Below are 57671 nucleotides of genomic sequence, written 5' to 3'. Positions count from 1 at the left end.
ATCGCCGATTTATGAAGAGATTTTCAATAAAGATTCTTTGTTGGAATATGCTCCTAATCTGGTTGAAAAATTAAATTTAATTACTGATATAGACGAAAAAATTCAGTTTGCTATTGAATATGTTCAGAATAATATTTATTATATTTTCAATGCAGATGAAATGAATGGACACAAGCCTCAGGAGCCAGCTATTACCTACGAAAACAAGCAGGGTGACTGTAAGGCTAAATCTGTTTTACTGAAGGTTATCCTTGATTATATCGGTGTTGATTCTTCGATTGTCCTGGTGAATTTCCATACTGATTTTTACATTAAATATTATTTGCCGTCTTTGCTTACTTTTAATCATGTTATTGTTAAAATTAACCATAAAGGCGAAGAATATTTTGTAGATGCTACCATCCGTGATGAGTTCGGGTTACTTGAAAATCGTGGATTTATCTATTTTATGCACTATCTTGAAGTGAAACCGGATCAGGAATTAAAAGAAAGAAAGCCGTATAAATTTCCGTATTACTGTATCGATGAAAAAGTTGAGTTTAATGCCAAGAATACAACCGGACAATTGGTTTTGACGACCACGTATAAAGGAAATCGCGCCAATGCCATGCGTAGATATTTTAAAAATACCAATAAAAGGGAAGTTGTCGACAGCTGGAATAATTTCCTTTTTTATAGTTTGAATTACTCTGGTGACAGGAATGGAACGGATGTCAGAAATATCTTCAAAGATGCTTCAATAGACATTGTCAGTGATGATAAAAAGTTGAATGAGTTTAAAATTCAATATCGCTCAACCATTGAAAATCCATATTATACAGACCCGAAAAATAATCGTTTCCTAATGTATTTTGACCGAAACGTTGTGAAGGCAAGTGCAAGGGATTTTATGCATAAAGATCTCACCTTCTGGCATAATTTCGACAGTGAAAAGTATGAAATTAATCTTTATACGGACCAAAAAATTGATACGGAAGAAAAATATACAGCACAGGAAAGTACGATCCAAAATCCATATTTTGATTTTACAAGCCGTAAAAAAATTACTAAAAACGGAGCAACAGTTAATATTGATTATAAACCTTTGGTTAATCTTGAGATTCCTCAAAGTGAGTTCGAGAAGTTCAGGACAGATCATCATATGATAGCGGATAGCAATTTCGGATTAGGGGTTGATATTATCGAACCGGGCTTAATGAACAGGCTGAAGTTTAGTTTTAAGAAGAGGTTTAAATAAGGGGCTGGAAGCTAGAGGTTAGAAGCTAGAAGTCAGAAGTTAGAAGTTAGAAGTTAGAGGGTTAGTATTAGCTATATGAAATTCCCCTTCTTTGAAGGGGTGGATTTTTGCGAAAGCAAAAAGACGGGGTAGTTAAAATAATATTAAAATTATATTTTTTCAAAGTTTCGGCGGGTTTGCAAAGCAAACCCGCCGAAACTTTGAATATACCATCTTGCTTATTCATCAAGAAACCACAAAACTATTTTATAATATAATTTACTCACAGTTTGTCATTCTGAAAGGCTCTCAACATGGAGATTTTTAAATTTAATTAAAATCAAATAATAAATGAAATTTATTCCACAGGCTTCATGGCTGGAATTCCTGTAAACTTCTGTTTCCCGATCAGTAATTCAAAAAACAATCTGAAATCTGAAATCAAAGACCAAATCGGATATTTAAAAGTGGCAGGTTTGTTCTTTTCAATTAAGGCGTGGCTGAACCATGCAAAACCGTAACCAAAGATCGGGATATACCACAAAAATCTTTCTTTTCCTGAACTTATTACATATCCAATTACAACAAAAATAAGTAGAGTTCCTATAAAATGAAATATCCTTGTTCCCATTTTACTGTGTTCAGTAAGGTAAAACTGATAAAATTCTTTGTAAGTTTTAATTCTTTCAGACATGGTATTTTTAGTTTAAAGTTGTAAAAAAAGTTAAGCAATAAGTTCGCCATTTTTTAAGCAAAATATCAAAAAAATAAAGGGTAAAGCTGCTATTGACAATTTTACCCTTTATTATATTTTAGATTAATTTTTTTAATTAAGCTTTCTCAACTTACTGTTTTTGTATCCGTAGCAGAAATATATTATTAGCCCCACCGCAAACCAAAGCCCGAACCAGAACCAGTTTTCATGACTCATTCCGGTAAGAAGGTAAAGGCATGAGCTTAATCCAACTAAAGGAATTAATGAGAAATTTTTAATAAAAGTTAAAATACACAACACTATATTAATGAGAATAAAAAAGAACATAGAAGCTCTGAATTCCCCTTCATTAGGATCTTTCCAGTTCATCAAATTGTGGAAAAATTCCGGTTGCCAGAAATAGAAAAATATTAGCCCGCCAATGAAAATAACAGGAAAAATAATTTTACCATTCACATACGGAAGGTGAAATCTGCCTTTTAATTTTTCTTTTGCAGGAAGCATTAAAACTCCCGCACAAACCAAAACAAACGCGAAAATAGTTCCGATACTCGTAAAATCTAAGATGAAAGTTTTATCGGTAAATAAAATAGGAACTCCAACCACAATACCAGTGATAATAGTGGCAAATGACGGTGTTTTATACTTTGGATGTACCGTTTGAAACTTCTGTGGCATCAGCCCGTCACGGCTCATAGCGTACCAGATTCTTGGTTGTCCCATTTGGAAAACCAGCAATACGGTCGTAATAGCAACGATAGCCACAAAAGAAACTATGAGTTCCATCCAGGCAACGTTCGCATTTCCTTTTTCAAAAATAAACGAAAGCGGATCTCCAACCCCGTCGAATTTTCTGTAGTCAACCATTCCGGTTAACACTAAGGTTAACGCAATATAAATAACCGTACATAAAACAAGAGAAATAATCATCCCTTTCGGTAAGGTTTTTTGCGGATCTTTTGTCTCTTCAGAAAGCACGCTTAAAGCGTCAAAGCCTATATAGGCAAAGAAAACTCCGGACACTGCACTCATTACTCCAGCGAAACCGTTGGGCATAAATGAAGCAACTTGTGTTTCCGGGTTAACTGGTGTCCAGTTGTCTGTATTTATATAAGCAAAACCAATCAGAATTACCAGGACAATTGCAGCGAGTTTTAGGATAACCAAAGCATTATTAAAGTTTTTACTTTCCTTAACTCCAATATAACATAACCAGGTAATTAACCCATTGATAACCAAAGCCGGGATATCAACAATGAATTTTAAACTTCCTATTAATGGTGCATTTTTCCAGGCGTTAAGCAGTTCTGTATTTTCGGAGCCATTCATGAAGGCCTTTTTGGCTTCGGTATAGCTGCATGTCAGATAATCCGGGATATGCATCCCCAGACGTTCCAGAAAGCTGGTAAAATAATCCGACCAGGAAAAAGCAACATAGATATTCCCAAAAGAATATTCCATGATAAGGGCCCAGCCAATGATCCAGGCGATTAACTCACCAAAACTGGCATAAGCATACGTATAAGCGGAACCGGCTGTAGGAATCCTGCTTGCAAACTCTGCATAGCAAAGTGCCGTAAAACCGCAGGCAAAACCGCAGATCAAATATAGCAGAATCACACCCGGACCACCCCTGAAAACGGCTTCACCCAAACTACTAAAACTTCCTGCACCAATAATCGCCGCAATACCAAAAAACACGATGTCCCAGACACCCAAAACTCTCAATAGACTCGTGGAAGTATCTGTTTCTGAATAGATTTTTCTTCTAAAAAGTTGATTCATTCAATTCCTATATTTCATTTGAAAAAAGCAAATGTAATTATTTCTCTGATATAATTTAAATTTTCTTAAGATTTCTTATGGAAAAGTTAAAGAGTATTAAAAAATAATCCACAAACTAACAATATGTTAAAACGTTTGTTTATACAATATCTTTTCAATATTTTCGTTGATAAATTGTGGATAAAATCCACCTTAAATTTAAAATATACAGCCAATATTTTTTTTAGGCTTAAACATTTTAAAATTTGAAATTAATGAACTCAAAAAAAATACTTCTAGCGGCAGGGGTTCTGTATTTCGGAATCTCCGATGCTCAACAGTCTCAGTACTTTACCCAAAAAGAAAATTACAGATTCAATCTAGCAGAAAATCTTTATCAGACCAAAATATACAACGCTTCTCAGTATGAATATGCAAGACAATATTTTTATAATCAAAATTTGTCGAGATCCAGAAAAGAAGCCGCGCAGTTTTTTGACAATGTGATAGGGGTAATCCTGCAGAAAAACCATGCTGAAGAAGGTTTAACCGCCTTTATGAAAGAGTATCCGAATTCTGCTTATTTTGCTCAGGCTAATCTTCCGTTGGCTGATTACTATTTAGCCAAAAAAGATTTTGAAAAAGCATTGGAAACACTTAAAAAAGTTAACCAATACCAACTTTCAAAAGAAGAAAATACGCAGTATATCTTAAAATTAGGATATGCCAAATTCATGATGGGTGATACTAAAGGAGCAACAGATGCTTTGGAAGAAGCTTATAAAACTGCAGATGAATCTCAAAAAGGCGATATCGCCTACATGTTGGGGCATTTGTACTATTCTAACAGGCAGAATGATAAGGCTTTCCAGTATTTTGATTCGGTGAAAGACCAGCCGAAATATTCAAAACTGGTGCGTCCTTATTATGTTCAGATGTATTACAATGATAAGGATTATGACAAGGCTATTTCAGAGGGGAATGCTTTGCTTAACGAAGATATTTCTGATGCTTATAAAGCTGAAGTTCACAAGATTATTGGAGAGAGTTATTTCATGAAAAATGATTATACTTCTGCTTATCCTCACTTAAAAGATTACCTGAGCGTTCAGCAAAATCCGTCCGAAAATGACCTTTATGAGATGGGATTTGTAGCTGCTCAGCTTAAAAAATATGATGAAGCGGTTTCTTATTATAACCAATTGCTAAACAGCAATTCTGCATTGGCACAGAATGCTTACTATCAGCTTGGTAATGCCTATTTGGCGGTTGATAAAAAGCAGGAAGCACTTTCGGCTTTCCGTTCATCTTACCAGATGAATTATGATCCGAAGGTTAAAAAACTGGCACACGAGCAGTATGCAAAGTTAAGCTACGATATCGGGAACCCGTTTGAAAGCGCTTCAACGGTGATTCAAAATTATATTAATGAAAATCAAAATGACCCGAATGCACCCGAAATGAGATCACTTTTGGTGAAATCTTATTTATACTCAGGGAATTACAAAGAAACATTAAACGCGATCGACAAACTTCAAAATTCTTCTCCTGACATTGACAAAGTGGATCAGGAAGTATCTTATTTATTAGGAACGGAAGAATTTAACAAAGGAAATTATGACGAAGCTGAACAATATTTCTTAAGAAGCTTAGGGTTTAATATTAATAAAGAGTTCAATAACAGGGCTTTATATTGGTTGGGACAAGTTTATTACCAGAAAGGAAATTATCCTTCGGCGATTGCTCGCTATGAAAAGCTGCTTAACGAAACCTTTCCGGAGAAACAGCAATTACCCTATGATTTAGGATATGCTTATTTTAAATCTAAAAAATTCGATCAGGCGGAAACTTATTTTAAGCAATATTTAACCAATCCGAAACCTGAGTTTAAAAATGATGCGGAACTTCGTCTGGCAGATATCAATTATGCCAATAACAATCTGAACGAAGCTATCGCAATCTACGATAAAAACGAAGACGCTACAGATTATACTTTATACCAAAAAGCAATGGCTTTAGGCTTTAAAGGTGATACTCAGGCAAAAATCACGAATTTAAAAAATCTTTTATCTAAATATCCGGGATCTGATTATTATGACGATGCTCAGTATGAAATGGGAACGGCTTATGCGGCTCAGGATGATTTTGCAAATTCCAATGATTTCTTTGGGAAAGTGATTAAAACGTCGTCTGATAATGATTTGGTGGCCAATGCTTCCATTTACAGAGCACAAAATTATATTGATCAAAACCAAGGCGATAAGGCTTTATCCGAACTTAGATCTTTAGGTGAGCAATATAAAAATACGGCCTACGCAGAAAAAATTGTACAGGCTGCCAAGCCAATTTTCACGAAAAACGGTGATGTTGCAGGATACGAAAGCTTTGCAAAAAGTATTGGTGTAAATGTTGACGCTGCGGAAATTGATGAGATTAATCTATCAACGGCAAAACAATATTTCACGAAAAAAGATTACAAAAACGCGATTTCTTATTACGAAAAATATTTAACGCAAAATCCGACAGGAGAAGGGCTTTATCAGGCTAAATATGAGCTTGGTGAAAGCTATTATCAGACCAAAGATACGACAAAAGCATTATTGGTTTTACAGGAAATTGCCAATGTTCCGAATGATTATCAGGATGATGCACAGACACGTTTAGCTCAAATTTATATTGCGCAGGGCGATAATGCAGAGGCAAGAAAATATTTGGAAAACATCAAAAATTCTTCAAATGTAAATGTTAAAAACTTCGCCAATGTAGAACTAATGAAGTTGTATGCAGATGAGAAAAACTTCTCTGAAGCTGAAAAACTAGCCGATGCGGTAATTGCCAACAACAAAAACTCGGCGGCGGTGATAGAAACAGCGAAAGTGATCAAGGCCAGAAGCCTGATGAATTCAGGAAAAGACAAGGATGCACAGACAGCTTATACTTCTCTTGAAAAGTCTTCAAATACGTCCGTGGCGGCGGAAGCTTTATATGCAAAAGCATATTATCAAAACAAAGGAAAAGCTTTCAAATCTTCAAATGAAACCATCTTTAAACTCGCTAATAATTATGCTTCGGAAGAATATTGGGGCGCAAAAGCATTGGTATTGATGGCAAAAAATTATATTGGCTTAAAGGATAATTACCAGGCAAGCTATACCTGCGACCAGATCATTGAAAACTACAAGGATTTCCCTGAGATTGTTGCGGAAGCGAAAGAGGTGAAAAAACAGATTAAAAAGTAAAAGTGTAGTAATGTATTCACGTAGAATGTATTTATGAATTAAAATCATTAATACAATTTGCATTAATACTTAAATACAAAAAGAAATGAACAGAAAAATTCAATTATTATCCATCATATTTTTAGGGTTTTCGTCGGTAGCGTTTTCCCAGATCAAAGAAGAAAAGCTGATTCTTAACAAAAAAAGAGAACCGGAAGTAAAAAAGATCGAAAAAAAGAAAACTTCTGTGGAAACGATCAAAAATTATCCACCCGAAGAAAAATCTCAGAATCCTGTAAAATACAATATTACAGACGTTCCTGCGGTTTCGGATTTCAAAACCTCAACAATTCAGGGGCAGGATGTGACCCCGAAATTTGAAGGATCGGCTCAGAATAATTATATCCAGTTCGGAATGGGTAATTATGGAAAAATTTTAGGCGACGCCAATATTTCAAAAACGCTGGAAAATAAATTTGAGGTGGGATTGGATGCACATTTCCTTTCAACTCAAGGTTTGAAAAAAGAATATCCTTGGGATTCAAAACAAAGCTCGACCACACTTGGTGCTTTTCTTAATTCTTACGGAGATAAAGGAAAATTTAATGTAAATGCTGAATATGGCTTAAATAGTTATAATTACTATGGGATTTATGCTTTACAGCCCGAAGATGTAGATCTGGACCAAAGAGTGAACCAATTTAAAGTAAATGGATATTATGATTTTTATTCTAATGAAATTTTAAATGATGTAAGAGTAAAATCTTCTTTCTTAAAAGATCATTTTGACGCTCAGGAAAATCAGGTTTCAATCTTGGCCAACTTTTCTAAACATGGCGTTGAAATCGGTAAATCTGGGATTAACCTGAATGCAGATCTTGGTGTTGGCTTAGAAACTGTAAAAACCGATTTTGCGATCAGGGATAAAAACTCAGCTGATTTTTTCAACACTAACTTAACTCCTAAAGTAACTTTCAGAAAAGGTGATTCTTACTTGATGTTGGGATCACAGTTTGCATTTTTGAATGCTAAAAATACAAATGATCTGATGGCTGAACAGCTTAAAAATAATAAAACTTATTGGTTTCCACAGGCAGAATTTCAACTTGCCGCGGCCAATGGATTTAAATTTTATGGAGGGGTTGACGGTGGTTTGAAATTGAATACTTATGCTGATTTGCTACAGCAGAATCCATTCATCCTTTCTGATCAGTATTTAAAGCCCACTGAAACCAAATATCATTTTTATGTAGGTTTGAGAGGGGATATTGAAGAAACCTTTAAATATGACGTTTCTGCGGGTTATGGAAAAATGAGAGATATTATGTTCTTTAAAGCTAACGGCTTATTCGATAATGATTATACTTTAAACCGTTCCGCATACAACTTTGCCAATACTTTCTCTGCGGTATATGATGATGGAAATGTGGGTGATATCAAGGGTAGCGTTCAATATTTTCCTCTAGCGAATCTTGTATTGGATGGAGAGGTAAAGTTCATGAAATTTGATTTGAAAAACTACGAACACATATACAATGTTCCACTAGTTACAGCTAGCATCGGAGCAAAATACACCATGCTTGATCAAAAATTACTACTAGGTTTCAAAGGGATTTTTGCAAGCGACAGAACTACGAATTCTTTTGTAATTGAAGGAGTTGGGAGCCCAATGCTGTACCAGTCAACAGAAGATACCAATGATAAAGTGGGAGGCTATGCAGATTTAAATCTTTCTGCAGAGTATAAAATTCACAAAAATTTCAGTATTTTCGCGCTCGGAAACAATCTTCTAAGTTCAAAATATCAGACGTACAAAGGATATAAGGTTCTTGGTGCGCAGGTTTTAGGAGGTGTGAAGATTACGTTTTAGAGAGATAGAGGTTGAGAGTTAGAGTTTAATTATTAATACACATTAACTTTCGAACACTACAACTCTCAAACCCAAATAACCGGCTGCATAGTTTAATGGATAGAACTTCGGATTTCGGCTCCGACAGTGAGGGTTCGAATCCTTCTGCGGTCACTTTTAATAAAAAGAGAATTTGTATATTATTGAAAATTAAATAATTACATTTTCTCTTTTTTTGTTTTAAACAATTATCATTTTTTAAATTCAATGGAATCAATTATAATAAGAAAGGCTGACCCCAAAGATTATCCGGCAATTATCGAACTTCAAAATAAAAATACACCAGACAAGTTAAGTGAGAAAGAAAAAGAGCAAGGTTTTGTAGTTTCAGATATGACAGAAGAGACATTGCACCAGATAAATGAAAGCATTGGAGTTTTGGTAGCTTTGGAAGGTGAAGCCCTGGCCGGATTTGTATGCTTAACCGCTACCGATTCGTTACCGGAACATCCTGTAATTGAATCCATGTGTGAAACTTTTCCTCATCAAATATTTAATAATAAATCATTAATTGACTATAAAATATTCTTGTATGGCCCTGTGCTGATAGATCCAAAATGGAGAGGTAGAGGAATTTTTAAAAAAATATTCTCAGCTGTTAAAGAATACTCTAAAAAAGATTATAATCTGGGAGTAGCATTCATCAATGATAAAAATAAGCATTCGTTGTCGGCACATCTTCAGGGTTTGGGGATGACTCCTTTACAACCTTTTAAATCAGGCAATGAATCCTTCCAACTGGTAGTATTTCCGGTATAAAAAATCAAATGCATAGGATTAATTTATGGGTAAAACTATTAATAAATTCCATTAATATGAAAAGCTAATTTATTTTAATTTAACGAAAATTAAAATATTATACATATAATAACAAAAAAAGTCTTATATTTGAGGCGAAAAATAATTTTTTTCATCATTTGTGTTTTTAGTCTTCTTACGGGAAGGCTTTTTTTATTTTATAATAATTGAGTTGATTTTAACCCATTGTTTTAAAAAATATTTGGATAATATCTGATAACTTATTTAAATTAAAATCAATAATTTAGAACATCATTCCCTATCACTTTTGAAAATTCTTTCATCGACTCTGGATTTAAATGCACTTCATCGGTCCATATAAAGTTATTCGGAATATTGTTGTAGTTAATATATTTTACTTTTTCAGCAGCAGCGATCTCGGATATTTTTTCGTCAAAATCCGGAAATGAAGAGTTTTCAATCGAATAAGGAACCTTATTTACAGGCATTCTTACAAGAATCACTTTACCATGCTGTTGCAGAAAATCTATGGTTTTTTTGAGATATGAAAAACGATTTTCAGATACTTTTAGTTTATTTATTTTCACCTGAAACTCATTCATCTTTATTTTATTAATCTGTTCCTGCTTTTCTGGAGAGTTTTGTTTAATTATTTTTCCCTCTACTTTTCCGTTATCCAGAACTCTTACTTCTGCAATTACGTTTTTAGGAGGTTTTATTTTTTTATTAAGCTCATTGGTAATAGAAAAATCATAGCTTTCTATTAAATACTCAACATTAGGGTTCGTTGAAACCATAGAAGTTTTTGCTACGGATTTATCGTTTTCAACATAAAATTCGGGATCATCGGGCTGGCTTTTATCCACCATTAATGCTGTTGGTTCCACGGTTACTATGAAAACTCCGTCTTTGGTTTCAGGTATAATTTTCTTTTTGATAGATTCCAGATATTTCGGTCCGAAAGGTGAATGAGCCCACGTAAAAGCATAGTTGTACAGCTTAGCATTTGGAAATTTGGAGTGAATCATCTGATCAATAATTTCCGGATCCATGGAAGCAGCCCTGGAGCTTCCCAATATCAGTGAATTCTGTTGCGGCGAAGTAAATCTTTTATAAAAATTATCTGTGTTTTTATTCATAATAAATACAGAATAACCAATGACCAAAAAAGGAATCACAGAAAATAGTATTAACCTTACAATTGATTTTCTCATAACTTAAAACTGTGCGTAAATAAACCCTTTAGGAGCGATGTAAAACAAAAAGATCAGAAATACAAGAGCATAATAAAATCCCCATCGTATGACCATGCTTTTCCCGGTAAACAACTCTTTAATTCCATATTCTTTACCCCTTCCTATCCATTCTATAATGATCATGATAAGAATTAAAAGAATAATTTCCTTTTGAATAGGAAAGTTCGGCAGCTGAAAAAATGACAGTGAGAAAATTTCTCTGTAATAATTTACGGCCATTTCCATGTCTTTAACGAAAAAAAGAACCATTAACAGGGAAAAAAGAACAAACGTTACCGGAATGTTTTTTATTTCATCTTTAGTAGGAATGATGCCGGTTGAAGGTTTTACCTTCTTATTCATTTTTCCATTTAAAATTAAAGGAATAAACATTACTCCGCTGACAAGTCCGTGAAATATATAATGCCATGCTGCGCCATGCCAGAAACCCACTACCAAAAAATTGATCATAATCGCCATGATTAATCCAAATTTTCCATAATCTCTGAAATTGATAGACAAAGGTGTGAATACATATTCCGTAAGCCATGAAGTAAGGGAAATATGCCATCTTCGCCAGTAATCTGCAACGTTTTGGGCAAAAAGAGGATAATTGAAATTGGGCTGTATCTTGATTCCCAACAACTTTGAAATCCCTATCGCCATATCCGTATATCCGGAAAAATCCGCATACAGCTGGATAAAATACAGGGCGGCTCCGATAAAAAGGGTGCTGCCATTTAGAGTGTGATAAGATTCAAAAATAGGAGAGGTAAGAGTTGCAATATTGTCCGCAACGACAAGCTTTTTGAACAGTCCCCACAAAATCTGCTTGAGACCGTCTGTAAAGACCGTTGAAGAAAACTCCCTTTTAATTTTTAAATTATTCAGAAAAGGAGCAGCTTTATCAATCGGGCCTGCAATAATGCACGGGAAGAAAGCTACAAATACAGAATAATCCAATAGAGACGGGATTTCTTTAAGCTTATTGTTTTTAATATCCAAAAGATACCCAATCATTCTGAAAGAGTAAAAACTAATACCAATCGGGAAAATTATTTTTAACAGATTGAATTGATCCTTAAGCCCGAATGTTTGCAAAAGCTCATTAAAATTTTCAATAAAAAAATTAAAGTATTTAAAATATAAAAGCTGGATCAGTATTAAAAAAATCCCTAAGCGGAGCCATTTTACTTTATTTTTTCCTTCAACAGACTTTATTTTATTTCCTATAAAAAAGGTAGCAGCGGTGGAGAAAATGAGTAAGGATAAAAATTCCCAGCTCCAGCTGCAATAAAAAATATAACTACCAATAAGTAATAATATATTTTGGGCTTTCGAGCTTTTTCCTAAAAGATAATAAGCGAAATATAATATTATAAAGAAAAATATAAAGTAATATGAATTGAGAAGCATATAAACTTATCTATTTGGAATTAATAGAATCCATCATTTCTCCTACATTATTCCAGCTTTGAATTTCCGATGAAGTGAAACGGATCCCAAACGCTTTTTCAACAGCAACAATAAGCTGAATATGTGAAAGAGAATCCCATTCTTCTACGTCCTCAGCGGTAGATTCGGCTGTCAGATTTATTTCATTGTTATCAAGCTCTTCACGGAAAATACCTGTTAGTTTTTGTAAAATTTCGTTGTTATTCATTTTTTAATTTTTATTAGTGATATATATTTCTTTAGGTTGATATTCGCTCACATTAAGGATCCATCGGCCTTCATGGGGTGCAAATCCAAGTCTTTTGTAATGATTTTCCACCATTTGGTTTTTTGCAGTCGGGATGTATTCGCCAATTATATATTGATAACCGTTATTTTTTGCGGTTTCTACAATTTTATTTAAGGTAAAATCTTCCATTCCTCTTTTCAACACCCTGCAGCTCATCAGCCAGGTATTGATGAAAAGTGTTTCAGCATTTTTTTTCTCCAGAATAATAACACAGATCAGCCCGTTGTCACCATATTTATCTTCCAAAGTAAAAGAAAGCGTAAAATGGTTTTTAGAATGTATGAGATCATCAATTTCCTGTTCGGTGTACCGTACGGTTCTCAAATTAAACTGGTTAGAACGCTGCGTCAATTGAGAAACCCTCGGTTTGGAAAAATTGTTAAAAGGCTGAACATCAGAAACCATATTCATGCTTTGTAAGAAATCTTCCACATTGGTAAAATTTTGTAAAGCGGTTGCCCTTTCTGCCTCTATTTGGTATTGTTTCGTTCTTTCGGCATCATTTTCTGAAAAGCTCGCTGTTTCAAAAAGGTTTAAGCTATATAAATATTCCAGATATTCAGCAGGGTCTTCAGGTAGTTCGGGAACACAAACTTCAGGCAGATTTTCCCTTACCAGGTTTCTTTCAAAAGGGTTGTCATCCAAAAATACCATTGAATCAAAACCTATATTTAAAATATGTTGAATTTTTCTGATATTGTCAGCTTTATTTTCCCAATTCGCCACAAAAACGGAAATATCATCAAGTTTTATTACCATATCCGGATGCTTCTCGAACGGCTCTTTTGCTTTATCTTCGTCATTTTTACTGCAGACCGCCAGGATAATTCCTCTTTTTTGAAGCGTTTTTATCCAATATTGAAACTCAGAAAAAGCTTTCCCGATTCCTAAGCTCCCGATCTGAATTTTTTCAAGTCCGTCATCGCCAATGATTCCGCCCCAGGTTGTATTATCAAGATCAAGGATCAGGCATTTCTTGAATTTACCTTCAAGAGAAGAGATAATCCCCACTATATAATGAGAAACAATAGGCAATACGTTGAGCGATAAAACCATCTCAGTATTCACATAAATATTTGGGGAAAACATAAAATCTCTCCCATATTTATTCTGAATGGATGACAGATCAACAACAAAAAAGTTATCTTTTTTAATCGCTAGTTGGTCATTTAACAAATGGTTAAGCTTATTTTGCTGAAAAACAAATGAAGACTCTACTTTATTGGAGAAATTGCCAAATATCTGATTATCAATTATCGGGAAATTGCAGTAAATAACTCTGCTTTTTGATCTGCTTTGGATGGTTTCATACAATTTTTCAATATGATTGATTTTATCCTCCGCAAATTTTACATGAGGATCGTATGATTTATAGTATTGATTTAATAACTTATGGGATGATTCAAAAACAATGGTAAAATCAGCATTAAAATCATAATATTCTGAAGCCGGATCAAAAATCTGACGAGAAATCTGTCCAAAATCGGCTTCAAAAATTTCAAACTCAAAGCCTTCATTAATGGCAGTTCCTTTCAGGGCTACATTTAAAAACTGTGTTGCAGTATCTCCCAACAGAGCGATCTTTATTTTTTTAAGCGTTGAATTTTGAGAATGGCGGGTTATATTTTTCTTTAATTCTGAAAAATTTTTATACATATAAATATTTTAATAATAATTGAGACTTAACAACCGAATAAAGGATATTAAGCTCTGTATAATAAAGATTAAGTGTAGATAATTATTGTAATTCTTAGGAAAGCTGGAAATTAGTCTTTAATAGTCAGATTTTTTTGTTTCATCATTGTTACGTTTTTGTGTTATAGATGAACAAAAATATAGCTTTTTTATCAACTAACAAATTTTGATAAGTGTCTTATTGTTTGTAATATATTGATTTTGTTTTAGTTATGTGAGGTAATTCGAAATTTTTTTTTGAAATAACAATAAAAAAATAAATATTTTCAACTATTTTTTTTGAAGAAAAGTAATTTTTTTTTAATTAAAAAATAAATAAAAACCAGAATATAAATCTTAGGTTAATCAACGATTATGAGGGACATCCACTCTGTTTTTCTGTTAATTTTCGTTCATAAATTATAATTTCTTTGCTATTTGTTAATTTTTTTTGGTGTAACTATTGCAAAATGCACCATAAAACTTATATTTGCAGCCTAAATTTAAAAAATAATGAAAGAACTAATCGAAAAAATCAACGCAGAATTTGAAGCTTTCACTACTGAAGCAAACCAACAGGCAGAAAAAGGAAACAAAGCAGCTGGAACAAGAGCTCGTAAAGCAGCTTTAGAACTTAGCAAACTGTTCAAGGATTTCAGAAAAGTTTCCGTTGAAGAATCTAAAAAATAACAAATAGCCGGTCGTAAAGCCGGCTATTTTGTTTGACACTAAAGCATTCATTATTGAGTGCTTTTTTATTTTTAAAAAAAAAGATACGTCAAGTTTTGGCGTTGTGGTCTGTTATTTTTGCTTTAATAGATAACTGAAAAGGTTTTCTTCAATTAACTTAAAACAAAAATTATGATTTACACAAACGATTTTTTCCAATCAGGAAGCACTTATCCAAATGATGATGTAGTACAGCTTGTAGACAGTTACACATATGAAACTGTAATTTATAAAAAAACAACGGTCGGTATTCCTGCTACCGGAAATGGAGATGGTGCAGTTTACAGAAAAAAAGGAAGTGATTTTTACAAACGTCAATGGACAGGATATGTCAATATTCTATGGTGGGGAATTACAGATTCTCTGACTGTTGCTGAAGTTACCACACGATTGCAAACAGCATTGGCTCTGGGGTATGATACTTTTTTTGATAAAATGTCTTTACAGATTAACGATCAGCTATTGGTACAAAGCAACCAAAAATTGTTATCAAAAGGATGTAAAATAAAACAGACGGCAGTTGAAAAGCCAATTTTCAATTGTGAATATAAAGAAAATATTTCCATCATGGGGTTTGGTCTTGAAGGACTCGGAACTAATTATAGTCCTACATCAAGTTCTAAAGCTGTAGGAATTCTGTGTTATGGCGTACATGATCTTACTATTGAAAATAATACTTTTAAAAACTTTACCTATTCTGCAGTTTCCGGTTTAAGAGAAGTTGACAATGTAATCTTCAAATTCAACACGGTTAGGAATTCTTTCGACAGTACTTGGGCAGAAAACACCAGTGAGAGCGTCACAGGAAGAAAAGACAATACAGGAATTACAATTGGAGGAAAGAATATCACGATCTTTAAAAATAATTTTATGAATTCTTCTCAAGGTATTATTATTGCAGAAGAATCCGAATTTGTGTCTATTATCAATAATGATATTGAAAACACAATTCTAGAACACGGTATGTATTTGGACGCAGGAATATCAAATCTTACTGTTTCTGAGAATAGGATAAGAAATACTAAAAAGGTTGGAATTAAACTGCAGAATCGAGATGGTTCTGATACAATTAGCTATGTCTGCAAAAATGTATTGATTTCAAACAATATAATCGACAATACAGCTGCTGGCGGAGATGGGATTTTGATTATTAATACTACAACAGGTATCCTTACGACAAAAAATCTTGTAGTAATGGGAAATGTAGTGAAGAATGCTGGGCAACACGGTATTAATTTGAGAAACATAGACGGAGCAGTAGTTACAAATAATATTCTTAATGATATTGAATATTCGGGTATTTATATTTCTCATACTAAAAGTGCTAACATCTCGCATAATAACATTCGTTCTACAAAAGAAAATGGGATTTTTATTGAATCGGGTAATGATTTATTGAATATAAGTTTTAATAATATTGAAAATCCAGGAATGAAAAATATCGGAAATGAAGGATTGTTAACTGGTATTATAATTACAGAAACAAACAATACAGAGATCGCGGTAAAACACAATAAAATCACATCTGATAATGGCTTTATGAGGTGGGGCGTTTTTGTAGAAGGCGGAGATGGGCAGATTACATACGAAATAGAGAATAATACTGTCTTGAATGCCCAGTATATTGACTTTAGATTTATAGATAATTCTAAACCATTAAGATTTTTAAGAAATAATTATAAGAATATACAGAATTCTCCAGGTCAGCAATAAGCAGGAAGTCTGTTAAAAAATAGTCTTTATATACTCCCTGTCAAATCGGCAGGGAGTTTTTATTATATTACAAAATCATACTCAGTTGAATTCTTTTTCTCGCTTCATCAATTTCCGTTACTTTTACCTGAACATGCTGGTGAAGCTTCACAACCTCATTCACATCGGAGACAAAACCTTCTTTTAATTGAGAAATATGAACCAGTCCGCTTTCTTTAATTCCCAGATCCACGAAACATCCGAAAGCCGTAATATTATTCACAATTCCTGGCAGAACCATTCCGGTTTTTAAATCGGTGATCTTTTTTACTTTAGGATCAAATTCAAATATTTTTGCTGCCTTTCTTGGGTCTAATCCCGGTTTTTCAAGTTCTTTTAAAATATCTTTAATTCCTAAAATTCCGATATCCCCGGTAATATATTTTTCAGGGCTTATTTGAGAAATTTTTTCTTTATTGGCGATTAATTCATTGGTTTTAATGCCTAGATCTTTCGCCATTTTTTCAACAATTCCATACGCTTCGGGATGCACAGCAGAGTTGTCCAAAGGGTTTTTAGCATTATTAATTCTCACAAACGCAGCCGCTTGCTGGAAAGCTTTTTCACCTAATCTCGGAACTTTTTTCAGTTGCTTCCTGTCTTCAAAAGCACCGTTTTCAGCTCGGTAATTCACAATGTTTTCGGCCATTTTTTCACCAATTCCTGAGACATAGCTTAAAAGGGATTTACTTGCTGTATTTAAATTAATTCCAACAGAATTTACACACTTCATGACCGTAGAATCCAGTTCATTTTTAAGCTGAGTCTGGTCTACATCGTGCTGATATTGTCCTACTCCGATGGATTTGGGGTCAATTTTCACCAATTCTGCCAAAGGATCGGATAATCTTCTTCCGATGGAAACGGCTCCACGAACGGTCACGTCATACTTTGGAAATTCATCTCTCGCAATTTTACTCGCGGAATAGACCGAAGCTCCGGCCTCCGAAACTACAAAAACCTGAAGCGGCTTGTCAAACGCAATTTTTTTAATGAAAAACTCGGTTTCACGGCTTGCGGTACCGTTTCCAATTGATATTGCTTCAATATTATAAGCGTTTACCATAGAACGGATCTTTTTCATTGCCATTCCGGACTCATTTTGGGGAGCGTGGGGATAAATCGTTTCATTGTGCAGCAGATCTCCTTTTTCATCGAGGCAAACGATTTTACAACCACTTCTGTATCCCGGATCTATCGCCAGAATCCTTTTTTCTCCCAATGGCGGAGCCAGTAAAAGCTGGGTTAAATTTTCAGAAAAAATCTCAATGGCTTTTTTGTCGGCTTTCTCTTTGGCTTCCTGTAAAGTTTCATTTGAAATGGCGGGTTCCAGTAATCTTTTGTAGCTGTCTTTTATAGCTAACGAAATTTGTTCCGCTGTTTCGTTGTTTGACTTAATAACTGCATTTTCTATAAAATCTATGGCTTCATCTTTATCAATTGAGATATTGGTTTTCACAAAGCCTTCGGATTCTGCCCTTAACATTGCCAGAAGTCGGTGAGAGGGTGTTCTGTTGAGACTTTCTTCCCACTCAAAATATTGTGAGAATTTTTGGGCATCTTCTTCATCTTTTTTTGCCTTGACAACTTTGGACGTTACAACCGCTTTCCGTTGGAAAAGCCGGCGAAGATTTTTTCTGACATACATATTTTCATTGATCCATTCGGCCATAATATCTCTTGCACCCTGCAAAGCTTCTTCTTCAGATGAAACTTGATCATTAATATATTTTGAAGCCAAAAAATGAACATCATTACTTTTCTGACTCATAATAATTTTAGCTAAAGGTTCCAATCCTTTTTCTTTGGCGGCATCAGCTTTCGTTTTCTTTCTCTTTTTGAAAGGTAAATACAAGTCTTCAAGCTCCTGAATATCGAAGCTTTCGTCTATTCTTTGCCTGAACTCGGGAGTCAAGGCATTCTGCTCTTCAACAGATTTTAAAATGGTCTCTTTTCTCTTTAAAATTTCCTCAAACTGCTTATTGATCTTTGCAATTTGTTCGATTTGAGTTTCATCAAGATTTCCCGTTTTGTCTTTTCTATACCGGGAAATAAAAGGAATTGTACAGTCCTCAGCTAATAGCTGAAGAGTAGCATTAATACTTTTTTCTGATATATCGAGTGTCTGTTTTATATAGCTTGTAACGTTCATTCTAAATTTTAAATGGCTAAAATAGGCATTTTTGATTTTGGTTTTAAATGATTTGTATTTACTATATTTGGGATCTGGATTAAAAAAAATTATTTTCTTGATGTATGATAAGGTGAGAATAGAATGAGGTTTTCTATTTTTGACAAATTGGAATTAAGGATTTAAAGTTCCTTTAATTTAATAAAAAATAAACTTTTTAAACAATTAACAAATTATGAAAAAACTAAGTGTAATTGCATTAGTTGGTGTGGGTCTTTTAGCTGCATCTTGTAACAAAGAAAAATCTGCAGATACGGCTGCAACAACTACAGAACAGACAGTAGCGGAAAGCAAAGGACAGGTATTGGCTGTTGATACACAAGCTTCTGTGGTAAACTGGAAAGCATATCACAAGGGAGGTATGGCGCCTCGTTGGGGAACAATCAGCGTAAAATCCGGTGAGCTTAGCGTGGATGGTGGACAACTTTCTGCTGGTAACTTCATTATGGATATGAATTCCATCAAAACAAACCCAGCTTCAGTAACGGAAAAAGATAAAAAACCTGAAGATTTGGATGCTCACTTAAAGAATCCTGATTTCTTTGATACGGCTAAAAACCCAACATCAGAGTTTAAAATTACAAGTGTTACAGATCTTAAGGAAGCACCTAAAGATGCAGTAGCAGGAGCTAACAAAACAGTAAGCGGAAACCTTACATTATCCGGAAAAACGATGAATGTAACTTTCCCTGCTAAAGTAGATGTAGTAGATAATTCAGCTTCTATTCAAGCGAAATTTACAGTAAACAGAGCAGACTGGGGAATCAAATTCGGTACTTCCGAAGCAGATCCTGCAGAATGGATGATCAGTAAAGACATCGAAATTGCTGTTGATGTAAAAGCTAAAAAATAATTATTGTTAGATATAAATCTTGAGCTGTCTTTTTTTAAGGCAGCTTTTTTTATTTAAATTTGCTCCGATGCTTTATCTAATAGTAACTATAATCAACCTACTCAGCTTCATCATTTTCGGCCTGGACAAAAGGCGGTCAATAAAACATCAGCGAAGAATTCCGGAAAATACCTTGTTGCTGGTTTCTTTTTTGGGCGGAACAATAGGCGCAATCCTAGGGATGTTAATTTTCAGACACAAAATTTCAAAGACTTCATTTCTGCTGAAATTTGGAGTGGTTGTTCTGACTCAAATTGTATTGATTTCTTTATTGAGGACTATTTAATACATTTAATAATAAATAAACCTCATCATTGATGAGGTTTTATAAGTTTAATTAAGCATTTGTTCCGTCAGATTTTACCCATTTTGTTCCTTCCCAAAAGATTGGCATTCCTAAGGATGAATCAAAATATCTGAACCCTGTATCTAAGTTGCTAGAAGGTCTTTCCAAAGTAGTTCCGGATCTTTTTATATCTGCATTCATGCCATCTGCATCTCTCCAGGATCCGCCGTCAAAAAACTCAGGCTTACTGTCTGATGTGTTATAAAAATTATAACCGGCAATGGGAGCGAATGGCCTTTTATTAATATCTCCAATATCATCAAATGTTTTATAAATTTTAATATTCTGATCGTAATATTTAAGATCGTTTATAAAACCATCTACATAAACGTGGCCTTCATAATCATCCTGAATTAAAATCCCTGATTTAATAAAAAGATTTTTAAGATGAACAATATTATTTGAAGTAAGACTGGCATTATATTGTATTAAAAAGTCATTATTATTCTGTAATGTACTTATCCATCCATCTGCCCAAATATTTTCCAATGAGAATGAAGCACTTTCAGAAGCTTTCAGGGCATAATATTTATTTTGTTCAAAATGAATATCTCTAAAAGAGAGATTCTGTGTAATACCTTTTATTTCAACTCCGGTTTCATTATATTCAAAAATAGAATTTTGAATCCATGAAGTCTGAATTGCATGAGACTCTGTTAATAAACCATTGATTAACATTCCTGTTTTACAGTGGCTCATCCAGATATTTCTGAAAGTAACGGTTGTACTTGGACCGCTACCGGCTGAATCTTCGTAAACAATACCCGTTCCTGAAGATCCACTAACTTTGAAATTAGAAATTTTCAAATTTACTGCCAGTTTTATACTTAAACCTGTGCTCGTTTTATTATTATAATTGTCGGTGGTGTCTCCAAGCAGTCTGGTAACTGTAACATCATCAATAATTGAGTCATGGGCTCCTTGAAGGATAATCCCACCTTGTGAGAAAGTGATATTTTTGATAACAATAGATTCCGACATGAGAACATCTACACCATTTGGTGCCATTCCAGTAATGTTGGTAACATTTGCTCTGGGAGTCAGGTGCTCACTGTTGACTATTTGATGAATGACAACTCCTTTTTTGCTTTCACCTAACAATGTTGTAAAATGTGGTAATACTAAAGAATCACTTAGTAAATATTTACCATTAGGAATGTACAATGTAAAGCCTCCAAATACTGGATTTTTCTTAAGAAGCTCATCACTTGGGGTCATGTAATGTATAGGAAATACTTTTGATAGTGATGTTATAGCATCTAAAAAAGCCTGATTATCTGTGTTTGGAATTGTTCCATTATCATTTATATCACCATCGCCTTTTGCACCAAACCATTTTACATTTACTTTATCATCAGCTAGAATTCTTCGATAATATTTACCATTTACTTTCATACACATAATTTCGTCACACATACTGTCATCAATAAGGGTACGACCGTCATAAATGTAATTTGTTTCTAAAAAGCATGTCCATTCTCCTGTAAACGGATCATTTAATTCAACTGTACTCATTTTTAATTTTTTTAATTAATAATTGTGATTATCCTTGCAAGAATTTTTAATAAAACAAAAATAAGATAGAGCAACGCCAAAACTTGACGTATCATATTTATTTTAAAGTTTTTATATAACAATTGTTTAAATTTCTCATTATGAAATTGTTAAATAATAAATAATCTTTTTAATTATTCATTAAAATTCACTATTTTTGCACCCGTAAAAATCTTATATGCAAAACATTAGAAATATTGCGATTATCGCACACGTTGACCACGGTAAGACCACTTTGGTTGACAAGATCATCCACGCTACCAATATTTTCAGAGAAAATCAGGAGAGTGGGGAATTAATTATGGATAACAATGATCTTGAAAGAGAAAGAGGGATCACGATCTTATCCAAGAATATTTCTGTTACTTATAAAGACACGAAAATTAATGTAATTGATACACCTGGTCACGCCGATTTCGGTGGGGAAGTGGAGAGAGTTTTGAAGATGGCAGACGGGGTTATTTTGTTGGTGGATGCCTTCGAAGGACCAATGCCACAAACAAGATTTGTACTTCAGAAAGCTTTGGAATTAGGTCTAAGACCATTAGTGGTTATCAATAAAGTAGATAAGCCAAACTGTCGTCCTGATGAAGTTCATGATCAGGTATTTGACCTGTTCTTCAACCTTGAAGCTACTGAGGAGCAATTGGATTTCCCAACATTCTACGGTTCTTCAAAACAAGGATGGTTCAATACTTCATTAGAACAAACTGAAGATATTTTTCCATTATTAGACGGGATTTTACAATATGTTCCTGAACCGAAAGTTGAAGAAGGAACTTTACAGATGCAGATCGTTTCTTTAGATTATTCTTCTTTCTTAGGGAGAATTGCTATCGGAAAAGTAATCAGAGGAGAGATCAAAGAATCTCAATGGATCGGTCTTGCTCAGGCTGATGGCAAAATTGTAAAAGGAAAAGTAAAAGAACTTTATGTTTTCGAAGGCTTAGGTAAGAAAAAAGTTACAGAAGTAAAAGCAGGTGATATCTGTGCTGTTGTAGGTTTTGACGCTTTCCAGATCGGTGATTCTTTCGTAGATCTTGAAAATCCTGAACCATTGCCAAGAACTGCAATTGATGAACCAACGTTGAACATGACGTTCTCCATCAACAATTCACCTTTCTTCGGTAAAGACGGTAAATATGTGACTTCTAATCACTTGAAAGAGAGATTGACAAAAGAATTAGAGAAAAACTTAGCATTAAGAGTTGAGCAGACTGATGATGCAAACACGTTCCTGGTTTTCGGTAGAGGTATTCTTCACTTGTCAGTTTTAATTGAAACAATGAGAAGAGAAGGGTATGAAATGACTATCGGTCAGCCACAGGTTATCTTGAGAGAAATCGACGGAGAAAAATGTGAGCCTTATGAATCTTTAGTTGTCGACGTTCCTGAAGAATATGCTTCAAGAGTTATCGACTTGGCCACTCAGAGAAAAGGTGACCTTCACATTATGGAAACTAAAGGGGAGATGCAACACATGGAATTCGAAATTCCTTCAAGAGGTTTGATCGGATTGCGTTCTCAAATGTTGACGGCTACTGCAGGTGAAGCTATTATGGCACACCGTTTCACAGAATACAAGCCTTTCAAAGGAGCTATTCCTGGAAGAAACAATGGTGTATTGATCAGCAAAACTCAAGGTCCTGCAACAGAATATTCTATCGCTAAATTACAGGATAGAGGTAAATTCTTCGTAGATCCGGGTGAGGAAATCTATGCAGGAATGATCATCGGTGAGCAAAACAAGCCGGGAGATCTTGTAGTAAATATCGTAGAAGCAAAACAATTGAACAACATGCGTGCTTCAGGTAAGGATAAAGATACAGGTGTAGCGCCGAAAATCTTGTTCTCTCTTGAAGAATGTATGGAATATATCCAAAGTGATGAAGCAATCGAGGTAACTCCGAATTTCATTAGAATGAGAAAGAAATTACTTTCTGAAGAAGAAAGAAAAAGAGTGGAAAGAGGAGCAAAAGCTTAATAAACTCTTTTACATAAACCAAAGCCTCGATTTTTTCGGGGCTTTTTTATTTTAAACACAAATGATCACAAATAACAAGAATTTAAACAGTAATCGGTTTTTTGCATCAATAGGAACAAATATCTGTTTTCAAATCGCATTATCAGTTACTTAAATCATATCGTCTTCGCTGAGTATAAACTGAAGGTTTACGAAGGTGGTTTCAGCTTTTGCGAACTTAAAACAATTAGCAAACAAAAAATCTCTGCGAACCTTGCGTTAAATAAAAATTTAAAATAAAAACATAGTGATAATTCATTTTATTATAGTAATTTTTGAAATCAAAAAAAATAATTTAATGTAGTTTTGCAGTCTATGAAAGTGAATAAACTAAAGCTAATATTTTTATTGGGAGCATTTGCTTCTTGCAGCAGTTCAAAAACGGTAGTGAATAATACCCAACCAGTAAAAAATCAAAATACAACAAAACCCGTAAAACCGGTTCAAAATACAAGCGTTGCAGCTACAAAACCTGTAACAACGCCTCCGACAGATGAAATTTTCAGAACCAACCTTCCGGAAATAAAAAGAGAATTCCGTGGAGCATGGATTGCAAGTGTTGCCAATATCAATTGGCCTTCAAGAATTAATTTGACGGTTGACCAACAAAAAGCAGAAGCAACCAACATGCTGGATATGTTGAAGGATAACAATTTCAATGCAGTAATTTTCCAGGTTCGTCCTTCCGCAGATGCTTTGTATACAAGTAATATCGAGCCTTGGTCGTACTTTCTGACAGGAGAAACAGGGCGGGCTCCTTACCCCAATTATGATCCTTTGCAATTCTGGATAGATGAAGCCCACAAACGAGGAATGGAGCTTCATGTCTGGTTAAATCCTTACAGAGCTCACCATACAAACGGCGGTTCTGTCAACAGTTTATCGATGGTTAACAAACTTTCAGATATTGTTGTCAGGTTAAAAAACGGCATGTATTGGTTCGATCCTGCCAATCCGAAAACACAGGGCCACGTTTCCAATGTTGTGAAAGATATTGTAAAAAGATATGATATCGATGCGATACATTTTGACGATTATTTTTATCCTTATGCAACCTACAACAAAGGCGCAGATTTCCCTGATAATGCTTCCTGGAATGAATATCTGAGAAACGGAGGAACCCTTGCAAGAGCAGACTGGAGAAGAGATAACGTCAATAAATTTGTTGAAAGAATTTACAAAGAAATTCATGCAGAAAAAAGCCACGTAAGATTCGGGATCAGTCCGTTTGGGATCTGGAAACCGGGATATCCGGAAGGAATCGTCGGTTCTTCGCAATATGATGAATTGTATGCTGATGCCAAATTATGGTTAAACAAAGGCTGGGTAGATTATTTCTCCCCTCAATTATACTGGCCGATTGACTCGCCGGGACAAGGTTTTGAAAAATTATTAAACTGGTGGAAATCAGAAAACACTATGAACCGTCACCTTTGGCCGGGCCTAAATACAGTAGAAATAAAAGTTTCCGACCGTCCGACAGAAATTAAAAATCAGGTTGAAATTTCAAGGCAGGTCTTAGGAAAAAATGCCGGAGAAATTCACTGGAGTATTGCCGGACTGACAAGAAATACAGGCATGCTTCCAACATTGAAAAACGGGCCCTACAAAGAAAAAGCTTTAGTTCCAAAAACACCTTGGTTAAAAACAATTGCATTGCAAACGCCAACTTTATTTGTAACGGATGACGGAAGTTTTGCAAAAACAAACTGGAGCGTTAAAAATATCGGAGATGTCTTCCAATGGGTACTTTTCACTCAATATAACGGAGTTTGGGAAACGGAAATCCTGACTTTAGACCAACTTTCGAGAGACATTCCAAAATTTAAAGACGGAAAAAAATTGAACGCAATTGCCATCAAAGCCATCGACAGACTTGGAAACGAAAGTGATTATCTGGCAAAAAAAGTAAATTAGTTTTAAAATTAAATTAATTATCCGCGCGCAAAAATTCCCCTCCAGAGGAGGGGTGGCGAAAATTCAAAGAATTTTTGACGGGGCGGTTTAAATAGTAACAATATTGCTATCCATTAAATAAACAAAAACCAGTTCCAAAGAGCTGGTTTTTATTTTAGAATAACTATAAATTATTAGCTTAAAATAAAGTAATTCAATAAATTATAAATGCGATCATTTAAATTAATGTAAATTAAAAACATCTCGGAATCATTTTTGCATCCATAATTCCATAATCACTAAAAAATATGAATTATGAATACTAACAGACTTTCCCCTGCGATGGAAAAAGCACTTAGTGATCAGATGAATAAAGAAATTCATGCATCACACGTTTTCTTATCTTACGGAATCTGGGCGGATGATAAAGGCTATCAGGGAATTGCAAATTTCCTTTACAGACATGCTCAGGAAGAAAGAAATCACTCCATCAAATTTATGGAATATATTTTGAACAGAGGGGGGAAACCAAAAGTAGAAGCCATTCCTGCCCCGCCGGCAGATCCGGAATCTTTGACGGCCTGCTTCGACGGTGTTTTCAGACATGAAGTAGATAATACCACCTCAATTTACAGGCTTGTGGATCTGGCAATGGAAGAAAAAGATTGGGCAACATGGAATTTTATGCAATGGTTTGTTCAGGAACAAATCGAAGAAGAAACATTAGCTTCAAATCTAATTGATAAATTAAAAATTGCAGGAGGAGACAGAGCATCGGATGAATCTCTGTTTACGCTCGACAGGGTTCTGGAACAGGCCCCGAATGACGTTCCTCTGGCTCAGGATGCTACAGGAGAAAATCCTTAATATTAATATTGCCAAAATATTATTAAGATCCGTCAAATCTATTGGCGGATTTTTTTATTATGAATCTGTCTTTAAAATCACTATCTTTGCACACTCATAATTCAAGGTTTTAATTTCTATGTTTAAAGCTGTCGAAACCTTGAACGAGAATTGAATCTTAAACTTGAATTTTACAATATGAAATGTGGAATCGTAGGCTTACCGAACGTAGGTAAATCAACTCTTTTTAACTGTCTGAGCAACGCAAAAGCACAGTCGGCCAACTATCCTTTCTGTACAATCGAACCCAATTTGGGAACAGTTTCCGTACCGGATCACAGGTTGTTTGAATTGGAAAAATTAGTAAAACCTGAAAGAGTTTTGCCTGCTGTCGTAGAAATCGTTGATATTGCAGGCCTTGTAAAAGGAGCCAGCAAAGGAGAGGGTTTAGGAAACCAGTTCCTGGCAAATATCAGAGAATGTGAAGCGATTATCCATGTTTTAAGATGTTTTGAAAACGGAAATATTATTCACGTAGAAGGTTCAGTGGACCCGTTAAGAGATAAAGAAATTATTGATATTGAGCTGCAATTAAAAGATTTGGAAACTGTTGGTAAAGCAGTTGAAAAAGCGAAAAAGTTCATCAAATCAGGAAAAAAAGAAGATGTTTTAACGTATGAAACGCTTCAGAATCTTCAGAAATTCCTTGAAGACGGTAAAAATGCAAGAGAATTTGCGATGGATGATTTTGCGAAGTCGGTTATCGCAGATGTTCAGCTTTTGACCAATAAACCTGTTCTTTACGTTTGTAATGTTGACGAAAATTCAATCAAAAACGGAAACGAATGGATCGGTAAAATTGAAGAAATGGCCAAAAAGGAAGCTGCAGAAGTTGTTGTTTTAGCCGCTCAGATTGAAGCCGATATCAATGAATTGGAAACTTTCGAAGAAAGACAGATCTTCCTTGAAGAGCTTGGTCTTGAGGAACCGGGGGTAAACCGTCTGATCAGAAAAGCTTATGATTTATTAAAACTTCAAACGTATTTCACTGCGGGTGTAAAAGAAGTAAGAGCCTGGACGATCGGTCAGGGATGGACGGCGCCACAAGCTGCCGGAGTGATCCACACAGATTTTGAAAAAGGTTTTATCCGTGCTGAGGTTATTAAATATGATGATTATGTGAATTACGGTTCCGAAGTTAAGGTAAAAGAAGCCGGAAAGCTTTCTGTAGAAGGAAAAGAATATGTAGTGAAAGATGGTGACATTATGCACTTCAGATTCAACGTGTAAGAAAATATTAAAGTTCGTTATAATTAAAAAACGCTTCCAAAACTATATTGGGAGCGTTTTTTGCGTAAATTTTGCTTATTAATGATATGAGTTTCAATTTTTTCCTAAGGTTCTATCTCAATAAGCTGGCAGATTTTCTCGGCACAGCCAATTCCGTACTTTCTGCATTGCCCTGTCATAGGATCAATACATTGTTCTTTTCCTCCTAAGATAGTTCTTAATTCTTTTTTGTTTAATTTTTTTCCGCTTGTTAGGTTTTGATTTTTCATGGTAATGATTTTTAGTGAGTTAGTAAAACGAAGGTAAGAAATTATTTAATATAAATCACATTTGTTAGAATTTTTTTACTATTTAATTTTAAGCTGAAATCTTTAAGAACTATAATAATATAGATTTGAATTATCAATTCGCTTTATTTCGTACATTTGATTTTTACAAACTACACATCATGGAAAAAATAGCTCATGCCACACTCGAAGACTTTTATAGGGAAATGACTGCCAAGCTTGGAAAAGATCTTGAAAGCATATTTCCAAAAGGGCTTCACAAAGACATCGGGCATTTTAATGTTTTTGATATCGCCCAGACTCTTGAAAATGTACGAACAACTTCTGAGATGCCCTACAACAGAAGGAAATATTACAAAATAAGTCTCATAAGAGGAAGAAATAGAGCAGAATACGCCGATAAAACCATTCAGATAAAACAGAATGCACTGCTTTTTGCCACCCCGAAAGTCCCTTATCACTGGATTCCGGAAGACCCTGACCAGTTCGGAAGTTTTTGCGTGTTCACCGAAGATTTTCTGATCAAAGATAAATCACATAATACCCTTGAAGATTTGCCGATTTTCCAGCCGGGAAATGTTCCTGTTTTTGAAATTGATGATGAATTGGCGGATGAAATAGAACAGCTTTATTCAAAAATTAAAAAAGAAATTGTTTCGGATTATATTTTTAAATATGATTTAATAAGAAACTATGTTTTAGAATTAATTCATTATGGCCAGAAACTGCAGCCCGCTACAAAACTTTCGACTTCCAATGATGCTTCATTAAGAGTAGTTTCATTGTTTATTGAGCTGTTGGAAAGACAGTTTCCCATTGAATCCGTTGAAAGCAGGATACAATTGAAAACGGCAAAAGATTACGCCGACAGACTGGCGGTTCATGTGAATTATTTAAATAAAAAACTAAAAGAAAGTACAGGAAAAACAACCACAGAATTCATCGCAGACCGGCTGGTTCAGGAAGCAAAAATCCTTTTAAAACAAACAAAATGGAATGTTTCTGAAATTTCCTACGCATTGGGTTTTGAAGAGATCGCTCATTTTTCAAACTTCTTTAAACGCAAAACAACCTTCACCCCATTAGAATTTCGATCTTGATTTGAATTTTGCAAATTTCAGATTGATTCGGGCAAATGTTTTGAATGGAAATTGTACCAACTTTGTAACATCAAAAACAAACAAAAAAATGGAAACAAGAACAAAAATCGCATTAATAACAGGTGGAAGTCGTGGATTGGGAAGAAATTCAGCAATTAAAATTGCTCAAAAAGGTTTGGATGTAATCATCACTTACAGAAGCAATAAGGAAGAGGCCGATAAAGTGGTTGAAGAAATTCAGGCTTTGGGAAGGAAAGCAATTGCTTATCAATTAGATACAAAAGATCTTAAAAGTTTTGATGCTTTCATAAAAACAGTGGGAGATCATCTCGAAGAAAATACAGGAAGCCGCAACATTGATTATCTCATCAACAATGCCGGAACAGCCTTATATTCTCCGATTCCCGAGGTTACGGAAGAGCAGTTGGATGATATGGTGGATATCCACTTTAAAGGAGTATTTTTCTTAACTCAAAAATTTCTGACGTTCATTAATAATGATGGAGGGATTATAAATGTCTCTTCAGGATTGGCAAGATTTGCGATGCCGGGATCATCAGTTTATGGCTCTATGAAAGCGGCTATTGACATGCTGACGAAATACATGGCGAAAGAATTAGGACCAAGAAAGATTAAAGCTAATGTTGTGGCACCGGGAGCTATCGAAACTGATTTCGGCGGCGGAAGAACGAGAGACGATGAGCACGTAAATGCAATGGTAGCCAATAATACAGCTCTGGGAAGAGCAGGAGTTCCGGACGATATCGGTGGAGTGGTGGCATTCCTTTGTACCGAAGATGCAAGATGGATCAACGGACAGAGAATTGAGGCTTCCGGAGGAATGTTTTTATAGAAATTAATTGTAACCCTAAATTTGTCATTCTGAGGAACGAAGAATCTCTATGGGTATTGGGATTCTTCACTTCATTACATTCGTTCAGAATGACAAATTTAGGATTGCAAAATTTATATTTTCAACAAATTTTCAATAGCTCTTTCCAGAGTTTCCTGTTTTTTTGCAAAACATAAACGGATCACATTTTCATTCAGTTTATTTTTATAAAAAGAAGAAAAAGGAACGCTGGCAACTTTATGGTTTATAGTCAGTTCACAGGCAAAATCAAAATCATTTTTATCGGAAATTTTATCATATTTCAAAGCCTGAAAATATGTTCCTTCACAATCCAGCAATTCAAAAGAAGTATTGGCTAAACCTTTTCTTAAAAAGTCTCTTTTTTCCTGGAAAAATTGGTTCAAATGATTGTAATGATCAGGATTTTTCATGTATTCTGCCAAAGCTAATTGGATAGGAGTGTTTACAGAAAACACGTTGAACTGATGTACTTTCCTGAATTCATCGGTTAAGGATTTCGGTGCTGCGCAATATCCTATTTTCCAACCCGTAACATGGAATAATTTCCCGAACGATGCTACCAGAAGGCTCCTTTCTTTGAGTTCCGGATATTTGCAGATGCTGAGATGCTGTTTCCCGTCAAACACGATATTTTCATAGACTTCATCACTTAAAATCAAAATTGAGGTTCCTTCTACAATTTTAATTAATTCCTGAATATCATTTTCCTTTAAAATCTTTCCTGATGGGTTATTCGGATTGTTTAGAATAATCATTTTTGTTTTATCAGAAACGAGATTTTTCACGGTACTCCAGTCAATTTCATAATCCGGGGCTTTCATTTCAAAACGCTTTACAATTCCCCCGAAAAGCTCAACAGTAGGTTCATAGCAATCATAAGCCGGCTCAAAAATGATCACTTCATCATCTTTTTTCACAAAAGTTGCGATGGCTGTAAAAATGGCCTGGGTTCCGCCTGCTGTTACCGTTATTTCAGAATCAGGATGGTAAATTGCCTGATGGCTGTTTTCGATTTTTCTAGCAATCTCTTCCTTTAAACCTATCATGCCGCCCATTGGAGCGTATTGGTTAAAACCTTTTTTAATGAAATGATCTACATGATCCAGCAGTTCAGAATCCGGCATGAAATCAGGAAATCCCTGAGATAAATTAATGGCCTCGTTTTCGTTGGCCAACTGAGTCATCTGACTAAAAATAGTCGTTCCTACATTAGAAAGTTTCGATAAAGGAAGTTGTATCATTAAATGAATTTTTAATTATATCGAATTTAATTTATTTTTTGCAATCAGTAAGCAGTTAACACATAAAAAAAGACCATCCTTTTTGGATGGCCATTAATTATTTAATTTAAAATTAATTTATTTTGAAATTAGAAGCTTTTGCGAAGTAGTTTTACCGTTTGATTTTACTTCAACAATATAAATTCCCTGAGCAAGCTTATCGGTATTGAGCTTAATGCTCTGGCTTCCGCTGTCAAGGTTTTCTGATTTTTCAAGTACTACTTTTCCTGAAATATCAACCAACTTTACAGATACGGTTTCTCTTTTTGAAAGAGTAGTCTGTACATCTACATAGCTTTTGGCTGGATTTGGGACCAGAACAATGTCTTTTTGCCTAGCTTGGCTTTGTTCGGCTTTTGCAATGGCTTCGAGTTCAGGAAATGGAGATTTTACAGCTGTATTTGTGATATCTTTTGAGGGAACACCTGATTTTGAATAACAGAAAGTGAAACATCTTACACAGATTACCCTTCTGTCTTTCATTTCAGTAACACAGATAGTATAAGTTCCCGCATTACTGTAATCGTGTGTTAAAGTGGATCCTATGTAAGGTTGTGTACCGCTGCCATCACCCCAGTTTACAGTATAAGTGCTTCCAGGATTACCCGGAGTAGAAAAAAGAATAGGATTAAGGATCGTTAAATTAGCGGTAGCAGCATTAGATACTGTACTGAATGATGTATCAAGTTTAAAGTCTGCAGAACAGCCGTCGCAAGATTTTATACAGATATTATCATAATATACTCTTTCGCTTGGGCTTGATGTAATATCCGGAGATATCATTACTGCTGTTGAATTATTCATAACATTATTAAAATCTGCCCATGTCCCGGATGCCATTGTCCATGTCCCGTCTGCATTGCTTGGAAGAGTAGAGCTTGTAGCGTTTGCAATAGGAGCACGTACCCGAACCCATCCGCTGTTTGGAGTTACAGTAACATTAGCTACAAATGTTATTACCTGATTTCCAGATATAATATGGATGGTTGGGTGTATCGGCTGGCCATAGTTGCCGTCTTTTTCAAGATAAAAATCAAAATATAGACATTGCCCCATAAACCTTTGCCCTATATTTTTAAAGTCTGTAGGATTGATAAACCAAGAGCCTCCCGATAAGTCATTTAAAATGAGATACTGTGATCCATCCATTGTATTGGGACTACCGCTGGAATAGCTGACGTTGTCATTCACAGGATCTAGCTGCCAGTTTCCCTGAGGATTAGTAGGATCATTAAAATTTGAACACGGTGCTTGTGCATGAAGAACGCATGCCAATAGCATGAAAATTGTTAAAAAATACATTCTTACCATAATATAATATTGATTTTATAAATCAAAAACCAACAAAAACTTTAAGATTAATAGTTTTGTTAATGATGTTTTTCACTACTCACTGAGTAGTTATTTGAAACTCTAATATAGGAAGGTATTTAGCGTCACACTATTGTGAATTAGTAAGTGTAGAATATTCTTTAATAAATGTGATTTTTTTTATTATAAGTGTAATTCACTGTATGTTTTGTAATAACTGAGACAAATTGAAAAAGACCATCCTCGTTGGATAGTCTTTTCAATTATTTGATTTAAAGCTAATTAATCTTGTATTAACATTTTCTTGCTGTCTATATTTCTTCCGTCAACGGTAAGGTTATAAACATAAGAGCCACCCTGGATCCCGGAAAGGTTAATGCTTCCGTTTCCTTTGTCTTTCAGAGGAATTGTTTTGATTAATTGTCCTGAAATATTGTAAATTCCTATCACCGCTTCTCTGGAATTATTCGGCAGATAATATTTGATGACAGTTTCTCCTCTTGCAGGATTGGGAGTATTTTGAAATAATTTCGGGCCATTAGAATCTGAAGAAAGGCCAACATTCATTTTATTCTGCTTTAAGAATTCTTTCAGCTCTTTGATTTCATTCTTAAGCTCATCAATCTGATTTTGAAGATCTGCTTCATTATTGGCCTGTCTTGTAATAATACTTGTTGCCACCATTACATTTCCGTCGTTGTCGACCACCAAAGCTCGTCCAGATCCGCTTGGAAGTCCCTGGTGACGCACTGTTCCTACGGTATGGAAGTTGGCTGTCGGCGTATTTGTTCTTACTCCCACAGCTTGGTCTACGATAAGCATGGTAGAAGTAGGAGACATCCCAAACATGATCGATCTTGGAACATTGTTGGTCAGTTTTACGCCACCTGTTCCGGATCCGATGACAAAAGAACGGTCGCCCGTTGCCGCAAGATCAATCCCGAAACCTCCTGAATAAAAATTAGCTAAATCAATCCCCACTCCGATAGCGAACTGATTAGCATTTCTAATAATATTTTTCCATCCCAGCGCTACAGATTTCCCGGCTCCGTTTAGTACTGTATTCTGCTGGCCTACGACAAGATTCGCACCTCCGGAGGCCGAAAGGTTATTTTCCCAGCCACCAACAATAGAGCTTTCGGCACTCGTTCCCAAAACATGGCCCAAACCTGCGATTAAGCTTCCTTTAGAATTGATAGTGTTGGAGTTATTGGCTCCGTCTACCACGAAAGATCCGGAACCGGTAAGTGAAGCCTGCCCTGGATTTGAACTAGAACCGTTTACTCTTAAAAATAATGGGGCAACTCCCGTAGTTCCCACATAATTCAAATTGCTGGTCCCGGAATTTCCCGTTGTCAGCCATTGTTGTGCGTTTACTAATCCTGTAGAGAAGATCATAGCTGCTGCGATAAGGTTTTTCGCATGTAATAGACTTTTTTTCATAATGATACTATTTAATGTTTGATTTGTTTCCCAAAAGTATCAAAGCATTATATATCAGCCTATCACGAGTGATCAACTGCCTTTAAAAATTGAGCAGATGTGTTTGTTTTTCAATTATGTGTGAAATATTAAACTATTTTATGTAAAAAGTCATTCTTTTTCCGGATAGACACGTCAAGAACAGAATTGTCAGCCATCACGACCTGGCCGCCTTTGCCTTTGATATACTCTTTTAAATGTTCAAGATTAATTAAGTGCTTATGATGAATCCTGAAAAAATTATATCCTGAAAGGCTTTTTTCAAAATCAAATAACGTTTTGGAAACCATTACTTTAGTTTTATCTGATAAGTAAATAAAAGTATAATTGGAATAGGCTTCACAACGAATAATTTCATCTACATTTACTCTTTTAAAGCCTTGGAGAGTAGGAAGATTGATCTTATTTTGGACAGGATTATTAGCAAGCGAAAAATTATTTTTCCTGAAATTCTCTATAGCTTTGTTGACGGTAAGAACAAAATCCAGTTCGCTGATGGGTTTCAATAAATAATCTGTAATTCCTTTTTTAATAGCCTGAATAGCAGATTTTTCAGAATCGGTAATGAAAATAATCTGTGAAGTGCCTTTTTTTATCTTTAAAAGAAGTTTAAGGGCAGGCTTATCCACCAGCTGAAAATCTACAAACAAAAGATCGGGAATATTTTTGCTGAGGTAGTCGGATGCATCTTCGATAGTATCACTCTGAAAAGAGATTTCGAATTCCGGGAACTGGTTTTTTAAGAGCAGGGAAATATAGTCGCCGTCATCATGCTCATTGATGATGCAGGCGTTTAGGTTCTTTTTCATGATGTGAGTTTGGTTTTTAGTTTTAGTTTTTGTTTAATTGTTAATTCTGTTTAATCATGCGTACTAATTTTTTATTGTTTTAAATTAATTTATTATCTGTTCATTGAATATTGTTTAATTGAAATTTCAAGAAACAGCAATATTGTTTTTCACTTGATGTTGAATAATGTAAATATAGAATTTCATTAACAATAATACAATACTTATAGATATATATTGATAAAAAATAACCCAAAACATTCGGATAATTTTGTCCAATTTCGTATTTTTGTATGTTTGTTGAAATTATATGTCACAAGAAATAAACCCTATCTATTCCGAAGATAATATCAGAACCCTCGATTGGCAGGAACATATCCGTCTGCGTCCCGGAATGTACATCGGGAAGCTGGGAGACGGCTCATCTGCTGATGATGGTATTTATATTCTGCTTAAAGAAATCCTGGACAACTCTATCGATGAGTTCAGGATGAAAGCTGGTAAAAGAATTGAAATAAAAGTTGACGATGGTAAAGTGACCATTCGTGACTTTGGCCGTGGAATTCCGCTTGGAAAAGTAGTGGACGCCGTATCAAAAATGAATACCGGAGGTAAGTATGATAGTAAAGCCTTTAAAAAATCTGTCGGACTGAACGGGGTGGGTACAAAAGCCGTGAATGCCCTTTCAGAGTACTTTCGTGTGCGGTCCTTCCGTGAAGGGAAAATGAAAATGGCGGAGTTTTCAAAAGGAATGATTACCGAAAATTTTGATGAAAAGGAAACGTCAGACAGAAACGGTACCGAAATTTCTTTTGTTCCCGACTCTGAAATTTTCCTTCATTTTAAGTTCAGAAAAGAGTATATCGAAAGAATGCTCCGCAATTATGCCTACCTGAATCCCGGATTGAAAATTCTTTTTAACGGCGAAACTTTCTTTTCCGAAAATGGACTTAAAGATTTGCTGGATGAAGAGCTGGAAAACGAAACACTGTACCCGATTGTTCATTTGAAGGAGGATGATATTGAAGTTGCAATTACACATACCGATAAATCTCAAACGGAAACTTATTTTTCATTCGTAAACGGACAAAATACAACACAGGGAGGAACCCATCTCAATGCTTTCCGTGAAGCTTATGTAAAGACGATCCGTGAGTTTTTTAATAAAAATTTTGATGCTTCTGATGTCAGGAAATCTATTGTTGCTGCGGTTTCCATTAACGTAGAAGAGCCTGTTTTTGAATCTCAGACCAAAACAAAATTAGGTTCAAACGATATTGGACCAAACGGGCCTACAGTAAGAACTTTTATTATTGATTTTCTAAAAAGTAAATTAGATAATTTCTTACACAAAAACCCTGAGATTGCAGAAGCGATTCAAAGAAAAATATTAATTTCAGAAAGAGAAAGAAAGGAGCTTTCCGGTATCCAGAAATTGGCAAGGGAAAGAGCAAAAAAAGTTTCTCTTCACAACAAAAAGCTTCGTGACTGCAGGCAGCATTACAACGACCAGAAAAACGAAAGAAAAGGAGAAACCCAGATTTTTATCACCGAGGGAGATTCGGCTTCCGGATCAATCACAAAATCTAGGGATGTAGAAACACAGGCCGTATTTTCCCTTAAAGGTAAGCCGTTGAACTGCTATGGTTTAACGAAGAAAGTAGTGTATGAAAATGAAGAGTTTAACCTTCTTCAGGCTGCTTTAAATATTGAAGAAAGTTTAGAAGATCTTAGATATAACCAGGTCATTATCGCAACCGATGCCGATGTCGATGGAATGCATATTCGTTTGCTGATGATCACATTCTTTTTACAGTTTTTCCCTGATCTGATTAAGAATGGCCACCTTTATATCCTTCAAACCCCCTTGTTCAGAGTAAGAAATAAAAAAGAGACACGATACTGCTACTCCGAACCAGAAAGAATTAAAGCTTTGAATGAATTAGGAAAAAATCCTGAAATCACCCGATTCAAGGGATTGGGGGAAATTTCGCCGGATGAGTTCAAGCATTTTATCGGAAAAGATATCCGTCTGGAACCGGTAGTACTTGGAAAAGACCAAACCATTGAGCAGTTATTGGAATTTTATATGGGAAAAAATACACCAGACAGACAGGTTTTTATTTTGGAAAATCTCGTGGTTGAAGACCCTGATATAAACAAAAAAGAAATACTGAGTGAAGTAATAGATGAAAATTAAATAACTAATAAAACACAAAACTTAACGCAAATGAGACTAAGCAACCGTAACAAAAGCTCGGTTTATAATTTCGTAAACACCCTGCTGATCATATTTATAATAGCAGGAATAGGAGCCTTCCTATTGGAAGAATACAGATTTAATATTTTAGGATGGGAAAGCATCTTTTTAATTGTTGTTCCTTTCATATTAATGGGTATTTTTTACCTTAACGGAAGACAGATTTTTGAATATGACAGTGACGGAGAAGCACTTCATTTCAGAAACAGAAATATCATCCCTTTTCTGGACAAGCCTTTGAGTGATGAATTTCCAAAATATAAACTGTTGAATTACGAAGTGATTGATTTGTTTTTTATGAAAAGACTATATGTCACAATTTCAAGTAAAAATAGCGGATCAACAATGCTGAAATATGAGATTTCATATTTGACAAGAAAAGAAATTAACGATTTAAAATTCTCCCTAAGTAAAGTAATAAAAGCTAATAACGAGAAAAGAGTTATAAATAGATGATGACAGAAGAATACTCGCATGAGGGTGAGAGCTTGAAAAAAGTTTCCGGGCTGTACAAAGACTGGTTCCTGGATTATGCCTCTTACGTTATTTTAGACAGGGCAATTCCGTCGGTTTATGATGGTTTTAAGCCTGTTCAGAGAAGAATCATGCATTCCATGCGGGAGCTGGAAGACGGGCGTTACAACAAGGTTGCCAATATCGTAGGAAATACCATGAAATATCACCCTCATGGTGATGCTTCCATTACCGATGCGATGGTGGGAATCGGGCAAAGAGAGCTCCTGATCGACACTCAGGGAAACTGGGGTAATATCTACACCGGGGACTCGGCGGCGGCGGCGAGATATATTGAAGCGAGATTAACTCCTTTCGCTCTGGAAGTTGTCTTTAATCCAAAAACAACGGAATGGGCAAAATCTTACGACGGCAGAAATAACGAGCCTATCGATCTTCCGGTAAAATTCCCACTGCTTCTGGCACAGGGCGTTGAAGGAATCGGGGTAGGGCTTTCCACAAAGATTCTTCCGCATAATTTTAATGAATTAATTAATGCCTCCGTAGCGTATCTTAAAGGTAAAAAGTTTGAGCTGTTTCCGGATTTTTTAACCGCCGGATATCTCGATGTTTCCGAATATAATGACGGTCACAGAGGTGGAAAAGTAAGGGCAAGAGCAAAAATTTCGCCTCTTGACAAGCATACTTTAATTGTCACCGAGCTTCCATACTCGAAAACGACGAGCGATCTTATTGATTCTATTATTAAAGCCAATGAAAAAGGCAAAATTAAGATCAAAAAAATCGAAGATAATACCTCTGATAAAGTTGAGATTTTAATTCATCTTCACAACGATGTTTCACCGGATAAAACAATCGATGCGTTGTATGCTTTTACGGATTGTCAGGTTACAATTTCACCGAACGCGTGTGTAATTGTCGGTGACAAACCCATGTTCCTGAATGTTTCCGAAATTCTGAGAATGAATACGGATCATACGGTTTCTTTGCTTAAAAAAGAACTGGAAATCGAACTTCACGAGCTTCAGGAAAGCTGGCATTTCTCTTCATTGGAAAGGATTTTTATTGAAAACAGGATTTACCACGATATTGAAGAGGTGAAGACTTGGGAAGATGTTTTAACAACTATTGATGAAGGATTAAAGCCTCATACCAAACACCTTTTGAGAGCTGTAACGGAGGAAGATATTTTAAGACTGACGGAAATTAGAATCAAAAGGATTTCAAGATTCGATTTAGATAAATTTAAAGAAAATATTGCCGCTCTTGAAGGAAAGATTGAGCAGGTAAAGTATCATCTGGACAATCTTGTTCAGTATGCGATTGATTATTATTTAAACATCCAGAAAAAATACGGAAAAGACAGACAGAGAAAAACTGAATTAAGGATTTTTGATACGATAGATGCGACAAAAGTTGCCGTCGCCAACGAGAAATTCTATGCCAATTTTGAAGAAGGTTTTATCGGAACTTCCTTGAGAAAAGACCAGTATTTATTTGACTGTTCAGACATTGACGATATCATTACTTTCAGGAAAGACGGAAGCATGAAGGTCGTAAAAGTTGAGGCAAAAACATTCATCGGAAAAGATATTCTTCACGTTGCCATCTGGAAGAAAAACGATAAAAGAACGGTCTACAACATGATTTATCGCGAAGGTAAAGAGGGACCTTATTATATGAAGCGTTTTTCTGTGACGGGTGTTACAAGAAACACGGATTATCCGCTGGCTTCTGATAAAAAAGGCTCGGAAGTGCTTTATTTTTCAGCAAATCCGAACGGTGAGGCGGAAACGGTGACGGTTCTTTTAAAACCAAATCCAAGAATCAGGAAGAACAAAATGGATGTCGATTTTTCAGAATTAGCGATTAAAGGTCGTGATTCTAAGGGGAATTTGGTCACAAAATATTCAGTGAAAAAAGTTGACTTAAAAGAAGAAGGCGTTTCTACCCTGGCTCCAAGAAGAATCTGGTTCGATGATACGGTACGAAGATTGAATGCCGATGGAAGAGGATCGTTGTTGGGAAGCTTTAAAGGAGATGATAAAATATTGACAATCAATACAAACGGTGAAGCGAAACTGGTTTCTTTTGATCTTGGGAACCGTTTTGATGATGAATATCTGGTGCTTGAAAAGTGGAAGCCGGAACAGCCCGTGACTTGTATTTATTATGATGGAGAAAAAGATATGTATTTCATTAAGAGGTTCTTATTCGAAAATACGCCGAATGTCCAGACTTTCATGCCTTCAGAACACCCGAAATCTTTTATTGAAAATGTAATTGTTGCGAATGACGCCACTGCCGAAATTATTTTTGCTAAAGACAAAGGTAAAGATCGTGATCCTGAAACGGTGAACATCGACGAATTCATTGCTGTGAAAGGGATTAAAGCGATTGGAAATCAATTTACGAAATTCAAAGTAAAATCCATAAACGTCACCATTCCGGAACCCGAGGAAGAAGAACCTGAAGTGTATGAAGATCCGGAGCCTACGGGCGGTTTTGATGAAGATGGCACGATTGGTGATTTGTTTCAGAGTGAAGATAATTCGGAAAATTAAATTGGTAAAAAAATGAATATTTTAATAATAGTTATAATAATTACTGCCATTATAAGCTTTATGGTGCCTAATGGAAGCAGTAATTTTGAAAAATATAAGTTCAGTGTCGGTGCTATTTTGCAGAGAAAGGAATATATACGTCTGCTTACTGCTGGATTTCTGCATGCAGATATTATGCACTTGGCTTTCAATATGTTAACGCTTTATTTCTTTGGGCCGATTGTTATTCAAGGGTTTGGAAATATAGGTTTTGCGATTATTTATTTTGGATCAATTTTATTGGGTAATATATTTTCGTTATTTCTCTATCAAAAGCAGCCATGGTATTCTGCGATTGGTGCGAGTGGGGGAGTTTCAGGGATTTTATTTGCTTCGATTGCGATGCTTCCCGATCTTGGAATTTATCTTTTCTTTATCCCTATTCCTATTCCCGGTTATATCTTTGGGCTTGTATATTTTGGATATTCCGTTTATATGATGTTGAATCCGAGGCAACATGACAACATCGGACATGCTGCCCATTTGGGAGGAGCTTTTTTTGGACTTGTTTATGCTGTTGCCAATGCACCGGAAAGAGCAATGGAAAACTCTTTATATATAGGAATTATGGCGCTTCCATTAATTTATTTAAGCTATGAGATCTTTGTAAGGAAAAGAATAGGTTAAAAAAGTTATCTTTAACCAAAAATATTAAGACAAATGAGCACATTAGAGTTAAATCGTTTTATCGTAATACTTATTTATGGTTCATTGGTCTTACTTTCTTTATTAAAGCTTAATAATCCGCTTAAAGTCAATAGGAAAGCAAACTTTTGGTTCGGGATTTTTGTTTTTTTGTGGTCGAGTTTCTGGCTGGATGAGGTGTTGTCCCTGGTAACAATGTCGGAAATCCAGATTCATTCCATTTTTGTTGTACAGTTCGTACAGTTTTTGACGCCGATCATATTTTACTTTAGTGTATTATTTTATACCAATCCTTCTTTTAAATTCAAAATTTTCGATGTTAAATACTTTATTCTTCCGGCTATATTTTTAATCATTCTTTTACTTCAAAGAGCTGTTGAAAGTGATTCTCCATTTTTTGAGTTTCTTGATATTATTTTTATCAGTTTAATTTTAATTCAGGCATTTTTTTATACCGGGCTGTCTTATCTTACAATTAGAAAGCACCAGAAAAGAATTCAGCAATTTTCCGCCAATACGGAAGGAATTAATTTAAACTGGCTGGAATACATTATTCTGACCATTTTTATCATCAATATTGTTTATATCATTTACAATCTTTTGTATAATCCTACTTCGTTGAATTTTTTCATTAATCTGGCGTTTTTGGGAGTAATTTATTTCGTTGCTTATTATTCACTCAAACAGAAAGAAATTTATCCTGTTGGAGAAAAACAGCGTGAGGAATTGATTTCTATTGATAAAGAGTCTGAGACAGAAGAAATTAAAAGAAAACTGATTTCGGATGAAGAATTACTGAGAATAAAAAACCAGCTTGAAACCCTTATGGAAACTCAAAAACCTTATCTTGACAGTGAGCTTAACCTAATCAGGCTTTCAGAATTACTTTCTGTATCGACTCATCATTTGTCTTATGTGATCAACACCGGATTTCAGAAGAACTTTTTTCAGTATGTCAATGAATACAGAATTGAATATGCGAAGAAACTTTTAAAAGATAATTCTAAAAACAGGCTTTCAATTTTGGGTATTGCGTATGAATCCGGATTCAATTCAAAAACATCTTTTAATACAACTTTTAAAAAACTGACCAATCAGACCCCTTCTGAATTTAAAAAATAGTTCTGTTTTATAAATTTTAACCTTTTGAATTTATAATTTATTAAAAATCAAATAGTTGTTATTTATTTCTAAACTTGTTCACTCATATAATCCGGAACATTAAAAGCTCTTTCCACATCTACTTTTGTATCAGAAAGTTTGTGTTATGGAAACAGAAGAATCATTTGCAGTAATCACCGGAGCGAGTCAGGGACTGGGAAAAGCATTTGCTGAAAGCCTGGCAAAAAAGAAAATCAATCTCATTCTTGTAAGTTTGCCTAATCAGAATTTAAAAGAATTAAGCGAAGAAATGGCCGGACATTATAATATTAAAACCTACTATTATGAAGTTGACCTTTCTGTGAATGAAAATATTTTTAAACTCACAGATTGGTTAAATAAGTCCTTCAATATTTATATTTTGATTAATAATGCGGGTATAGGAGGAACAAGAAAATTTTTAGATGCGAGCCCCTCTTACATTAATAATATTCTTCAAGTAAACATCACGGCTACTTCGCTGATTACCCACCAGCTTTTACCTAATCTTTTGAAACAGCCTCAATCATATATTTTAAATGTTTCAAGTATGGCCGCATTTTCACCTATTGGTTTTAAAACCGTGTATCCAGCCTCCAAAACCTTTATCCATTCATTTTCAAGAGGATTGAACGAGGAGCTTAAAGATACCAATGTTTTTGTAAGTGTGGTAAATCCGGGTGCTATGAAAACAAATGCAGATGTGGCGGCGAGGATTGAAAAACAGGGTTTTCTGGGAAAACTGACACTTCTGGATCCCAATAAAGTAGCAGAATATTGCGTTAATCAGCTGTTTAAAAGAGATTCTGTGATTATGGTAAATCCCGTAAGCTGGCTCGTGATGAAAATTTTACCGATTTGGATTAAATTACCATTAATGACCAGCGCGATAAAAAGAGAAATAAAAGAAGCATGAAAAAAGTTTTTGTGACAGGAATTACGGGCCTTTTGGGGGCTCATGTTGTAATTAAATTATTGGAAAATGGTTATTTTGTTATTGCTTTGGTGCGCAAGAAAAGCGGTTATTTGGGTAAAGAAGATGAAAACCTGAGGCTGGTGGAAGGAGACTTGTTTTCGGATTTTTCAGAATATTTAAAAGATGTGAATTTTATTATTCATATTGCAGCAGAAACGCGACAAAACCTGTTGAATTATGATGATTATAGAAAAATCAACTTTGATGCAGTCGTTCATTTATTCTCACAGGCCGGACATGTTGAAAAGTTCTTGTTTGTAAGTACTGCAAATACTTTGGGCTTTGGAAATCTCAGTACTCCCGGGGATGAAAATTACCCATGGAAATATCCTTTTGACCAATCTTTTTATGCTAAAAGTAAGTTAGAAGCGGAAAATTTTCTTTTGCAAAAGAGCCATATAGTCAAACCTATTATTGTAAATCCTGCTTTTATGATAGGAGCTTATGACAATAAACCAAGTTCAGGGAAGATTCTTTTTTGGGTTTGGAAAAAGAAACTGGTTTTTTATCCAAAAGGTGGAAAAAATTTCGTGAATGCAGAAGACGCTGCAGGAGGAATTTTAAAAGCAATGGAAAAAGGAAAAACAGGTGAAAAGTATATTTTAGCAAATGAAAATTTGAAGTATAAAGATTTCTTTAGAAAAGTAAACCAGCTTACAAATCAACAACCGATATTGCTTCCGATTCCAGATTTTATTTTAATTTTTCTTGGATTGATAGGGGATTGCTTGAGATTTGCAAAAATTAAAACGAGTTTAAGTTCGGTCAATATGAAAGCACTTAGAATTGATAATTTCTACACTAATAAAAAGTCTGTCGATGAACTTGGAACGAGCTATCAAACTATTGATAAAGGAATTAGAGATGCTATAAAGTATTTCGAAAGTAAAATTAAAAATTAAACAGTTTTCTATTTATTATGAAAGTTTTTCCAACGCTTCATCTAAGCTCTCAACAAAATTGATATGGCTTGTTTTATTGCTTTCAAACATAAAATCATTGAAACTCTTGCTTTCATATCGTTTAAAATCCCCGATAACAGCCAGTTTCACACGATAATTTGAAAATTTCTGTAAAATGTCTCCGGCAATTTTTGTTTTTAAATCAAAGAAATCCGGGGTCATGTTTTTCTCGTAAATAATTACTCTGTCATAACCTTGATAATAAATATTTCCCAGGAGATCCAACCCATCCTGAGCCGAATTAATGATAATTACATCAGAGATAACTTCTGCGATTTTTGTATTGCCGATCTGGTGTGCTTTTATTTCCATATCAATTATTTTCTCCCAAAAATGAACCGGTCATTTTCAGATAAATCCTTTATTAATTGTGCTTCTTTAAAATCATTTAAATATAATTCCAAAGTTTCAGGACCTAGTTTTTGATTAATTTCCAAAAATAAAAGCCCATTTTCATTCAAATGTTTTTTCGCGTCATTAGCGATTTTCCTGTAAAAAATTAAGGCATCGGAAGTAGGGGAGAAAAGTGCCATTGTTGGTTCAAATTCTTTTACGGAATCTACAATCTCCTGCTCTTCATCAATCCCGATGTAAGGCGGATTTGATATGATAATATCAAAATTTTCATTCAAATCAAAATTCAGATAATCGGAGTGAATAAAATTAATCTCCAATCCATGAAAGTCTGCATTTTTTTTCGCTGTTTCTAAAGCTTTTTCAGAGTAATCTATTGATGTAATTTCAGCTTTTGGAAAATATTTTTTTAAGACCAAAGGAATAATTCCGCTTCCGGTTCCAATATCGAGAATCTTTATTTGGTCAATTGACAATGACGAATTGTGGATTTTTTTTATTGCAAATTCCAGCAGTTCTTCCGTTTCAGGGCGGGGAATCAAAACATTTTCATTCACAAAAAAAATCATTCCGTAGAATTCTGTTTCGCCTAAAATATGTTGATATGGCTTTTTGTTTTTTAATTCTGAAGTAATTTCCAAAAGCCTTTTTTCATCCTGAATCAGCAATTCCTGATCAGAAAATCTCCTTTGATCAAAGCTGTCAAAACCCACAATTTTTTCAATAAAAACTGAGCACAGAAAAGCAGCTTCCGAATCTGTATATAAATCCGCAAGCTCTGTTTTAAAATGTTTTTTTAATTCTGAAATCGTCATTTATCTTGTGAAAACCAGTTTTGTATCGGTAGATTTTTCCTCGTCGATAAGATAACCTTCGTAGTTGAAAGCTTTCACGTCATTCAGGGTTTTGGCATTGGTTTCCGCGCAGAATCTTACCACCATGCCTCTCGCATGTTTGGTGTAAACGACAATGGTTTTTAATTTTCCGTCTTTTAATTCATAGAAATCAAAATCAATAATTTTGTTATTAATTTTCTTTCGGTCTATTACTTTAAAATATTCTGTGCTTGCAAGATTTAGGATAATTTCATTTTTTTTTAATTCTGAATTCAGTTGCTCTGTTATTTTGTCTCTCCAAAATTCATAAAGATTCCTGTATTCATCGAACTCGAACGGCCTTCCCATTTCCAGCCTGTAAAGCATGATTTTATCAGAAGGTTTCAACAAACCATATAATCCGGAAAGCATTCTGTAGTTTTTTTGTAAATAATCGACTGCATTTTTGTCAAGTGTTTTCGCGTCCAAACCTCTGTAAACCTCGCCTGTAAAAGCAAACATGGCGGGAGCAGATTCTTTTACTGTTGGTTTTGCTTTCCATTTTTGGTTTCTTTCCCAGTTTTCATCTGCCAGTTTTGGCGAAATTTCCATTAAATCAGAAAGATATTTTGGAGATTTTTGTTTTAAATAGGAGTGTATGAATGCTGCTTCCTCAATGAATTTCGGAGTTGTAGATCTCAACAGGTCTGTTGAGTTTTCTATATTCATTAATTTGGCAGGTGATGTTATTATTTTCATTTAAATTATAAAAATTGAGTAAAATTTTATTTTTAGACAATACCTTTTCCCTGTCGGATAATTTCCGGCTCGCCTGAAGTGAGGTCAACAATGGTTGAAGCCATATTATCACCATATCCGGAGTCAATAACAATATCCACTAAATGATCGTATTTTTCAGCAATAAGCTCGGGATCGGTGGAATATTCAATGATTTCGTCATCATCTTTAATGGATGTTGAGGCGATCGGGTGGCCCAGCTTTTCAACAATCAGTTGTGGAATAGGGTGATCCGGAACACGAATACCGATGGTTTTGTGATTTTTATAAGCTAAAGGGACACTTTTATTAGCATCAAGAATAAAGGTAAACGGACCCGGAAGATGGCTCTTCAAAAATCTGAAAACGGAGGTTTCAATAGGTCTTGTAAAATCCGAAAGATGGCTTAGATCATTACAAATTATTGAAAATTGGGCCTTTTCAAGCTTTATTTTTTTTATTTGAGCAAGCTTTTCCATGGCTTTTATGTCAAAAATATTACAGCCCAGCGCATAAACCGTGTCTGAAGGATAAATGATTAATCCGCCATTATTCAAAGTTTTAATTACTTCATTAATAAGATTTTCCTGTGGGTTGTCAGGATAAATTTTCAATATTTTTGCCATAGAACAAAGATACAAATATTAAGATAGTTTTTATAAAAGTCCTTTATTTAAAAGAAAAATTAGGAATTTTAAATTTTTGTCGTATATTTGCAATCCAATATCGCGGGATGGAGCAGTAGGTAGCTCGTCGGGCTCATAACCCGAAGGTCATCGGTTCGAGTCCGGTTCCCGCTACTAAGATTAAAACGTCAGCGGTGACGTTTCTAAAAATACACCGCGGGGTGGAGCAGTAGGTAGCTCGTCGGGCTCATAACCCGAAGGTCGCACGTTCGAGTCGTGTCCCCGCTACTAAGATAACGCTCACGGTGGCGTTCTAAAAATACACCGCGGGATGGAGCAGTAGGTAGCTCGTCGGGCTCATAACCCGAAGGTCATCGGTTCGAGTCCGGTTCCCGCTACTATTTTAAAGAGTATTACAAATTTTGTGATACTCTTTTTTATTTCTCCTTATTGTGAATTATGTATTTTTATTAAAAAATGGCTTGATTTATGTAATTATTTAGAAATACCAACTTAAATCACAATATTATGTACAAAAAAATCCTCGCAGGTTTAGGTGGTGCCATAGCGGTAAACCTTCTGCACGAAGCAATCAGAAAGAATTTTGACAATGCTCCACAGATTAATAAAGTGGGAGAAGAGGCTTTAAATAAAGCTTTGGATAAGGTCGATATGAAAATTACAAATCCGGATCAGCTGTATGCTGCTACCTTGGCCGGAGATGTTATTGGGAATGGGATTTATTACGCTACTACTGCCACATCAGGTTTTAATATGGCGTCCGGACTTCTGATGGGATTGGGAACAGTTGCGCTTCCTGAAAAGCTGGGATTGGATGATTCTCCTGTTGCATCAACGACGGAGAAAAAAGTAATGACAGTTGCTTATTATCTTTTCGGGGCTATTGTCACGAAATGGATTTATGACAAAATAAAATAGATAATCTGTTTTCAAAATATAGCTGCCACAATTTTTGTGGCTTTTTTTATATTTTCTTTAGAGTAGAAGCTTTGTGAACGGCTGTTTTACCTGTTTTTTCACTCATCACTTCATATTGTGGCTCGGATTCTGAAGCACGGCGTTGTCGGTTCATAAATATAAAGTCTTTTGTATGAATTTTTATAATGACTCCGTGTGTTTCACCGTTTCTGAATCGCCATTTTACGGCATCTCCTTTATTGAACATAGCATTTTAATTTATTATTTTAAAATCACTTATTATGCCATAAATTTTACATTATTTAAAAAAAACAAAAGAGAACCATTGCGGCTCTCTTTACTATTAAATCAATTCTAAATTGCTCAAAAACTATCCAAACATTCCTACCTGATAATCTCCCGGAACCTGTCTGAATACAATGTTGAATCTGTTCCAGATATTAATTGAATTTACGACTAAAGTAAGATCGATCATTTCCTCTTCTGAGAAGTGTTTTTTTGTACTTTCATACACTTCATCAGAAACGTGAAGAGCGTTTACGCCTTCAGCAAATTCCAGGGCAGCTCTCTCTCTTTCTGTGAAATATGGAGTTTCTCTCCATGCGCTCAATCCGTAAAGTCGCTGTTCTGTTTCTCCCATTGCACGAAGCTCTTTTGAGTGCATATCAAGGCAGTAAGAGCATTTGTTGATCTGTGAAATTCTGAAATCAATAAGTTCTATCAATTGCTTGCCAATCGAGGAATGTTTCAGATATTGGTTGATTCCAAAGATTGGGGTAATTGCTTTTTTTCCTTTTTCGAATAAATTGATTCTTGGTTCCATAATTTTAAAATTTTTGTTGTTATACCTTAATGACAACCGAGTTTTTGTTTTTTGGACAGAAATTTGAAAAAATTTAACCACAAAAGTCACAAAAGTTTTAAATGCCTTAAAATATTGAGTTTAACATTCAAAAGCAAAGTTTACAAAATGCAGTTAGTGACTTCAAAACTAAGCGTGACTTAATAAATAATTTTAAGTAAAAAGCTTTTGTAATAAATAAAAAATCCTACTTAAAAAGCAGGATTTCATATCATTTAATTAATAAAATAAATTATTATTGAGTCGCCAATTGATTATAAGGCGTCAATGCATAATCATCTGCCATGGTCTGGCCTAAGAATTCTTTCTTAGAATTTCCTTTCATTCTTCCGGCTGCATCGTTTGCATTGAAATAAGATTCATTCAGCTTAGTAGATGTTTCAGCAGGATTAAGGTCGAATTTTGTATCACCTTCCACACCAAGATATCCGTTCTTTCTTGTAAGATTCGTGATATAGTTGTTGTAGTTGATCATGGTGTCTCTGAACATTGTATTATGATATTCCATGCATTTTTTTGCTTTCTTGGAAGAATTATTCATGATACAGCTGTTCATGTTTCCTCTGTACATGCGCCATTCCAGCTCCACTTTTCCGTATTCCTTTGCCAATGCAATTTTTCCGTTTGTAAGGATATTTGGATCATTTTCCTTTGTGCTGATATCCTGCAAATGCTTGATAACTAAAGGAACTGTATTTTCAATTTTAGTTTTAGCCTCTTTTACCGCACTGAAATCCGCAGCAGGAGAACCCTTCTTTTGAGCCGTAGTTAGGTTAAAAACAAGTAGTAATAGTACAATTAATAAATTATATCTTTTCATGAGAAATTTTTAAAGCACTAAAATAAATATATTTTCTCGGTTTAAACAAATTCATTTTAATTTTATTTAATAAAAATTAACAAGTTTTAAGAATTTCTTTTGCAAATCAGGATTTTTCTATTGATCGAATAGGCAATAATTTCTCTGTCTTAAAAATTTAACAAATTTTAATAAAAATTATTTTACTGATTATCAATTAGTTATATCGTTTAATCTTTTATCACTAAAAAAATAGTTGTTTCGAAAGATTTTATTTCTACATTTGTATAACTAATTTCTTAGTGATATTAAATTTAAGTTAAAATTTATATCATATTTAATGATTAAAAAGAGGGATATGAAGATTCAGACTTTAACAAAAGCAGAAGAGCAGGTGATGCAGTATTTATGGAAACTGGAAAAAGGATTTCTAAAAGATATTCTTGATCTTTTTCCGGACCCGAAACCGCATACCAACACCGTTTCTACCATTTTAAAAGTATTGAAGGAAAAAGAATTCGTAGACTACAACGTATACGGAAGGCAGCATGAATATTTTCCATTGATCTCGAAGGAGCAATATTCTGGAAAAACGATGAAAAGTCTTGTGAAAAATTATTTTAAAGGTTCCTACAAAAGTGCCGTTTCTTTCCTTGTAGAAAAGAACGAAATGACCGTGGAAGACCTTGAAATGCTATTGAACGAACTCAAAAATAAGAACTAGCTATGGAAACTGTACTTCTATACTTCGGAAAAGTTATTTTATGTTCCGGTGTAATGTTTTTGTATTACCGGTTGTCTCTTAAAGACAAGACGTTTCATCACTACAACAGATTTTATCTTTTGTTTGCGATGTTTATATCGTTGTTGCTTCCTTTAGTAAAGGTTGAAGATTTTACGGTTGAAGTAAGCAATGACATTTATAAGCTAATAGATAAGGTACAGAATTTTAACACAACAAAAAACTTAAACAATGACCACATTTATTTTAGAATTATTTTTTCAGCTTTGGGACTGGTTTCTTTCTATTTTTTAGGAAGGTTCATCTACGGGATTTTCAGAATCCAACAGCTTAAAAATCAGTTTCAGAAAGAAAGTTTTGATGGCATTAATTTTTACCATACAAATCTGACAGAAGCTCCTTTTTCTTACTTTAAAAATCTCTTCTGGAAGAATTCTATTATGTTGAATTCAGATATTGGAAAGCAGATTTTAAAGCACGAAATGGTACATATTGAGCAGAAACACTCCTTCGATAAAATTTTTATTGAGATCATTACTTCTGTTTTCTGGTTCAATCCTTTTTTTCATATCATTAAAAAAGAAATTAGTTTAATTCACGAATATCTGGCTGATAAAAAAGCCGTAAAACAATCGGACACAAAAGCATTTGCGCAGATGCTTTTAGCAAGCCACTTTTCCGGAACACAGTTGCCTGCGACCAGTCCGTTTTTAAGTTCAAATCTAAAAAAACGATTAAAAATGTTACAAAAACCTAAAACCAAATTCGGGTATGCGCGTAGAATTTTTGCATTACCGGTAGTATTTTCAGTAGCGTTTGCTTATCTGGTAAATGCTAAAAACCAAGAAATTAAAGCAACAAATATAGAAATTGAGAAAGCGGTTTCTGAAATTAAAAAAGACAATAAAATTACCCTTAAAAAAGATACAATTACCCCCAATTCATCCAAAAATGATATTGTAGTAGCTCCTCGAGTATATAAAAAGTCTAATGACGACAAAAAAATTGCTGATCTCAGCAAAAAAATTCAGGAGAAAAGTGAAATCTTAAAAAACCTTAAGCCTGAAAGCAAGGAATATAATAAAAACCTTGAAGAAATAGGAAAATTATCAGGTGAGATCGGGAAAATTGCGAGTTCGGAAGATTTTCTGAAAAGAGCAATGGTGATCAGAATGGACGGCAAAGATGTGAATGTCACAGAATATTTCAATTCCAAAGAATGGAAGGATAAGGTGAAGGAATTTGAAAACATGAAAATCGAATTCGGTGAAATTCCTGAAATGCCCGAAATAGATTTTGATTTTTCCGATGTTCCACCACCGCCACACGCTCCGGGTGCACCAGGTACGCCAGCTGCTCCAAGAGTGAAGGTGTATTCCTACAGAGATAATATGCAGGACAGAAGATGGGCTCCCGAAGCTGATATGGCTTTCAGATCCGCGGAAAGAGCAAAAGAATCTGTGTCAACGGCTAAAAAAAGAGCGAAGCTTGACAAAGAAAGAGCAAGATTAGAAGAAAAAAGAGCCAAACTGGAAGGCGAAAGGGCAAAATTAGAAGTAGAAAGAAGAGCTTTGGACGGGAATAAAAGAGTTTATATTTACAGCAATAATTCTATGCCTATGAAATTTAACAAAGTAAGGGTAATGAATAATGCCAAAATCATCGCAGGAGAAGGAGTAAAGAAATATTCTGGTGACCTGAGCAACATGAAATTCTATATTGACGGAAAAGAAGTGACAAAACAAGACCTCGATGCTTTGGAACCTGGAAAAATCAAGAATATGAATGTCAACAAAAGATCAACAGACGGCAACAGCTCCGGAGAAATAAGAATAGAAACTAAAAAATAAAGTTCCAATCAGCTTTGTCAGTAAATTAAAATAAGTTTTAAACTTAGAACTTTAAACAATTTATCGACAGAGCTTTTTTTATTTAATAATACAATACAATTTATGAAAAACAATATCTTACTTTTTTTGTTTTTAAGTGTATGTACCAATGCACAAATAAACAGATTTTTCTACGATTACAAATACATTCCGGACTCCAACGATAAAGCCGATGTGAAAAAAGAAATGATGCTTCTGGATATCGATAAAAACGGTTCCAATTATTACAGCAGAGACAAATTTGTTGCCGATTCTACTTCAATGGCAGAAGTTCAGAAACAAATCAAAGGGGGTTCGGGAAATATCAATATCAGCAGAAGGGAAAGTCCGGGACAAGTGGGCTACAAGGTGACAAAATCTTATCCGGATTTCAAAACATATTTGTTTACAAGAGTTTCGATGGATCAATATAAGGTAAAAGAAGACCAGAAACCGGAATGGAAAATTCTTCCCGAAAAACAGAAAATCGGTGAATATAATACTCAAAAAGCCACCACAACTTACGGTGGAAGAGACTGGATTGCATGGTTCAGCACAGATATTCCTTTTCAGGACGGACCTTACAAATTTTACGGACTTCCGGGGTTGATTGTAAAGCTGGAAGATACTACCGGTTCACATATCATGACTTTAGTCGGAAACAAAAAAATTGAAACTCCCGTTGCAGCAACAGAATTGGATATGCCAGGAAATGTAAGAGTGATGGGAATTGGGGGAAAAGAAATTGAGGTTACAAAAGATCAATATAAAAAAGTGTGGAAAGCTTACATCAACGATCCTTCAAAAAATATGAGGGAAATGATGATGAGAAATGGAGGAGATGGTAACAACAGAGTGGCTTTCAAAGTAAGAACTTCAGACGGAAAAGAAATTTCGGACCCGAATCAGGTATTCAGGGAAATGGAAAAAAGAACAAAAGAATCTTTAGCAAAAAATAATAACCCAATTGAGCCGGATCTAGTAAAATAAATACCTGGCATGACTTTTGTCAAAAAAAATAAATACACAATACAATGATGAAATTTAAAAATTTTCTTAAGGCTGCGGTCTTATTACTGGTATTAATCCCATTAAACTACAACGCTCAGCAAAGCTGGAAAGATGAAGCTTTGAAAGGGCTTAACAAATCAGAAATCGAGGGCAATTTTAATCCGTTTGATAAAAATATTTCCATCTATTCAGCAGAAGGAAAAAAGATTGAGGGAAATGAGATGATGCAGGCGGTGATGAGTAAAGAATATAGCTTTGATAAGTATAAGAATGCTGATAGTGAACTAAAAGTAATAGTATTAAGAAAGCTTACCGAGCAGGAAAAAGCTGACCGGAAAGCAAAAATGGATAAAGAAGCAAAAGAAAAGGCAGCTGCAAAACCTGCTTTTGTGAAAAAAGCCGCACCATCTTTTACCTTAACAGATTTAAACAAGAAAAAATACAATTTAAATAGCTTGAAAGGTAAGGTTGTGGTCATTAATTTCTGGTTTACAACCTGTGCTCCCTGCCTTGCTGAAATGCCGGAACTCAACAAACTGGCGCAAAAATATGCAGATAAAGAGGTGGTGTTTTTAGCAGTAACATTTAATAATGAAGCAGTTTTGAAGAAATTCTTGGCCAAAAATCAATTTAAATATAATATTGTTCCCAATGCCAAGAAAACTGTAGATCAGTTTAAAGTGGACGGTTACCCGACTCATATTATTATTGATAAAAACTCTCAGATTGTTTTTAGAGATGGTTTCAGTTCAAGTATAATAGAAGAACTGGATACTGAAATCCAAAAAGCTTTACAATAATATTTAAAATATATAGGATGAATTAATTTTCATCCTTTTTTTCTAGAAAACGCAAAAGATAAACAATATTCAGAAAAATATTAACACAAATGAGAAAAACAATTTTTATCCTTACCCTCCTTTTGGGTATATTCATGAATGCTCAGAATCAACGGTTTATATATGAATATCGATTTGTAAAAGATTCTACAAAAAAGAACAATGCAGAATCTGCAATCATGTATCTGGATGTAGCGAAAAAAGGTTCCAAATTTTATAACAGAAATAACTTTGTTGCTGACTCAATTACAAATGAGAGAGTTAAATCGGGCAATTTTGATTTAAAAGATATCAAAGTTAAAGAGCCAAAATATACAATAGAAAAGAATTATCCTGACTATAAAGTTTTATACTTTAACATCATGGATGCAGTCGAATATAAAGTTTCTGACGATCGGAAGATTAACTGGCAAATTTTACCTGACAAAGAAAAAATTGGAGAACTTAATGCACAAAAAGCTGTTGGCGAATTTGCAGGAAGAAAATGGATCGCATGGTTTGTTTCAGAGATTCCTATTCAGGATGGACCTTATAAATTTCATGGACTGCCTGGTTTGATTATAAAGATTGAAGATACTACAAGCTCACATATTTTTATTTTGAAAGCAATTAAAAAATTGAAAGAAAATGAAGTCTGGAAAAGTGAAAATAATAAGGAAAGATTTGAAGATATGATCGCTTTAGATCCTGAAAATTATAAAAAACATTTTATTGAAAATAGAAAAAACCCCACAAGAAGATTAGGCCAATGGATTGCAAGCAACCAGGAGACAATGCTATTAGATAGGGACGGTAAAGAGGTAAATCCAAATGAAATGATAAGAAGAAAAGAGAAAGAAGCTAGAGAAGAAAATGCCAGAAATAACAACATTCTGGAATTAGATTTATTGCAATAAAAAATTCGGCGCGGAAACAAAGTTTCCGCGCCGAATTATATCTAAATTACTATAAATTAAGCTAATTTCTGAGAGTCTGCAATAAACTGAGCCAATCCGCTTTCCGTTAATGGATGTTTTAGCAAGCTCAAGATCGGAGGAAGTGGTGATGTAATTACATCAGCACCAATCTTCGCGCAATCGATAATATGCATTGAGTGACGGATAGAAGCCGCCAAAATTTCAGTTTCATACATATAATTATCAAAAATTAATCTGATTTCCTGGATAAGGTTCAGCCCGTCTGTTGAAATATCATCCAGTCTTCCCAGGAAAGGAGAAACATAAGTTGCTCCGGCTTTCGCTGCTAAAAGAGCCTGTCCAGCAGAGAAAATCAATGTACAGTTAGTTTTGATTCCTTTATCGGAAAAATATTTTAAAGCTTTGATTCCGTCTTTAATCATCGGGATTTTTACTACGATATTTGGGTGGATTGCTGCCAATTCTTCACCTTCTTTGATCATTTCCTCGTACGTTGTAGAAAGTACTTCTGCAGAAATATCGCCGTCTACGATTTCGCAAATTGCTTTGTAGTGATTTTTAATTGCTTCAGCTCCCTGGATGCCTTCTTTTGCCATTAATGAAGGGTTTGTCGTTACTCCATCAAGGATTCCAAGATCTTTAGCTTCTTTAATTTGCTCTAAATTAGCAGTGTCGATAAAAAATTTCATTTTGTTTTACAGATTTATTTCGTGCAAAGATAATCATTCCTTTTAATTTTGTGGTTAAGGTTAAGGTTAAGGTTAAGGTTAAGGTCGATGAGATAGCATTTCAGATTAACTATCGAATTTAAATAAGCTAGTATTAGCGAAGTAAAAATTCTCTTTCCTGAAGGGGTGGATTTTTGCACAGCAAAAAGAAGGGGTAGTTAAAAAACTCCAACCTGTCGCCTAAAGCAAAAAATATTAAATTTACATCATGAAAAACTTCACCACCAAACTCGAAATCATCGGCATCAATCCTTTTGTTTTCATTCCTGAAGAAATTTTGAATCATATTTTCGAAAAAGCAGGAAAGGATAAAAGCCCGATTCCTGTGAAAGGAACTGTAAATGGTAAAGAATTTAAGCAAAACCTGATGAAGTATTTAGGTGAATGGCGATTATATGTTAATTTAACCATGCTAAAAGATTCTCCCAAAAGAATTGGTGAGACAATAGAAGTTTTTGTTGAGTTTGATGACTCAGACAGAAGCATTTCCATTCATCCAAAATTAGAGGAAGCTATTAAAGAAAGTCCGTTTGCTACAAAGAATTTTGAAAGTTTAATTCCTTCAAGAAAATTAGAGTTAATCCGATATATTAATAATCTTAAAACTGAAGAAAGCATTAACCGGAACATTGAAAAAATCATTCGTCATCTCCACGGTGAAACAGACTTTTTCGGTAAGAAAATTAACTAAAAACATTTAAACTATTAAAATAAAAAAGCCGGAAAATTTTCCGGCTTTTGCTATGAATTTAAAACTTTATTAAGTTTGATAGCTTCCTCATTGGTAGGATCATACTGTAAAGATTTCGTAATATGTTCCTTTGCTTTGGCTGGATTACTTTGTTGCTCCGCAAAAGCAATATAAAAATAAGCGTAAGCCAGATTTTTCTTATTCTGTTCCACTTCTTCCGGTTTTACAGTTGCAATATACTTTTCATAAGCAATCTTTGCATTAGCATCATCTTTAGCCGACTGATACGCATAAGCCTGGCTGTAATAAGATGGAGCCCAATCTGGTAACAGGGCAGAGATCTTTTTCCAGGTTTCTACTGCATTGGTCCAGTCAGATGCTTCCTGATAAGCTGTTGCCAACTTGGCTAAAGCATCCGTATCCTTCGGATTGGCTTCGATTTGTTTTTTAAGGGCATCAATAGTAGAATTTCCTGTTTGGCTTGTAGCAGCCGTAGTTTTTGTACTATCTACCGGAGTTGTCTGTGCACTTAAAAAACTCGCACCTCCTATAAATAATAAACCTAAAAACAGGCTTTTAATTTCAATCTTAATCATTTTCATAATCTTACATTTTTCAAATTGTAATTTCTATGATTCAAGAATAATTCCATAAAAAATCAAATTTTAGAACCTTTAAGTTTTTTTTGAAAATATTAACGGGATGAATGTTTTTTTTATCTAAATTTTTGATTCGTTACTGTTTCGGTTATCTTTGTATTTAAACCATTTTAATCTCTAATTTTTGTAATGAATATCATATTAGCTTCAACATCCACACTTTTCGGAGGGGAATATTTGGAATATTTAAGGGAAGAATTAATCAAATTGTATGAAGGAATTGATGAAATTATTTTCGTTCCTTTTGCCCGACCCGGCGGAATTTCTTTGGATGATTATACAGCAAAAGCTCAATCTTTCTTTGAAACCATTAATATTAAGGTAAAAGGCCTCCACGAATTTGAAGATAAAATAGAGGCATTAAATCAGGCAAAAGCTTATTTTACAGGCGGCGGAAATACTTTTCTTTTGGTAAAAACCTTACATGAAGAAAATCTGATGTCTGTTTTAAAGCAAAATATAGAAAACGGAAAACCTTATTTAGGGTGCAGTGCCGGAAGCAATATCGGTGGACAAAACATGAAAACCACGAACGATATGCCGATCGTTTATCCACCGAGTTTTGGTTGTATGGGATTGGTTCCTTTTAATATAAATCCGCATTACCTCGATCCGAATCCGGATTTGAAGCATAACGGTGAAACAAGGGAAACAAGGATTAAAGAGTTTTTAACTCAGAACGATCTGAAAGTTGTCGGTTTACGGGAAGGCAATTGGATCAGAAAAGTTGGAGATAAAATTACCGTTGAAGGCAGTGAGCTGACAAGGATTTTTGAAAAAGATAAAGAACCTTACGAGATAGAACCGGGCACGGAATTGTAAATTTATTTTTAATTATATTTGAATATAGAATGTGATAAGGATCATATTTAAATTCTCTGTTCAGAATGTCAATAAAGCTTAGAAAAATAAAAATGCAATGAGAAAAATAGTAGCAATTCTCACTCTTTCAACGCAAATTATTTTTGCTCAAAATATAGCCCAAAAACTGGATGCAGCCACCAAAGAGCTGATGGATTCTTCGGGGGCAATTGCTTCCAACCTGTCGTTTTATGTTTCTGATGAAAACGGAAATTTTATTTACGAATATCAGGGAAATAAAGGACTTT

At 34.7% G+C, this 57671-nt stretch carries 52 protein-coding genes and 4 tRNA genes (2 of these 56 cut by a window edge); 34 read left to right on the top strand and 22 right to left on the bottom strand.

All coding sequences use genetic code 11. The features are described from left to right. Positions 1-1237, top strand: the 3' portion of a protein-coding gene (locus tag ATE47_RS08760; protein WP_062161604.1) for a DUF3857 domain-containing protein. Its footprint begins 785 nt before the window's first position; 1237 of the gene's 2022 nt are visible here — the last part of the coding sequence; its start codon lies off the left edge, out of view; it ends in the stop codon at positions 1235-1237. A gap of 337 nt (positions 1238-1574) precedes the next feature. Here ATE47_RS08760 and ATE47_RS08755 read toward each other — a convergent pair whose 3' ends face one another. Next, the gene (locus ATE47_RS08755) at positions 1575-1910 is read right to left on the bottom strand and encodes a DUF962 domain-containing protein (protein WP_062161603.1); all 336 of its coding nucleotides are present in this window, start codon (positions 1908-1910) and stop codon (positions 1575-1577) included. Between the two features lie 132 nt (positions 1911-2042). Next, complete coding sequence (locus ATE47_RS08750; RefSeq protein ID WP_062161602.1) at positions 2043-3716, bottom strand: APC family permease; 1674 nt, start codon at positions 3714-3716, stop codon at positions 2043-2045. A 254-nt stretch (positions 3717-3970) separates the two neighbouring features. Between ATE47_RS08750 and ATE47_RS08745 the strand changes: the two genes are divergently transcribed. The 4 genes from ATE47_RS08745 to ATE47_RS08730 all read left to right on the top strand — a co-directional run bounded on the left by ATE47_RS08745 (position 3971) and on the right by ATE47_RS08730 (position 9581). Continuing rightward, positions 3971-6934 (top strand): tetratricopeptide repeat protein, encoded by a 2964-nt coding sequence (locus ATE47_RS08745; RefSeq protein WP_062161601.1) that lies wholly within the window; start codon positions 3971-3973, stop codon positions 6932-6934. A gap of 85 nt (positions 6935-7019) precedes the next feature. Next, positions 7020-8783 carry a TonB-dependent receptor gene (locus ATE47_RS08740; protein ID WP_062161600.1) on the top strand — a complete coding sequence of 588 codons (1764 nt, stop codon included), beginning with the start codon at positions 7020-7022 and terminating at the stop codon, positions 8781-8783. Positions 8784-8864: 81 nt separating this feature from the next. Next, positions 8865-8936, top strand: a tRNA-Arg gene (locus tag ATE47_RS08735). Positions 8937-9029: 93 nt separating this feature from the next. Continuing rightward, positions 9030-9581, top strand: coding sequence for a GNAT family N-acetyltransferase (locus ATE47_RS08730; RefSeq protein WP_228376342.1), 552 nt, complete (start codon positions 9030-9032; stop codon positions 9579-9581). Positions 9582-9856: 275 nt separating this feature from the next. Here ATE47_RS08730 and ATE47_RS08725 read toward each other — a convergent pair whose 3' ends face one another. From ATE47_RS08725 to ATE47_RS08710, 4 genes are all read right to left on the bottom strand, one after another. Beyond that, a complete protein-coding gene (locus tag ATE47_RS08725; RefSeq protein ID WP_062161599.1) occupies positions 9857-10795 on the bottom strand; it encodes a hypothetical protein in 939 nt (312 codons plus the stop codon). A 3-nt stretch (positions 10796-10798) separates the two neighbouring features. After that, positions 10799-11836: an MBOAT family O-acyltransferase gene (locus ATE47_RS08720; RefSeq protein WP_185097144.1), complete on the bottom strand. Its 1038-nt coding sequence runs from the start codon at positions 11834-11836 to the stop codon at positions 10799-10801. Positions 11837-12242: 406 nt separating this feature from the next. After that, complete coding sequence (locus ATE47_RS08715; protein ID WP_062161597.1) at positions 12243-12479, bottom strand: acyl carrier protein; 237 nt, start codon at positions 12477-12479, stop codon at positions 12243-12245. A 3-nt stretch (positions 12480-12482) separates the two neighbouring features. Continuing rightward, complete coding sequence (locus tag ATE47_RS08710; RefSeq protein WP_062161596.1) at positions 12483-14216, bottom strand: HAD-IIIC family phosphatase; 1734 nt, start codon at positions 14214-14216, stop codon at positions 12483-12485. A gap of 531 nt (positions 14217-14747) precedes the next feature. Here ATE47_RS08710 and ATE47_RS08705 point away from each other — a divergent pair. Together ATE47_RS08705 and ATE47_RS08700 are read left to right on the top strand one after the other, a co-directional pair. Further along, positions 14748-14924, top strand: a complete 177-nt coding sequence (locus tag ATE47_RS08705; protein WP_027381692.1) for a histone H1 — start codon at positions 14748-14750, stop codon at positions 14922-14924. Positions 14925-15095: 171 nt separating this feature from the next. Then, a complete protein-coding gene (locus tag ATE47_RS08700) occupies positions 15096-16676 on the top strand; it encodes a right-handed parallel beta-helix repeat-containing protein (protein ID WP_062161595.1) in 1581 nt (526 codons plus the stop codon). 67 nt (positions 16677-16743) lie between these two features. Here the strand turns inward: ATE47_RS08700 and ATE47_RS08695 are convergent, their stop codons facing one another. Then, entirely contained in the window at positions 16744-18867 is a 2124-nt protein-coding gene (locus tag ATE47_RS08695; protein ID WP_062161594.1) for a Tex family protein, read from the bottom strand. 214 nt (positions 18868-19081) lie between these two features. Between ATE47_RS08695 and ATE47_RS08690 the strand changes: the two genes are divergently transcribed. Continuing rightward, positions 19082-19759, top strand: coding sequence for a YceI family protein (locus tag ATE47_RS08690; RefSeq protein WP_062161593.1), 678 nt, complete (start codon positions 19082-19084; stop codon positions 19757-19759). Positions 19760-19826: 67 nt separating this feature from the next. Then, positions 19827-20084 (top strand): DUF1294 domain-containing protein, encoded by a 258-nt coding sequence (locus ATE47_RS08685; RefSeq protein WP_062161592.1) that lies wholly within the window; start codon positions 19827-19829, stop codon positions 20082-20084. Between the two features lie 51 nt (positions 20085-20135). Here the strand turns inward: ATE47_RS08685 and ATE47_RS08680 are convergent, their stop codons facing one another. Then, positions 20136-21659, bottom strand: a complete 1524-nt coding sequence (locus tag ATE47_RS08680) for a glycosyl hydrolase family 28-related protein (protein WP_062161591.1) — start codon at positions 21657-21659, stop codon at positions 20136-20138. Between the two features lie 217 nt (positions 21660-21876). Here ATE47_RS08680 and typA point away from each other — a divergent pair, with 217 nt between their 5' ends. The 4 genes from typA to ychF all read left to right on the top strand — a co-directional run bounded on the left by typA (position 21877) and on the right by ychF (position 27753). Beyond that, positions 21877-23682 carry a translational GTPase TypA gene (gene typA / locus ATE47_RS08675; RefSeq protein WP_062161590.1) on the top strand — a complete coding sequence of 602 codons (1806 nt, stop codon included), beginning with the start codon at positions 21877-21879 and terminating at the stop codon, positions 23680-23682. Between the two features lie 354 nt (positions 23683-24036). Beyond that, positions 24037-25638 (top strand): glycoside hydrolase family 10 protein, encoded by a 1602-nt coding sequence (locus ATE47_RS08670; protein ID WP_062161589.1) that lies wholly within the window; start codon positions 24037-24039, stop codon positions 25636-25638. 294 nt (positions 25639-25932) lie between these two features. After that, a complete protein-coding gene (locus tag ATE47_RS08665; RefSeq protein WP_062161588.1) occupies positions 25933-26484 on the top strand; it encodes a ferritin in 552 nt (183 codons plus the stop codon). Between the two features lie 177 nt (positions 26485-26661). Further along, positions 26662-27753, top strand: a complete 1092-nt coding sequence (ychF, locus tag ATE47_RS08660; RefSeq protein WP_062161587.1) for a redox-regulated ATPase YchF — start codon at positions 26662-26664, stop codon at positions 27751-27753. A 104-nt stretch (positions 27754-27857) separates the two neighbouring features. Here ychF and ATE47_RS19230 read toward each other — a convergent pair whose 3' ends face one another. Beyond that, positions 27858-28022 carry a hypothetical protein gene (locus ATE47_RS19230; RefSeq protein WP_181898007.1) on the bottom strand — a complete coding sequence of 55 codons (165 nt, stop codon included), beginning with the start codon at positions 28020-28022 and terminating at the stop codon, positions 27858-27860. 179 nt (positions 28023-28201) lie between these two features. Here ATE47_RS19230 and ATE47_RS08655 point away from each other — a divergent pair, with 179 nt between their 5' ends. Continuing rightward, positions 28202-29140, top strand: a complete 939-nt coding sequence (locus ATE47_RS08655; protein ID WP_062161586.1) for a helix-turn-helix domain-containing protein — start codon at positions 28202-28204, stop codon at positions 29138-29140. A gap of 88 nt (positions 29141-29228) precedes the next feature. Continuing rightward, on the top strand, positions 29229-29993 hold the full coding sequence (locus ATE47_RS08650; RefSeq protein ID WP_062163499.1) for an SDR family NAD(P)-dependent oxidoreductase: 765 nt from the start codon (positions 29229-29231) through the stop codon (positions 29991-29993). A 113-nt stretch (positions 29994-30106) separates the two neighbouring features. Here ATE47_RS08650 and ATE47_RS08645 read toward each other — a convergent pair whose 3' ends face one another. From ATE47_RS08645 to ATE47_RS08630, 4 genes are all read right to left on the bottom strand, one after another. Next, positions 30107-31255, bottom strand: coding sequence for a methionine aminotransferase (locus ATE47_RS08645; protein ID WP_062161585.1), 1149 nt, complete (start codon positions 31253-31255; stop codon positions 30107-30109). Between the two features lie 117 nt (positions 31256-31372). Next, positions 31373-32596 (bottom strand): T9SS type A sorting domain-containing protein, encoded by a 1224-nt coding sequence (locus ATE47_RS08640; RefSeq protein ID WP_185097143.1) that lies wholly within the window; start codon positions 32594-32596, stop codon positions 31373-31375. 291 nt (positions 32597-32887) lie between these two features. Further along, positions 32888-34048, bottom strand: coding sequence for a T9SS type A sorting domain-containing protein (locus ATE47_RS08635; RefSeq protein ID WP_062161583.1), 1161 nt, complete (start codon positions 34046-34048; stop codon positions 32888-32890). 128 nt (positions 34049-34176) lie between these two features. Continuing rightward, complete coding sequence (locus tag ATE47_RS08630; protein ID WP_062161582.1) at positions 34177-34896, bottom strand: LytR/AlgR family response regulator transcription factor; 720 nt, start codon at positions 34894-34896, stop codon at positions 34177-34179. A 289-nt stretch (positions 34897-35185) separates the two neighbouring features. Between ATE47_RS08630 and ATE47_RS08625 the strand changes: the two genes are divergently transcribed. From ATE47_RS08625 to ATE47_RS08595, 7 genes are all read left to right on the top strand, one after another. Further along, entirely contained in the window at positions 35186-37075 is a 1890-nt protein-coding gene (locus tag ATE47_RS08625; protein WP_062161581.1) for a DNA topoisomerase IV subunit B, read from the top strand. 30 nt (positions 37076-37105) lie between these two features. Further along, on the top strand, positions 37106-37591 hold the full coding sequence (locus ATE47_RS08620) for a hypothetical protein (RefSeq protein ID WP_062161580.1): 486 nt from the start codon (positions 37106-37108) through the stop codon (positions 37589-37591). Continuing rightward, positions 37588-40173, top strand: coding sequence for a DNA gyrase/topoisomerase IV subunit A (locus ATE47_RS08615; RefSeq protein WP_409013850.1), 2586 nt, complete (start codon positions 37588-37590; stop codon positions 40171-40173). Before ATE47_RS08620 ends, ATE47_RS08615 begins: the two co-directional genes overlap by 4 nt. A gap of 12 nt (positions 40174-40185) precedes the next feature. After that, complete coding sequence (locus tag ATE47_RS08610; protein WP_062161579.1) at positions 40186-40839, top strand: rhomboid family intramembrane serine protease; 654 nt, start codon at positions 40186-40188, stop codon at positions 40837-40839. Between the two features lie 33 nt (positions 40840-40872). Then, on the top strand, positions 40873-41979 hold the full coding sequence (locus tag ATE47_RS08605) for a helix-turn-helix domain-containing protein (RefSeq protein WP_062161578.1): 1107 nt from the start codon (positions 40873-40875) through the stop codon (positions 41977-41979). A 145-nt stretch (positions 41980-42124) separates the two neighbouring features. Continuing rightward, positions 42125-42913: an SDR family NAD(P)-dependent oxidoreductase gene (locus ATE47_RS08600; RefSeq protein ID WP_062161577.1), complete on the top strand. Its 789-nt coding sequence runs from the start codon at positions 42125-42127 to the stop codon at positions 42911-42913. Next, complete coding sequence (locus tag ATE47_RS08595; protein ID WP_062161576.1) at positions 42910-43875, top strand: NAD-dependent epimerase/dehydratase family protein; 966 nt, start codon at positions 42910-42912, stop codon at positions 43873-43875. Before ATE47_RS08600 ends, ATE47_RS08595 begins: the two co-directional genes overlap by 4 nt. Positions 43876-43890: 15 nt before the next feature. On the opposite strand, the gene ATE47_RS08590 is transcribed toward ATE47_RS08595, so the two are convergent. The 4 genes from ATE47_RS08590 to ATE47_RS08575 are packed head-to-tail and all read right to left on the bottom strand — an operon-like array spanning position 43891 to position 46507. Continuing rightward, the gene (locus ATE47_RS08590; protein ID WP_062161575.1) at positions 43891-44247 is read right to left on the bottom strand and encodes a DUF4180 domain-containing protein; all 357 of its coding nucleotides are present in this window, start codon (positions 44245-44247) and stop codon (positions 43891-43893) included. Between the two features lie 5 nt (positions 44248-44252). Continuing rightward, positions 44253-45104, bottom strand: coding sequence for a peptide chain release factor N(5)-glutamine methyltransferase (gene prmC / locus ATE47_RS08585; protein ID WP_062161574.1), 852 nt, complete (start codon positions 45102-45104; stop codon positions 44253-44255). Beyond that, positions 45105-45863 carry a peroxide stress protein YaaA gene (yaaA, locus tag ATE47_RS08580; protein WP_062161573.1) on the bottom strand — a complete coding sequence of 253 codons (759 nt, stop codon included), beginning with the start codon at positions 45861-45863 and terminating at the stop codon, positions 45105-45107. Between the two features lie 32 nt (positions 45864-45895). Further along, on the bottom strand, positions 45896-46507 hold the full coding sequence (locus ATE47_RS08575) for an L-threonylcarbamoyladenylate synthase (protein ID WP_062161572.1): 612 nt from the start codon (positions 46505-46507) through the stop codon (positions 45896-45898). Positions 46508-46608: 101 nt separating this feature from the next. On the opposite strand from ATE47_RS08575, the gene ATE47_RS08570 reads away from it, so the two are divergent. The 4 genes from ATE47_RS08570 to ATE47_RS08555 all read left to right on the top strand — a co-directional run bounded on the left by ATE47_RS08570 (position 46609) and on the right by ATE47_RS08555 (position 47446). Further along, positions 46609-46681, top strand: a tRNA-Met gene (locus ATE47_RS08570). Positions 46682-46722: 41 nt separating this feature from the next. Continuing rightward, a tRNA-Met gene (locus ATE47_RS08565) sits at positions 46723-46795 on the top strand. A 37-nt stretch (positions 46796-46832) separates the two neighbouring features. Continuing rightward, a tRNA-Met gene (locus ATE47_RS08560) sits at positions 46833-46905 on the top strand. Between the two features lie 130 nt (positions 46906-47035). Then, positions 47036-47446 (top strand): hypothetical protein, encoded by a 411-nt coding sequence (locus ATE47_RS08555; RefSeq protein ID WP_062161571.1) that lies wholly within the window; start codon positions 47036-47038, stop codon positions 47444-47446. Between the two features lie 46 nt (positions 47447-47492). Here ATE47_RS08555 and ATE47_RS08550 read toward each other — a convergent pair whose 3' ends face one another. From ATE47_RS08550 to ATE47_RS08540, 3 genes are all read right to left on the bottom strand, one after another. Further along, positions 47493-47693: a DUF2945 domain-containing protein gene (locus ATE47_RS08550; RefSeq protein WP_062161570.1), complete on the bottom strand. Its 201-nt coding sequence runs from the start codon at positions 47691-47693 to the stop codon at positions 47493-47495. A 123-nt stretch (positions 47694-47816) separates the two neighbouring features. Beyond that, positions 47817-48269 (bottom strand): carboxymuconolactone decarboxylase family protein, encoded by a 453-nt coding sequence (locus tag ATE47_RS08545; RefSeq protein WP_062163497.1) that lies wholly within the window; start codon positions 48267-48269, stop codon positions 47817-47819. Between the two features lie 274 nt (positions 48270-48543). Further along, positions 48544-49128: a hypothetical protein gene (locus tag ATE47_RS08540; protein WP_062161569.1), complete on the bottom strand. Its 585-nt coding sequence runs from the start codon at positions 49126-49128 to the stop codon at positions 48544-48546. 337 nt (positions 49129-49465) lie between these two features. On the opposite strand from ATE47_RS08540, the gene ATE47_RS08535 reads away from it, so the two are divergent. The 5 genes from ATE47_RS08535 to ATE47_RS08515 all read left to right on the top strand — a co-directional run bounded on the left by ATE47_RS08535 (position 49466) and on the right by ATE47_RS08515 (position 54463). Beyond that, a complete protein-coding gene (locus tag ATE47_RS08535; RefSeq protein ID WP_062163496.1) occupies positions 49466-49831 on the top strand; it encodes a BlaI/MecI/CopY family transcriptional regulator in 366 nt (121 codons plus the stop codon). A gap of 2 nt (positions 49832-49833) precedes the next feature. Further along, on the top strand, positions 49834-51699 hold the full coding sequence (locus ATE47_RS08530; protein ID WP_062161568.1) for a M56 family metallopeptidase: 1866 nt from the start codon (positions 49834-49836) through the stop codon (positions 51697-51699). 102 nt (positions 51700-51801) lie between these two features. Further along, entirely contained in the window at positions 51802-52707 is a 906-nt protein-coding gene (locus ATE47_RS08525) for a GLPGLI family protein (RefSeq protein WP_062161567.1), read from the top strand. 44 nt (positions 52708-52751) lie between these two features. Further along, the gene (locus ATE47_RS08520; RefSeq protein ID WP_062161566.1) at positions 52752-53528 is read left to right on the top strand and encodes a TlpA family protein disulfide reductase; all 777 of its coding nucleotides are present in this window, start codon (positions 52752-52754) and stop codon (positions 53526-53528) included. A gap of 89 nt (positions 53529-53617) precedes the next feature. Then, complete coding sequence (locus ATE47_RS08515; RefSeq protein WP_082632546.1) at positions 53618-54463, top strand: GLPGLI family protein; 846 nt, start codon at positions 53618-53620, stop codon at positions 54461-54463. Positions 54464-54519: 56 nt separating this feature from the next. Here the strand turns inward: ATE47_RS08515 and fsa are convergent, their stop codons facing one another. Then, entirely contained in the window at positions 54520-55173 is a 654-nt protein-coding gene (gene fsa, locus ATE47_RS08510; RefSeq protein WP_062161564.1) for a fructose-6-phosphate aldolase, read from the bottom strand. 247 nt (positions 55174-55420) lie between these two features. On the opposite strand from fsa, the gene ATE47_RS08505 reads away from it, so the two are divergent. Further along, positions 55421-55903 carry a YdeI/OmpD-associated family protein gene (locus tag ATE47_RS08505; protein ID WP_062161563.1) on the top strand — a complete coding sequence of 161 codons (483 nt, stop codon included), beginning with the start codon at positions 55421-55423 and terminating at the stop codon, positions 55901-55903. Between the two features lie 50 nt (positions 55904-55953). Here the strand turns inward: ATE47_RS08505 and ATE47_RS08500 are convergent, their stop codons facing one another. Continuing rightward, positions 55954-56505, bottom strand: a complete 552-nt coding sequence (locus ATE47_RS08500; protein WP_062161562.1) for a tetratricopeptide repeat protein — start codon at positions 56503-56505, stop codon at positions 55954-55956. Positions 56506-56691: 186 nt separating this feature from the next. Here ATE47_RS08500 and pepE point away from each other — a divergent pair, with 186 nt between their 5' ends. Next, on the top strand, positions 56692-57384 hold the full coding sequence (pepE, locus tag ATE47_RS08495; RefSeq protein ID WP_062161561.1) for a dipeptidase PepE: 693 nt from the start codon (positions 56692-56694) through the stop codon (positions 57382-57384). Positions 57385-57481: 97 nt separating this feature from the next. Continuing rightward, positions 57482-57671, top strand: the 5' portion of a protein-coding gene (gene dacB / locus ATE47_RS08490; RefSeq protein WP_062161560.1) for a D-alanyl-D-alanine carboxypeptidase/D-alanyl-D-alanine endopeptidase. It continues 1181 nt past the right edge of the window; 190 of the gene's 1371 nt are visible here — the first part of the coding sequence; it begins with the start codon at positions 57482-57484; its stop codon lies off the right edge, out of view.

Source organism: Chryseobacterium sp. IHB B 17019 (genome assembly GCF_001456155.1).
GTDB lineage: Bacteria > Bacteroidota > Bacteroidia > Flavobacteriales > Weeksellaceae > Chryseobacterium.
The sequence above is the reverse complement of the archived record's forward strand: the minus strand, read 5'-3'. Positions and strand labels throughout refer to the sequence as shown.

What these genes read in the sequence shown, in the direction of transcription:
- ATE47_RS08540 (WP_062161569.1), bottom strand. Translation starts at nt 49,128, where the DNA reads ATGAAAAGATATAATTTATTAATTGTACTATTACTACTTGTTTTTAAC.
- ATE47_RS08520 (WP_062161566.1), top strand. Translation starts at nt 52,752, where the DNA reads ATGATGAAATTTAAAAATTTTCTTAAGGCTGCGGTCTTATTACTGGTA.
- ATE47_RS08515 (WP_082632546.1), top strand. Translation starts at nt 53,618, where the DNA reads ATGAGAAAAACAATTTTTATCCTTACCCTCCTTTTGGGTATATTCATG.
- prmC (WP_062161574.1), bottom strand. Translation starts at nt 45,104, where the DNA reads ATGACGATTTCAGAATTAAAAAAACATTTTAAAACAGAGCTTGCGGAT.
- typA (WP_062161590.1), top strand. Translation starts at nt 21,877, where the DNA reads ATGCAAAACATTAGAAATATTGCGATTATCGCACACGTTGACCACGGT.
- ATE47_RS08750 (WP_062161602.1), bottom strand. Translation starts at nt 3,716, where the DNA reads ATGAATCAACTTTTTAGAAGAAAAATCTATTCAGAAACAGATACTTCC.
- ATE47_RS08595 (WP_062161576.1), top strand. Translation starts at nt 42,910, where the DNA reads ATGAAAAAAGTTTTTGTGACAGGAATTACGGGCCTTTTGGGGGCTCAT.
- yaaA (WP_062161573.1), bottom strand. Translation starts at nt 45,863, where the DNA reads ATGAAAATAATAACATCACCTGCCAAATTAATGAATATAGAAAACTCA.
- ATE47_RS08625 (WP_062161581.1), top strand. Translation starts at nt 35,186, where the DNA reads ATGTCACAAGAAATAAACCCTATCTATTCCGAAGATAATATCAGAACC.
- ATE47_RS08645 (WP_062161585.1), bottom strand. Translation starts at nt 31,255, where the DNA reads ATGATACAACTTCCTTTATCGAAACTTTCTAATGTAGGAACGACTATT.
- ATE47_RS08550 (WP_062161570.1), bottom strand. Translation starts at nt 47,693, where the DNA reads ATGTTCAATAAAGGAGATGCCGTAAAATGGCGATTCAGAAACGGTGAA.
- ATE47_RS08745 (WP_062161601.1), top strand. Translation starts at nt 3,971, where the DNA reads ATGAACTCAAAAAAAATACTTCTAGCGGCAGGGGTTCTGTATTTCGGA.
- ATE47_RS08740 (WP_062161600.1), top strand. Translation starts at nt 7,020, where the DNA reads ATGAACAGAAAAATTCAATTATTATCCATCATATTTTTAGGGTTTTCG.
- ATE47_RS08630 (WP_062161582.1), bottom strand. Translation starts at nt 34,896, where the DNA reads ATGAAAAAGAACCTAAACGCCTGCATCATCAATGAGCATGATGACGGC.
- ATE47_RS08695 (WP_062161594.1), bottom strand. Translation starts at nt 18,867, where the DNA reads ATGAACGTTACAAGCTATATAAAACAGACACTCGATATATCAGAAAAA.
- ATE47_RS08725 (WP_062161599.1), bottom strand. Translation starts at nt 10,795, where the DNA reads ATGAGAAAATCAATTGTAAGGTTAATACTATTTTCTGTGATTCCTTTT.
- ATE47_RS08525 (WP_062161567.1), top strand. Translation starts at nt 51,802, where the DNA reads ATGAAAAACAATATCTTACTTTTTTTGTTTTTAAGTGTATGTACCAAT.
- ATE47_RS08685 (WP_062161592.1), top strand. Translation starts at nt 19,827, where the DNA reads ATGCTTTATCTAATAGTAACTATAATCAACCTACTCAGCTTCATCATT.
- ATE47_RS08655 (WP_062161586.1), top strand. Translation starts at nt 28,202, where the DNA reads ATGGAAAAAATAGCTCATGCCACACTCGAAGACTTTTATAGGGAAATG.
- ATE47_RS08680 (WP_062161591.1), bottom strand. Translation starts at nt 21,659, where the DNA reads ATGAGTACAGTTGAATTAAATGATCCGTTTACAGGAGAATGGACATGC.
- ATE47_RS08575 (WP_062161572.1), bottom strand. Translation starts at nt 46,507, where the DNA reads ATGGCAAAAATATTGAAAATTTATCCTGACAACCCACAGGAAAATCTT.
- ATE47_RS08605 (WP_062161578.1), top strand. Translation starts at nt 40,873, where the DNA reads ATGAGCACATTAGAGTTAAATCGTTTTATCGTAATACTTATTTATGGT.
- ATE47_RS08700 (WP_062161595.1), top strand. Translation starts at nt 15,096, where the DNA reads ATGATTTACACAAACGATTTTTTCCAATCAGGAAGCACTTATCCAAAT.
- pepE (WP_062161561.1), top strand. Translation starts at nt 56,692, where the DNA reads ATGAATATCATATTAGCTTCAACATCCACACTTTTCGGAGGGGAATAT.
- ATE47_RS08500 (WP_062161562.1), bottom strand. Translation starts at nt 56,505, where the DNA reads ATGAAAATGATTAAGATTGAAATTAAAAGCCTGTTTTTAGGTTTATTA.
- fsa (WP_062161564.1), bottom strand. Translation starts at nt 55,173, where the DNA reads ATGAAATTTTTTATCGACACTGCTAATTTAGAGCAAATTAAAGAAGCT.
- ATE47_RS08590 (WP_062161575.1), bottom strand. Translation starts at nt 44,247, where the DNA reads ATGGAAATAAAAGCACACCAGATCGGCAATACAAAAATCGCAGAAGTT.
- ATE47_RS08545 (WP_062163497.1), bottom strand. Translation starts at nt 48,269, where the DNA reads ATGGAACCAAGAATCAATTTATTCGAAAAAGGAAAAAAAGCAATTACC.
- ATE47_RS08610 (WP_062161579.1), top strand. Translation starts at nt 40,186, where the DNA reads ATGAATATTTTAATAATAGTTATAATAATTACTGCCATTATAAGCTTT.
- ATE47_RS08555 (WP_062161571.1), top strand. Translation starts at nt 47,036, where the DNA reads ATGTACAAAAAAATCCTCGCAGGTTTAGGTGGTGCCATAGCGGTAAAC.
- ATE47_RS08710 (WP_062161596.1), bottom strand. Translation starts at nt 14,216, where the DNA reads ATGTATAAAAATTTTTCAGAATTAAAGAAAAATATAACCCGCCATTCT.
- ATE47_RS08690 (WP_062161593.1), top strand. Translation starts at nt 19,082, where the DNA reads ATGAAAAAACTAAGTGTAATTGCATTAGTTGGTGTGGGTCTTTTAGCT.
- ATE47_RS08730 (WP_228376342.1), top strand. Translation starts at nt 9,030, where the DNA reads ATGGAATCAATTATAATAAGAAAGGCTGACCCCAAAGATTATCCGGCA.
- ATE47_RS08635 (WP_062161583.1), bottom strand. Translation starts at nt 34,048, where the DNA reads ATGAAAAAAAGTCTATTACATGCGAAAAACCTTATCGCAGCAGCTATG.
- ATE47_RS19230 (WP_181898007.1), bottom strand. Translation starts at nt 28,022, where the DNA reads ATGAAAAATCAAAACCTAACAAGCGGAAAAAAATTAAACAAAAAAGAA.
- ychF (WP_062161587.1), top strand. Translation starts at nt 26,662, where the DNA reads ATGAAATGTGGAATCGTAGGCTTACCGAACGTAGGTAAATCAACTCTT.
- ATE47_RS08640 (WP_185097143.1), bottom strand. Translation starts at nt 32,596, where the DNA reads ATGTATTTTTTAACAATTTTCATGCTATTGGCATGCGTTCTTCATGCA.
- ATE47_RS08705 (WP_027381692.1), top strand. Translation starts at nt 14,748, where the DNA reads ATGAAAGAACTAATCGAAAAAATCAACGCAGAATTTGAAGCTTTCACT.
- ATE47_RS08505 (WP_062161563.1), top strand. Translation starts at nt 55,421, where the DNA reads ATGAAAAACTTCACCACCAAACTCGAAATCATCGGCATCAATCCTTTT.
- ATE47_RS08650 (WP_062163499.1), top strand. Translation starts at nt 29,229, where the DNA reads ATGGAAACAAGAACAAAAATCGCATTAATAACAGGTGGAAGTCGTGGA.
- ATE47_RS08615 (WP_409013850.1), top strand. Translation starts at nt 37,588, where the DNA reads ATGATGACAGAAGAATACTCGCATGAGGGTGAGAGCTTGAAAAAAGTT.
- ATE47_RS08715 (WP_062161597.1), bottom strand. Translation starts at nt 12,479, where the DNA reads ATGAATAACAACGAAATTTTACAAAAACTAACAGGTATTTTCCGTGAA.
- ATE47_RS08530 (WP_062161568.1), top strand. Translation starts at nt 49,834, where the DNA reads ATGGAAACTGTACTTCTATACTTCGGAAAAGTTATTTTATGTTCCGGT.
- ATE47_RS08535 (WP_062163496.1), top strand. Translation starts at nt 49,466, where the DNA reads ATGAAGATTCAGACTTTAACAAAAGCAGAAGAGCAGGTGATGCAGTAT.
- ATE47_RS08755 (WP_062161603.1), bottom strand. Translation starts at nt 1,910, where the DNA reads ATGTCTGAAAGAATTAAAACTTACAAAGAATTTTATCAGTTTTACCTT.
- ATE47_RS08665 (WP_062161588.1), top strand. Translation starts at nt 25,933, where the DNA reads ATGAATACTAACAGACTTTCCCCTGCGATGGAAAAAGCACTTAGTGAT.
- ATE47_RS08620 (WP_062161580.1), top strand. Translation starts at nt 37,106, where the DNA reads ATGAGACTAAGCAACCGTAACAAAAGCTCGGTTTATAATTTCGTAAAC.
- ATE47_RS08600 (WP_062161577.1), top strand. Translation starts at nt 42,125, where the DNA reads ATGGAAACAGAAGAATCATTTGCAGTAATCACCGGAGCGAGTCAGGGA.
- ATE47_RS08720 (WP_185097144.1), bottom strand. Translation starts at nt 11,836, where the DNA reads ATGATTGGGTATCTTTTGGATATTAAAAACAATAAGCTTAAAGAAATC.
- ATE47_RS08670 (WP_062161589.1), top strand. Translation starts at nt 24,037, where the DNA reads ATGAAAGTGAATAAACTAAAGCTAATATTTTTATTGGGAGCATTTGCT.